The following is a 57,671-nucleotide window of genomic DNA, read 5'->3' as shown; positions in this document are numbered from 1 at the left end:
AACTCCCCGTTCTCATACATCTGCGACACGATGTCACTGCCACCGATCAACTCGCCATCAATGTACAACTGCGGAATTGTTGGCCAATCGCCATAGCGTTTGATCCCCTCTCGTATCTCTTGGTCGTCCAATACATTGACATGCGCGTACTCAACACCAAGTGCCTGGAGAATGCCTGCCGCCTTAGCAGAAAAACCGCACTGCGGCATCCCCGGACGCCCCTTCATAAACAAAACAACACGGTTGGAATGCAACAACGTTTCGATGCGCGAACGCAATGCAGAATCAAGAGACATTTGGGAAACCGATCATGGGACGTGGAATAGCTGCCCATTTTACGCCTGCATGCGATGATGCGGACATGACAACAAAAGAAATACCACATTACACCGTGATGCCTGCCCGTCCCTGGATAAGCTGGCTTATCTTGCTACACCTCACCGCCGCGGTACTGTGGTGGTACCTGGGTTGGAACTGGGGACTGCCAATGATTTTCATCGCCCATATCAGCTTCTTATTGGCAATATTTTTACCTCAATCGCGGCTCTATGCGCCCGTCGTTGTACAGTTGGACAGCACTGCCCACCTCGTCTGGCTGACCATCGACGATGGCCCCTCCGATGACACCGCAGCAATGCTAGATCTGCTCGACCGCCACGATGCGCGCGCCACGTTCTTCCTGGTTGGCGAACGCGCGGCACGTCAACCTGCATTGGTACAAGATATACTGCACCGTGGTCATGCCATCGGTAACCACAGCCAGACCCACCCACATCAATGGTTCTGGGCACTTGGCCCACGCCAAATGGCGACCGAAATTGCAATGGCACAACGCACCTTAACCGAGATCACTGGGACCCCGCCACGCTGGTACCGCTCAGTGGTTGGGATGACCAACCCATGGGTGGCCGCGCCATTACGTCAATACGGTCTGGACCGTATCGCATGGAGCGCGCGCGGCTTTGATGGAAGGCACTGTGAACCAGATAAAGCCGTAAAACGGATCGTGCGAAATCTGCGCCCTGGTGCCATTGTGCTGCTACACGAAGGAATTACACATGGACACAACCTCATGATCCTAAGCCAAGTGTTGCAAGCCCTGGATGCACGCGGCTTAAAAGCGCGTAATCCCCATTGACGGATCACGCCGCCAACACGACTAATGCACCCACTGCTGCCTGCATCACCTCAACGGCACCGATGACACATCAACACGGCCAGCTTGAAATCACCCTGCGTGACACATCCGCTAACAACCCACTCACCCTGTCTCCCGACAATACAATAACTGCAACACCATCCAGGAAGGCCGTAATTCCACAGCCTTTCCTGATTGACATTGAGTACGTCAACCGCTCCTACTTCGCAAACCACATAGACCCCACCCAGAGGGAGCCGCGTGCACTCATATCAAGCGGCGGCGCTACGCGACTTGAGCGGCACCACCTTCTCAGCCACCTCAGCACGGCGCGACAATGCCCGGTCAATACGAGAAAACACTTCACGTATCAACCCAGCATCAGGAAGCAACGTCACGCGGAAGTGATCCCGATATGGCACATTAAAACTTGATCCAGGCACCACCAGCACTCCCTCCTCATTCATCAACTCCAGCGCAAAAGCATAATCATCAAAGTGCCGCGCCGCTGGTCCCACGACCGATGGGAACGCGTATAATGCCCCAGCAGGCACCACCAACGACAAATGCTCACTCGCCGCGCATGCATCAATCACCGCACGGCGCGTCTCGTACAAAGGACCACCAGGCGAACATAACGGAGTGATCGTATCTGGCCCATTGACCGCCGCATCAATCGCATATTGCCCTGGGACATTCGCACACAAACGCAACGCACCCAGCAAATCCATCGCATTGCGCAGATTATCAACTTGAATGCTACTCCCGGACAGCAACGCCCAACCCACACGCCAACCGCACGCACGATGCACCTTACTCAGCCCACTGAAAGTGATACATGGATGCGTCCCCGCCAAAGGAGCCACTGGAACAAACACCGCACCGTCATACAAAATCTGATCGTAAATCTCATCAACCAACAACAGCAGATGATGTTTCACTGAGATTGCCACAATCCGCTCCAATAACTCCTGCGAATAATTGGCACCACTGGGATTATTCGGATTAATCAACACAATCGCACGTGTCCGTGAAGACACCAGCGTTTCGATCTCAACTGCATCTGGCTGGAAACCGTTCTCCGGCGCACAACGGTAATACACCGGCCGACCATCGTTGAGAATCGTCGCCGCCGACCACAGCGGATAATCCGGTGAAGGAACCAACACCTCATCGCCTGGATTAAGCAACGCCCGCAACGACAAATCGATTAACTCAGAAACCCCATTCCCCACAAAGACCCGATCTGCATCAACATCTGGATAGTGACGTCGCGCATAAGCAGCAGCAATCGCCTCACGTGCGATTGGCAAACCCTGCTGATGCGTATAAGGATCGGTACGTCCCATATCATCGGCAATAGCACGTTGCAGATGCTCTGGCGCCCGAAAACCGAACGCACCTGGATTACCGATGTTGAGCTTGATAAGCTTGCGTCCCTCCGCCTCAAGCTCACGCGCACGGCGCGCCAACTCCCCTCGGATCTCATAGCGGACTTCGGACAGGCGCTGGCGCGTAACAAGCGGCGTTTGCGGGCTATTAGACATCACGTATGTAAATCAATTTACTGGAAGTCGACATGTTAGTTCAAAATACAACTCCACGTCAGACCTTATATCCCTTTATCATTTACTCAGCAGCGCCTGACGTTTTACTAGATGAACATTAACTAGATGAGCAGTTTCCATCAACACCACTGCCTCCCAACAGCGCGGAAACTCAACACTCACCGCAGTGCACTTACTGTTACTCAACAGATGCAACACCAACAACGCTGACTGGATTGCTGCACTTTAATAACGCACCGCGTGACAACAGCATAACTTTAAAAAAATCTACTTATTAATAAGTGATTACTGAAAATTTAAACTGCGATGTAGTAATTCATTAAACATCGAACATCGGTGTTTTAAATATTTTAAATAGCAATAAAGGAAAAGGATTGCACATTAAGGATGGCAACATGACATACAAAAATCCCCTTGCAACGCAACAGAATCAACGCGCTTCCAATCCACAGCCTGACAGCGCACTCCACGGCTTAGTGCTCCTTGCCCAATTCCATGGCATTGCGGCTGACCCCGTACAGATAGCGCATGACTTCGGGCGCAGTGGCGAACCATTCGATGAAACAACCTTGCTACTGGCCGCCAAAAAACTTGGACTAAAAGCCAAAGTCGTCACCCAACCGGTCACCCGTATCGCAATGGCCGCATTACCTGCACTCGCACTGATCCCTGGAGGAACAGCATTTATCGTCGCCAAAGTGACAGGCAACCAGATACTGATCCACGACCTGGCAGATCAACGGCCACGCACAATCTCACACGATGAATTTACCGCACGCTACGCCGGCCGCTTACTCCAAGTCGCCTCCCGCGCATCGGTCCTAGGAAATCTGGCTAAATTCGACTTTAGCTGGTTCATCCCCGCAGTGGTCAAATATCGCAAACTGCTGGCTGAAGTCTTTGCAGTGTCCTTATTTATCCAGATATTCGCACTGGTGACACCCCTGTTCTACCAAGTCGTGATGGACAAAGTGCTCGTACACCAAGCACTCAGCACCCTTGAAGTCATTGTCGTTGGCCTCATCTCCCTGGCCTTATTCGAAGTAGTACTCACCGCACTACGCACCCATGTCTTCGCACATACCACCAGCAAAATTGATGTTGAACTCGGCGCACGCTTATTCCGCCATCTATTAGCATTACCGTTAGCGTATTTTGAATCGCGCCGGGTTGGCGACACCATCGCCCGCGTACGCGAACTAGAAAACATCCGCCACTTCCTCACCGGCCAAGCACTGACCTCCGTCTTAGACCTCCTATTCACCGTCGTCTTTTTGTCCGTCATGTTTTGGTACAGCGGCTGGCTCACCCTGATTGTGGTGATCTCATTACCCCTGTACGCACTGATCTCCGCATTCATCACCCCAGTACTCCGCAAACGTCTGGATGAAAAATTTGCACGCGGCGCAGACAACCAAGCATTTTTAGTGGAAACCGTCAGCGGCATTGGCACCGTTAAAGCAATGGCCGTAGACCCACGTGTCACCCGCACCTGGGACAACCAACTGGCAGGCTACGTTGGTGCCAGCTTTAGCGTTACCAAAATTGCCACCCTCGGCCAACAGAGCGTTCAATTAGTACAGAAACTGACCAACGTCGCCGTATTATTTTGGGGCGCCAAACTGGTAATTGACGGACAACTGTCCCTCGGACAACTAATTGCCTTCAACATGTTGTCCGGCCAAGTCACTGCCCCCATCATCCGACTCGCCCAGCTATGGCAGGATTTTCAACAAGTCGGACTCTCTGTCGAACGACTCGGCGAAATTCTGAACACCCGTACCGAACTCCCCGGCAGCCGCATGACATTGCCGCCCATCCAAGGGCGCATCACCTTCGAGCGCCTCATCTTCCGTTACCGTCCAGATACCCCCGACGTACTCTCCGGAATCGACCTAGACATCCAACCTGGCGAAGTCATCGGCATCGTAGGACGCTCCGGTTCAGGGAAAAGCACCCTGACAAAACTCGTACAGCGCATGTACGTCCCAGAACGCGGCCGCGTCTTGGTCGACAGCCACGACCTCTCATTGGCCGATCCCGCCTGGCTGCGTCGCCAAATTGGCGTCGTACTGCAAGAAAATTTCCTGTTCAACCGCAGCGTCCGTGAAAACATCGCCATGGCCGACCCGGGAATCCCCCTGGAACGCGTCATCCACGCAGCGACATTAGCCGGTGCCCATACCTTCATTTCTGAACTACCAGAAGGCTATGACACCAAGATTGGCGAACACGGTACAGGACTCTCCGGCGGCCAACGCCAACGCATCGCAATTGCCCGCGCCCTGATTGGCGACCCACGCATCCTTATTTTCGATGAAGCCACCAGCGCACTCGACTACGAATCAGAACATGCCGTCATGCAAAACATGCGAGCCATTTGCAAAGGCCGCACCGTTCTCATCATCGCCCACCGCCTCTCCACAGTCCGTAATGCCGATCGTATCGTCGTCATTGATAAAGGGAAAATCGTAGAAAGCGGCTCCCACGAAACACTCCTCAACCGCAACAACGGTCATTACGCCCACCTCTACCGACTCCAACAAGGGACCACATGAAACACATGCTCCAAGGATGGCGCGACTTTCTTTCGCGTTACCTCCACGTCTTCCGTGCCGCCTGGTCGATTCGCGCCCAACTAGAACCACCTCACCGCACCACCGATGAGCGCACCTTCCTACCCGCCCATCTAGAACTGACCGAAACCCCGGTCTCCCCTACCGCATGCTGGAGCATGCGGATCATTATTGCCTGCTTCATCGTGACCCTACTGTGGGCCTGCTTCGGCAAAATTGAAATTGTTGCCGTCGCCCCGGGGAAAATCGTCGTCGACTCACGCACCAAAGTACTCCAACCACTAGAGACCGCCGTAGTACGCCGTATCCTGGTCCGTGATGGCGAAAAAGTGAAAGCACACCAAGCACTGATCGAACTTGATGCCACCGCCACCGGCGCCGAATACGCACAAGCTGAAGATGCCTTACTCAATGCCACATTGACCGCATTGCGCCTGCGCGCACTCTCCACCGCACTAGAACGTGGCCAAACACCGCAACTCACCCATTCAGCAACCATCCCCGCTGATCGCATCGCCGCCGAACAAGCACTGACACTGAGCCAATTCAATGCATACCAAGCCAAACGCCACAACCTACAAGCAACCATTGCCCAACGCCGCGCCGAACTACGGACAGCCCAAGACACCATCGAACCATTGACCGAATCCGCACGCATCTCCAAAATGCGCTCCGCCGATTACGCCATACTCCTCAAAGACAAATACGTCGGCCGTCACGACTACCTACTGCGTGAACAAGAACGCATCACCGCCGAACGCGACTTAGCAACCCAACGCAACCGCATCCAAGAAATCCGCTCCGCCCTGAGCGCAGCCCAAGAAGAACTCAGCGTATTACAAGCCGACTTCCGCCAACAAACCCTGGATGACCTACGGAAAGCCGACGAACAGATCGGCCAATTGACACCACAACTGGCAAAAGCCAAACAACGTAATCGACTCATGACACTACGCTCCCCCGTTGAAGGCATCGTCCAGCAACTAGCCATCCACACCGTTGGTGGCGTCGTGACCCCCGCACAACAACTCCTAGCCGTGGTCCCAGTACAAGAAACATTAGAAGTGGAAGCCACCGTCCTCAACAAAGACATCGGATTTTTACGTCCCGAACAACGCGTCACCGTCAAAATTGAAAGCTTCCCCTACACCCGCTACGGATACCTCACCGGCAAAATCATCAGCATCTCCCATGACGCCGCACAAGACGAAAAACTAGGCTTAGTCTTTCCCGTACGCATCCGTTTAGACAACACCACACTCACTATTGATGGAACACAAATCAGAATGAGCGCAGGCATGGCATTAAGCGCCGAAATCAAAACAGGCAAACGCACCGTTATTGATTACTTACTGAGCCCCCTAGAACAATATACCGACGAAGCATTGCGGGAACGATAAACCCCGCCATCAACATTGGCACTCCAATGCGCCTCCATCCCTTCCCCCAATGCCAATAACACCACCACCACATCACGCAAACACCTGCCAACGCACCTGCAATAACGCCTCAAACACAGCCAGCGCAACAACACCCACAGCCCCCTCCTACACCCCAGACACCACCCACACATTCCCCCCTTGAAGACAGCCGTGCAAGCCCCCTCCCTCGCTCACCTCACCGCTTGCCTGCACCCCACCCACAAAACAGCACATACACCCCACCCACACCTTGCCACCCTTACATAACCAAAAAATAGTGATATAAACCTCAAAAATAAGGCAAAGGAAGCCGCCCCCAATGCAACCCAAGGACACCCCAAAGCATCCGACCACAGCAGCCTTCCCTCCCTGCTCCCTGCCAGCCCCGTCACCTCCCCCCCTCCTATCACCATCAATCAATGCCCTGCCACTGTCTTTATATAAAAAGACGGAGACAGCATTTTTTTATCCAACTTAAAGACGGAGACAATAAATGACACAGCGCCCCTCTTTACTAAGGACTCCAGACCGCACCATAGACAACGACAAACATCATACGGAAAACACCACACCCCCCATAATGCTGCGGTGGTGTGACAATGAATACTGCAAACGCATTTAAAAAACTACTGAAATTATGTGGACTGATTGTAATTTCCTTACTCATGGTATTCGGCGCTTTTATCTCCTGCGGGATCATTTATATCAAAGAAAAAGCACAACGAGATGCTATTGCACAGAAAATCAAAGAATCAAATGAAATTCTGATGCTCCAATCAGATGACTCCAGCTACAAAAGATGCTTCAAGTTTGACAAAGAATTGTATGCAACAGGACTTCTGCATGGAATTATCATCTTTCATTTTAATAATTTTTTATATATTTCAGGGGTCGAGAAATCCCCATCAAAACCCCATGAGCCACGGAGCTCAACGATCACCATAGGAGTTTTTGGTAAATACCTATCAAAAGAAAATTACATCAACTCCATTACTAAAGAAGACCCAAGCAAACAGATTAAGGTTATAGGAAAATACAAAGATTTACGTTTATATACTTTCGCTAATTCTTTTTACTCAGCAACGGATAATAATGAGATTTTCTTTATTGAATAAAAAGCTGATGATGGCCAACCAAAAAATAAAGAGGAGCGAATCCATGAATTAAAATTAATTATTGATTTCCTTGAAACCCATACCATCCCCTGTCAAGGAAAATCATGATGACAAGTTTAGATTTTTATTTTGACCAAGCCACGTTGGACCGTGCCAACACCTATAGAAATGCAGGGAATGACTGGGCGATGTACCACACATTATCCGATGCCGTTAAAGCCGGTGGCGGCGATGCCAGATTGGCGAATGGGTTGAAGAATGCGGGGGACATCCATTACGCACAAGACCGCGACGCACCGTCTATACGTACAGTGATGGATCAGGTCGACCACAAAGTTAATAAAATAAAGACACAGCATCATCCTGCAGCGGTTTAATAATGAATATTCCAAGAGTATTTAAATCTCTACTGAAATTATGTGGAATTGTTGCGCTGACCTTGCTTATGGTATTCGGCGCTATTCTCTCCTGCGGGAAAAATAATATGACAAAAACAACACCGCAACAGGCCGCTGCACAGGACATTAAGGAGGTCAGTAAAATAATGATGCTTCAATCGGATGATCACAGCTACAAAAAATGTTTCAAGTTTCCCCCAGAAGTGTGGCCAAGCAAACTTCCACCAAACATGATCATATTTCGTTTTAAGACTATTGAGTATCTTTCTGGTATCGAAACATCTCCAGGTAATCTCGGTGAGGCCGGAACCTCGATAGTTTCTCTAGCCTTTTTCCCTGATAAACCATGGAAAGAACATTATATCCATACCCTTTCACAGGCTTATAGGAATGGGAAAGTTGAAATTATTGGGGAGTATAAAGAATTTAATTTTTATAATCTTAGGGATTTCCTTTATTCGGCGATTGATAAGGATGGAATTTTTAATATTGAATATGATGCTGGTGATGGTCTACCACGAAAAAAAGAGGAGCGAATCCGTGAATTAAAATTAATTGTTGATTTTATTGAATCCCATACCATCCCATGTCAAGGAGAATCATGATGACAAGTTCAGATTTTTATTTTGATCAAGCCACGTTGGACCGTGCCAACACCTATAAAAATGCCGGGAATTATCCGGCGATGTACCAGACATTGTCCGATGCCGTCAAAGCCAGTGGTGGCGATGCCAGATTGGCGAATGGGTTCAAGAATGCGGGGGACATCCATTCCGGGCAACACCGCGACGCACCGTCTATACGTGCAGTGATGGATCAGGCCGACCACAAAGTTAATAAAATAAAGACACAGCATCATCTTGCGGCGGTTTAATCATGAATATTCCAAGACTATTGAAACGCTTACTGAAATTATGTGGACTGCTTGCACTTGCCTTGCTGATGGTATTCGGCGCTATTCTCTCCTGCGGGAAAAATAATATGACAAAAACAACACCGCAACAGGCCGCTGCACAGGACATTAAGGAGGTCAGTAAAATAATGATGCTTCAATCGGATGATCACAGCTACAAAAAATGTTTCAAGTTTCCTCAGGAAGTAATGCCGATCCAATTTGATCCTAGCAAGGCTATATTTTATTTTAAAAATATTGGATATCTTTCTGGCATTGAGACATCTCCGGGTAATCTCGGTGAGGCCGGAACCTCGATAGTCGCTCTCATCTTTTTCCCTGATCAACCATGGAAAGAATATTATATCCATGCCCATTTACCTACTGGTAGCAATAAGCAAGTAGAAATCATGGGAGAATACAAAGAATTCTACTTTTATCATCGTAGGGATTCCCTTTATTCTGCGATTGATAAGACTGGATTGTTCAATATTGAATATCAGCCCGGCCAACGGAGAAATAAAGAGGAGTTAATCAGTGACTTAAAGTTAATTATTGATTTTGTTAATACCCATACCATCCCCTGTCAAGGAAAATCATGATGACGAGTTTAGATTTTTATTTTGATCAAACAACGCTAAATCTTGCCAACACCTACAGCAATGCCGGGAATGACTGGGCGATGTACCACACATTATCCGATACCGTCAAAGCCAGTGGCGGCGATGCCAGATCGGCGAATGGGTTCAAGAATGCGGGGGACATCCATTCCGCACAACGCCGCGACGCACCGTCTATACGTGCAGTGATGGATCAGGCCGACCACAAAGTTAATAAAATAAAGACACAGCATCATCCTACGGCGGTTTAATAATGAATATTCCAAGAGTATTTAAATTTCTACTGAAATTATGTGGAATTGTTGCGCTGACCTTACTCATGATATTCGGCGCCATTCTCTCCTGCGGGAAAAATAATATGACAGAAACAACACCGCAACAGGCCGCTGCACAGGACATCAAAGAGGTTAGTAAAATGATGATACTTAAATCACGCAATTCCAATGATAAAAGATGTTTCAAGTTACCCCCAAAAGTGGGGCCGATCCAATTTTCACCTAGCACGGCCATATTTTATTTTAAAAATATTGGGTATCTTTCTGGGCTTGAGACATCTCCAGGTAATCTCGGTGAGGCCGGAACATCTATAGCCACCCTATCCTTTTTTCCTGATCAACCATGGAAAGAACATTATATCCGCTCTGTTGCACGTACTCTCAGCAATGAGCACGTGGAAATCATAGGGGAATATAAAGAGTTCTATTTATATAATCTTACTAATTTCCTTTATTCGGCCATTGATAAAACGGGGTTGTTCAATATTGAATATCAGCCAGGCCGACCAAGAAATAAACAGGAGTGGACCCATGAATTACAGTTAATTATTGATTTTGTTGCAGCCCATACCATCCCCTGTCAAGGAGAATTATGATGACAAGTTCATATTTTTATTTTGATCAAACAACGCTAGATCTTGCCAACACCTACAGCAATGCCGGGAATGACTGGGCGATGTACCAGACATTATCCGATGCCGTTAAAGCCAGTGGCGGCGATGCCAGATTGGCGAATGGGTTCAAGAATGCGGGGGACATCCATTCCGCACAACGCCGCGACGCACCGTCTATACGTGCAGTGATGGATCAGGCCGACCACAAAGTTAATAAAATAAAGACACAGCATCATCCTACGGCGGTTTAATAATGAATATTCCAAGAGTATTTAAATCCCTACTGAAATTATGTGGACTGCTTGCACTTGCCTTGCTGATGGTATTCGGCGCTATTCTCTCTTGCGGGAAAAATAATATGACAGAAACAACACCGCATCAGGCCGCTGCACAGGACATCAAAGAGGTTAGTAAAATGATGATGCTTAAATCACGCAATTCCAATGATAAAAGATGTTTCAAGTTACCCCCAAAAGTGGGGCCGATCCAATTTTCACCTAGCACGGCCATATTTTATTTTAAAAATATTGGGTATCTTTCTGGGCTTGAGACATCTCCAGGTAATCTCGGTGAGGCCGGAACATCTATAGCCACCCTATCCTTTTTTCCTGATCAACCATGGAAAGAACATTATATCCGCTCTGTTGCACGTACTCTCAGCAATGAGCACGTGGAAATTATAGGGGAATATAAAGAGCTCTATTTATATAATCTTACTAATTTCCTTTATTCGGCCATTGATAAAACGGGGCTGTTCAATATTGCATATCAACCTGGCCGAAAAAGAAATAAAGAGGAGTTAATCAGTGACTTAAAGTTAATTATTGATTTTGTTAATACCCATACCATCCCCTGTCAAGGAAAATCATGATGACGAGTTTAGATTTTTATTTTGACCAAGCCACGTTGGACCGTGCCAACACCTATAAAAATGCCGGGAATTATCCGGCGATGTACCAGACATTGTCCGATGCCGTCAGCGTCGGTGGCGGCGATGCCAGATTGGCGAATGGGTTGAAGAATGCGGGGGACATCTATTCCGCACAACGCCGCGACGCACCGTCTATACGTACAGTGATGGATCAGGCCGACCACAAAGTTAATAAAATAAAGACACAGCATCATCCTGCGGCGGTTTAATAATGAATATTCAAAGAGTATTTAAATCCCTACTGAAATTATGTGGACTGCTTGCACTTGCCTTGCTAATGGTATGCGGCGCTATTCTCTCCTGCGGGAAAAATAATATGACAAAAACAACACCGCATCAGGCCGCTGCAAAGAACATCAAGGAGGTTAGTAAAATAATGATGCTTCAATCGGATGATCACAGCTACAAAAAATGTTTCAAGTTTCCCCCAGAAGTGTGGCCGAGCCAATTTGGACCTGATATGATGATATTTCATTTCAAAAATATTGGTTATCTTTCTGGTATCGAAACATCTCCAGGTAATCTCGGTGAGGCCGGAACCTCGATAGTCTCCTTAGCCTTTTTCCCTGATCAACCATGGAAAGAATATTATATCCATGCCCGTTTGCCTGCTGGAAGCAATGAGCAAGTAGAAATCATGGGAGAATACAAAACATTCTATTTTTATAATCTCAGAGATTTCCTTTATTCGGCGATTGATAAGACTGGATTATTCAATATTGAATATCAACCTGGCCTACCAAGAAATAAAGAGGAGTGGACCCATGATTTACAGTTAATTATTGATTTTGTTAATACCCATACCATCCCCTGTCAAGGAGAATCATGATGACAAGTTTAGATTTTTATTTTGACCAAGCCACGTTGGACCGTGCCAACACCTATAGAAATGCCGGGAATGACTGCGCGATGTACCGGACATTATCCGATGCCGTCAAAGCCAGTGGTGGCGATGCCAGATTGGCGAATGGGTTGAAGAATGCGGGGGACATCCATTCCGCACAACGCCGCGACGCACCGTCTATACGTGCAGTGATGGATCAGGCCGACCACAAAGTTAATAAAATAAAGACACAACATCATCTTGCGGCGGTTTAATCATGAATATTCCAAGAGTATTTAAATCTCTACTGAAATTATGCGGACTGCTTGCGCTTGCCTTGCTTATGGTATGCGGTGCTATTCTCTCCTGCGGGAGAAATAATATGACAGAAAAAACACCGCAAAAGGCCGCTGCAAAGAACATCAAGGAGGTTAGTAAAATAATGATGCTTCAATCGGATGATCACAGCTACAAAAAATGTTTCAAGTTTCCCCCAGAAGTGTGGCCCAACCAATTTGGACCTAGTATGATGCTATTTCGTTTTAAGACTATTGGGTATCTTTCTGGCATTGAGACATCTCCAGGTAATCTCGGTGAGGCCGGAACCTCGATTGTCTCCTTAGCCTTTTTCCCTGATCAACCATGGAAAAAACATTATATCAACTCCCTTTCACGGGCTTATAGGAATGGGCAAGTTGCAATTATGGGGGAATATAAAGAGTTCTATTTTTATAATCTCAGAGATTTCCTTTATTCAGCGATTGATAAGACGGGATTGCTCAATATTGAATATCAACCTGGCCAACCAAGAAATAAACAGGAGTGGACCTATGAATTACAGTTAATTATTGATTTTGTTGCAGCCCATACCATCCCATGTCAAGGAGAATCATGATGACGAATTTAGATTTTTATTTTGATCAGGCGACATTAGATCGTGCTGAGGCTTACAGAAATTCTGGGAATTATCCGGCGATGTACCAGACATTGTCCGATGCCGTCAGCGCCGGTGGCGGCGATACCAGATTGGTGAATTGGCTGACACTTGCCGGGCAGATTAATTCAGGGCGAGGGGAAAATTTCTACGCAGATTTTGTACGCGGCGCGGTGTATCACGCGGGCAGTGAGGCGGGTATACCTATTGATGCGGCGCTGTTTCAGCACGTCTCCGACTTACTTGCAAGGAATGTAATGGATGATGCGTTACAAAATAAAATGCTTTCTTTCGATAGAGTCATTTCAAGAGACGTGGCGGCAGCCTCAGAACCAGTAGGAGCAGGCGGATTGGGGCTGGCGATGGATAAATGGGGCGGGACGGTGGGCGGTGCGTTCCCAATCTCTGTGGGTGGGCTGGGGATGGACCCCAATTCCGCGTTTTATCAAAATCTTGAAAGATTCTATCGGGAGAATGGATATACCCCTGGTGATCGGGCCGCCAGACTCTTCGATTTGTTGGATGACTCTTTCTTCGGCCTGATTGAGGTGGCTAACAATCCGATCGCCATCAATGATCTTGCAAACAGAATTACGGTCAATACGCTCACTCGATTCGCCATCATCACGCAACGTCAATGGGAAGTTGCGAATATATTTTCTGGGTTGAGCGGGGATGCCACGCAGAGCGGCAGCCTGTCAGAAATTGTCTGGAACAGTTACCGCAATACAGTCGCAAACGCAGGAATCATGTTATTCCCGGTCTCGCCTTTGGCTGGGGTCGGTATGCAGATGGGCATCAATATGGGGATGGCCGTTGCTCCCTTGGTGGGTGATGTTCTCTCCGGAGCAACAGCCACCTGGAACCGTTGGATGCAACCGCTATTTGATCAACTGCGGGATATGATCCGCGACAGCATCCAACATGGCGCCGATGCGGTGCGGCAAACGCTGCATGACTGGTGGACACATATCGGCGATGCATACCACCGCCTCAGCGAGAAGTTGCACACAGACAACGCCTCCCTGCTAGATCTGCTGCATGACCTGTTTCGTCATAGCCGTGATGTACGCGACCCGCTGGTGCTGGACCTGGACGGCGACGGCATCGAAACACTGGCCGCGGGCAAAAACATCCTCTTTGACCACGACGGCGACGGCATCACCCACGCCAGCGGCTGGGTGAAGTCCGATGACGGCTTGCTGGTCCTGGACCGCAACGGCAACGGGCGTATTGATAACGGCAGCGAACTGTTCGGCGCCGATACCGTACTCAGCAACGGTCACACCGCCGCCTCTGGCTTTGACGCGCTGCGTGATTTAGATAGCAACGGTGATGGCCTCTTCAGTGCTGCCGACGCCCGCTTTACGGACGTGCGCGTCTGGCGCGATCTCAACCAAGATGGCCAGTCCCAGGCCAACGAACTGTTCACCCTCTCCACCCTGGGCATTGCCTCCATCACCCTCACGCCTACGGACACCCAACGCGTGAACCTGGGCAACGGTAACGTGATGGATGCCCGCGGCAGCTACACCCGTACCGATGGCCGCAGCGGCACCGTTGGCAATCTGCAATTAGGTGTGGACCAGTTCTACCGCGATTACCGCGGCGCCCACGACAAGGTGACCATCAATGACGCGGCCCGCGCCTTGCCAGCCATCAGCGGCAGCGGCGCGGTACGCGATTTGCAAGAGGCCGCCAGCCTCTCACCTGCCTTATTGGCGGCGGTGCAGGCGCTGCTCTCTGGCACCACCCAGGGCACACTGCGTGCGGCGCTGGATCAGGTGATCGCCTTGTGGGCCAGCACCTCAACCATGCGCAGCAGCGAGGAATCCCTGGAAGCCTCCGGGGAGGGCAACCGCACGGTGTATTACCACGGCTGGGTCCCCGGGAGCGTAGCCTCCCAAGGCAAGGAGGCGGTGCAAGCCTGGATACAACAGCAGCACGCCCGGCTTGGACCGATCATCGGCATTCTGGAAAAGTTCAACGGCTCCCGCCTGGTCAGCGAGCAAAACGGCCAGATCACCATGAGCGGGCTGACCTTCGCCTGGCAACCTGTTGTCCGCCCTGACGGACACAGTGAAGCAGTGATGGACCTTGCACTGCCGCCGGAGGTAGTAAGCAACACCTTCGACGCCTTTACCCAGGCCTACGCCAAGCTCAAAGAATCCATCTATATCCGCCTGGTGCTGGAGCCACGGCTCACTGATTACCTGTCCGGACTCCGCCTGACCTACAACAACGGCGTGATGGGATGGGATGCCTCCGGCCTGGAGGCCAAGTTAGATCAGACCTGGCAGCACAACAAAGCTCAGGCGCTACAAGATGTGATGGACTTACAGCGCTACGGCCGTGACGCCCTGGCCCCCAGCGGTTGGAATCCCCTGGATGCCTTACGCCAGATGGTCGACCGGACTGCGGTAACGCCCGATGGAAGGCAGGCCCTAGCCGATGCGGGCATTCCCCTGATTGCCGGAAATGCCGAAGGTAGTGACGCCACAGATCTGCTGTTTGGCGATGCCGGTGCCAATCTCCTGCGGGGCGGCGGCGGTGATGATCTGCTCTCCGGCGGTGATGGAGACGACACCCTGGAAGGCGGCGCGGGCAACGATACCCTCAGCGGCGATGCAGGTAACGATGTACTGGACGGCGGCACCGGCAGCAACCGCCTAGAAGGCGGCGCCGGTAACGATGTGCTGAAAGTGTCGTATTGGTCCGCAGATAACGTGCTGAACGGTGGCAGCGGTGATGACCTGTTGTACGGCAGCGCTTACGCGGATACGTATCTATTCAACAAAGGAGACGGCCACGACACGATCATTGAGCAAAGCGGTGATGACAAACTCGTCTTTGGTGAGGGCATTGCAGCCGCTGATGTCCGGTTACTACGCCAAGGGCAAGATGTGGTGCTGGACCTGGGCAACGGCCACGACAGCATCCGTTTGAAAGACTGGTTGGATTCCAACGGTTACCGCAACGGCAACAATGACATTGAACAGATCGTCTTTGCCGATGGAACGATCTGGACTCCAGAGACCTTGAGCAGCATGGGCCTCACCACGCTGGGCACCTTGGGCAATGACACCCTCAATGGCTGGCAAGGCAAGGATATTCTGCTGGGCGGCGATGGCGATGACACCCTCTACGGCAGCGGCGGCAATGATCTGCTGCTGGGCGGTGCTGGCGATGACGTCCTAGACGGCGGCACCGGCAGCAACCGCCTAGAAGGCGGCGCCGGTAACGATGTGCTGAAAGTGTCGTATTGGTCCGCAGATAACGTGCTGAACGGTGGCAGCGGTGATGACCTGTTGTACGGCAGCGCTTACGCGGATACGTATCTATTCAACAAAGGAGACGGCCACGACACGATCATTGAGCAAAGCGGTGATGACAAACTCGTCTTTGGTGAGGGCATTGCAGCCGCTGATGTCCGGTTACTACGCCAAGGGCAAGATGTGGTGCTGGACCTGGGTAACGGCCACGACAGCATCCGTTTGAAAGACTGGTTGGATTCCAACGGTTACCGCAACGGCAACAATGACATTGAACAGATCGTCTTTGCCGATGGCACGATCTGGACTCCAGAGACCTTGAGCAGCATGGGCCTCACCACGCTGGGCACCTTGGGCAATGACACCCTCAATGGCTGGCAAGGCAAGGATATTCTGCTGGGCGGCGATGGCGATGACGTCCTAGACGGCGGGATGGGCAGCAACCGCCTAGAAGGCGGCGCTGGTAACGATGTCCTGAAAGTATCGTATTGGTCCGCAGATAACGTGCTGAACGGTGGCAGCGGTGATGACCTGTTGTACGGCAGCGCTTACGCGGACACGTATCTATTCAACAAAGGAGACGGCCACGACACGATCATTGAGCAAAGCGGTGATGACAAACTCGTCTTTGGTGAGGGCATTGCAGCCGCTGATGTCCGGTTACTACACCAAGGGCAAGATGTGGTGCTGGACCTGGGTAACGGCCACGACAGCATCCGTTTGAAAGACTGGTTGGATTCCAACGGTTACCGCAACGGCAACAATGACATTGAACAGATCGTCTTTGCCGATGGAACGATCTGGACTCCAGAGACCTTGAGCAGCATGGGCCTCACCACGCTGGGCACCTTGGGCAATGACACCCTCAATGGCTGGCAAGGCAAGGATATTCTGCTGGGCGGCGATGGCGATGACACCCTCTACGGCAGCGGCGGCAATGATCTGCTGCTGGGCGGTGCTGGCGATGACGTCCTAGACGGCGGCACCGGCAGCAACCGCCTAGAAGGCGGCGCCGGTAACGATGTGCTGAAAGTGTCGTATTGGTCCGCAGATAACGTGCTGAACGGTGGCAGCGGTGATGACCTGTTGTACGGCAGCGCTTACGCGGATACGTATCTATTCAACAAAGGAGACGGCCACGACACGATCATTGAGCAAAGCGGTGATGACAAACTCGTCTTTGGTGAGGGCATTGCAGCCGCTGATGTCCGGTTACTACGCCAAGGGCAAGATGTGGTGCTGGACCTGGGCAACGGCCACGACAGCATCCGTTTGAAAGACTGGTTGGATTCCAACGGTTACCGCAACGGCAACAATGACATTGAACAGATCGTCTTTGCCGATGGAACGATCTGGACTCCAGAGACCTTGAGCAGCATGGGCCTCACCACGCTGGGCACCTTGGGCAATGACACCCTCAATGGCTGGCAAGGCAAGGATATTCTGCTGGGCGGCGATGGCGATGACGTCCTAGACGGCGGCACCGGCAGCAACCGCCTAGAAGGCGGCGCTGGTAACGATGTCCTGAAAGTGTCGTATTGGTCCGCAGATAACGTGCTGAACGGTGGCAGCGGTGATGACCTGTTGTACGGCAGCGCTTACGCGGATACGTATCTATTCAACAAAGGAGACGGCCACGACACGATCATTGAGCAAAGCGGTGATGACAAACTCGTCTTTGGTGAGGGCATTGCAGCCGCTGATGTCCGGTTACTACGCCAAGGGCAAGATGTGGTGCTGGACCTGGGTAACGGCCACGACAGCATCCGTTTGAAAGACTGGTTGGATTCCAACGGTTACCGCAACGGCAACAATGACATTGAACAGATCGTCTTTGCCGATGGAACGATCTGGACTCCAGAGACCTTGAGCAGCATGGGCCTCACCACGCTGGGCACCTTGGGCAATGACACCCTCAATGGCTGGCAAGGCAAGGATATTCTGCTGGGCGGCGATGGCGATGACACCCTCTACGGCAGCGGCGGCAATGATCTGCTGCTGGGCGGTGCTGGCGATGACGTCCTAGACGGCGGCACCGGCAGCAACCGCCTAGAAGGCGGCGCCGGTAACGATGTGCTGAAAGTGTCGTATTGGTCCGCAGATAACGTGCTGAACGGTGGCAGCGGTGATGACCTGTTGTACGGCAGCGCTTACGCGGATACGTATCTATTCAACAAAGGAGACGGCCACGACACGATCATTGAGCAAAGCGGTGATGACAAACTCGTCTTTGGTGAGGGCATTGCAGCCGCTGATGTCCGGTTACTACGCCAAGGGCAAGATGTGGTGCTGGACCTGGGTAACGGCCACGACAGCATCCGTTTGAAAGACTGGTTGGATTCCAACGGTTACCGCAACGGCAACAATGACATTGAACAGATCGTCTTTGCCGATGGCACGATCTGGACTCCAGAGACCTTGAGCAGCATGGGCCTCACCACGCTGGGCACCTTGGGCAATGACACCCTCAATGGCTGGCAAGGCAAGGATATTCTGCTGGGCGGCGATGGCGATGACGTCCTAGACGGCGGCACCGGCAGCAACCGCCTAGAAGGCGGCGCTGGTAACGATGTACTGAAAGTGTCGTATTGGTCCGCAGATAACGTGCTGAACGGTGGCAGCGGTGATGACACGTTGTACGGCAGCGCTTACGCGGACACGTATCTATTCAACAAAGGAGACGGCCACGACACGATCATTGAGCAAAGCGGTGATGACAAACTCGTCTTTGGTGAGGGGCTGCATCGGGAAGAGGCGTGTTTTACGCGCTCAGGTGATGATCTGTCTATCCTGTTCAATGGCAGTGAGGATCAGGTGACTGTGGCGGGTTGGTTCAGTGAGGCAGCGCATCAGGTGGAATCGTTGGTGTTCCAGGATGGGACGGTGCTGTCCGGTGAGGTGGAGCGTTTGATTGCGGCGATGGCGCTGTCCCCTGCGGTGACGATGATGCAAGCCAGTGTGCGTGATATCAAGGAGTCGCCCAGGTTGGTCGCCAGTTCGATTGTGTGAGTATGTGATCTGTTGTTGTGTTGCCAGGCCCCGCAGTTGCGGGGCCTGTTGTATGGCGCGATGGCGATGCCAGGAGATCAATGTGACTGATGAGGTTGGCTACGGGATGAGGTTGCCATGCACGCCGCACGATGTGCGGGGATGCAGTAGCGGCATTATTTTTGATGTAAATCACATTTTTTATCGGGCCGCTATCATGTACAGGCAGCGGTGGGCTGTGGTGTTGCAGGTGTTTGAAGAGGCTGGCACCGCGCTGTGCTGCCATGCCAAGGTGCTGCTTGCAACAGGCAGCGCGATCCCTCCATATCTAGTAAAGGATTGATGAGACGATGCAAGCACGCTCTTCTGCTTACGCGCGCTATTGGCGCCATTCACTGGCTGACAGTGGAACAGACCGTGGTGTACTTCGTGATGCTGCTGACAGTTCATTCTTGGAGGTGTCCAAGCAGCAATTAGAAAGCGGCTGTGTGGACCGCGACATTGTCGCGGCCTGTTTCAATAAAGAAGCTGAACAGGTCCAAACGGTCGAAGTGGTGATCCGCCTCAAGGTCTATGTGCTGCTGCTGCAACACGGCACGCCGCAGCGCGCGGGACACCCCAAGATCGTCACGCCGCTGGTGACACAGGCGTTATTGGCGCGGGATGGCAGGATCTATCCGTTGGCGCGGACGATGATCCCTCGTGACATTCTGAAGCCTTTGGTAGGGGGACATTTCGCCATTGGCACGGTGTCGGATCAGGATGCGTTTCTGACAAGGCAGCCGGTGCCTGGCATTGCTTTTACGGGGACGGAAAATAATGCGGACTCATTGGGGGATTCCAACAATGCCGACTTTGATCGGCAATGGAAGCAATTTTTAGCGGGCTGTGATCGGCTATTAGCGGAGGTCGGTGGTGGCTGGCCTGGCGCTCAGGGGGATTATCTGGAGGCCGACTATGGGTATCTCACCAAGAAAGCAGCGTTCTCCAGCCGACATATCCTGGCTTTATACGACCATCTTTTGCTCGAAACAACGCCACAGGTGCCGTTGTTTGAGCGCTATGCCAGCGGTGAGATGGCGCCGCCTGAACTATGTTTGCCGCCGCATGCCGGGTTCTCACAACGGCTGGCGCATGGCAGCGATAAGCGTGCTTTGAGCCGGACGCAACGCGATGCGCTAACGCATCTGCTGGTGGCTCGACAAGGGGAAATTCTTGCGGTGAATGGCCCGCCGGGCACTGGAAAAACCACGCTGGTGTTATCGGTGGTGGCGTCGTTATGGGCGCATGCGGCGCTGGCAGGGGGGGAGCCGCCGGTCATTGTCGCTGCGTCGACCACGAATCAGGCGGTGACCAATATCATTGATGCGTTTGAGAAGAATTTTGCAAAGGGAGAGGGTCCTTTTGCGGGGCGTTGGCTGCCCAAGATCAAGAGTTTTGGTGCTTTATTAGGCTCAGCCGACAAAGAGAGCAAAACAGCAGACAAGTATCACACCGAAGATTTTTTTAATGCGGTGGAATCAGTCGGCTACATCGCTGAGGCAGAGCAGCATTATTTGCGTGCGGCGGCGGCGGCATTTCCAGAGATCCCGCAGGCGTCGTTCAATGTCAAGGGTGTCACCGCGGCATTGCAGGAGGCGATTCGGAAGGAGGCGGCAACACTGGCCGCCATTGAGCAGGCGTGGTCAGGCTTGAATGATGCGCGTGATGCGCTGCGGGCCGAGTTGGGGGAGACGCCCGCGACGACGATGACGCAACGCCGCACCCAACGGGACGCAGCGCAGGCGGAGAAGCAGGTCATTGAAACGCTCATCACGCAGTGGGAGCGCTATGGTGCGGACGAGTCGCTGGTGTATGGGTTGTTTTCTTGGCTGCCTGCGGTGGCCAAAAAGCGGATGCGGTTGGTCCGGGTGTTTTTGAACTCCATCTGGCCAGTGCATTACCCAACACAGACGTGGGAGAGCATTGAGCAGGTTGATGGGTGGCTCAGTGGGATGCAGCGCCAATGTGATGACAGGCTTCAGGAGCACTCCTGGGCTGTGACACGCGGTGAAAAGGTGCTGCATGAGGAGCAGTGCCACATCACCACATGGCAGGCCGCGTTAGCAAAGGAGTCAGCACTTACAGGGCTGATGGAGGCGGCAGGCCAGGTCTCTCTTGCGGACTGTGATGCACTCGCCGATACATCCATCCGCTTTCGGATCTTTCTGCTAACCACGCACTATTGGGAGGGGCGTTGGTTGTCGGAGATGCAGGCCCAGTTGCCAGCGGATCTGGATGGGGAGAAGAAAAAGACGGGGGGTACCGCCGTGGAACCGCGCTGGCGGCGACGGATGAAATTAACGCCGTGTATTGTGTCGACGCTCTTCATGCTGCCCAAAAAGATGCAGGTTGCCAGGCGTGATGAGAAAAACTTCAGCCGTAACTACCTGTATGACTTTGCGGATTTGCTGATTGTTGACGAGGCGGGCCAGGTGCTTCCTGAAGTAGCTGGTGCATCATTTGCACTGGGCAAGCAAGCTTTGGTGATTGGGGACCAGCTGCAGATTGAACCGATTTGGTCGATTCCGGAAAGCATTGATATTGGTAACCTGCATGCTGCTGAGCTGCTGGGGAAGGAGGAGGATGCCTACGAGCGGCTTTGTCAGTCTGGAAGATCCGCAGCATCAGGCAGCGTGATGCAGATCGCACAACGACTGAGCCGGTATCACTATGACCCTGAGATGGCACGCGGCATGTTTCTGTACGAGCACCATCGCTGCTTTGATGAGATTGTCAGTTACTGCAATGCGCTGTGCTATCAAGGCAAACTCATCCCCAAGCGCGGACCCAAGGTGGCAGCGCTGAAGAATGCAGCAGGAAAGGAAACAGGAGATGGTTTGCCGGCGCTGGGGTATCTGCACGTCGATGGTCTCTGCCAGAAAAGTAGCGGCGGCAGCCGCCATAACCTCTATGAGGCACAGACCATTGCGGCGTGGCTTGCCGAGCACCGCGAGTCGTTGCAAGCACAGTATGGGAAGCCGCTGCATTGCATTGTGGGCATCGTGACGCCGTTTGGGGCGCAGGTACGTGCCATTTCACAAGCCTGCCGTGACGTGGGAATTGAGGTGGGCCACGAAAAGGATGGGATCACGGTTGGGACGGTGCATGCGCTGCAAGGGGCGGAACGGCCTGTGGTGATCTTTTCTGCGGTGTATAGCAAGCATGCCGATGGCGGTTTTATCGACCAGCGTACAAGCATGTTGAATGTGGCGGTGTCGCGTGCCAAAAACACTTTTTTAGTGTTTGGGGATATGGATGTCTTCACGGCGGCACCAAAGAGCAGGCCGCGTGGCCTGTTGGCGCATTATCTTTTTAAAGATGCAAGCAACGCGCTGTGTTTTCAACCGTTAGTCCGCAAAGATCTGCAACAGGTCAGTACAGCGGTGGAGGTACTGCAGGACGCCGCCGAACATGACGCTTTTTTATTGAAGGCGCTCAACAAGGTGCAGCGTGAAATTCATATTGTGAGTCCCTGGATCAACAAAGATCGCATTCAAGACATCGGTGCCTTCAAGGCAATGCAGGAGGCGGTGAAGCGTCAGGTGCAGGTCACGGTCTACACGGATCAGGATTTGAACACCGACGACAAGAAAGACATAAAGAAGATCACTAAAGTGCTGCAAGCCGCCAGGGCGTTGCGCGGTGTGGGGATTGAGGTGAATTTTGTCGACAGAGTCCACAGCAAAATGGTGATTGGGGACGATGAGGTGTTTTGTGTTGGGTCGTTCAATTGGTTCAGTGCCAACAGAAGCGCAATGTACGCCAAGCATGAAACGTCATTGGTTTATCGTGGTCGCGGGCTTGCAGATGAGAGGCAAACCAGGCTGAACAGTTTACGGCAGCGAATCACGGATGATCCTCAGCAAATCGGCCAGGCATGATGAGGTGTTGCAGCGGCGGGATGTAGATACGGTCGCGGCAGACGATGCACGCAGCTGCAGAGGTGCGCGATATGGTCGGCCCTGCCCTGCCCTGCCCTGCCCTGCCGTAGCATTGCTTAAGCTGTGTTGTTGTTTGCCGCTTGGGTAGTTGGGTAGTTGGGTAGTTGGGTAGTTGGGTAGTTGGGTAGTTGGGTAGTTGGGTAGTTGGGTAGTTGGGTAGTTGGGTAGTTGGGTAGTTGGGTAGTTGGGTAATTGGGTAATTGGGTAATTGGGTAATTGGGTAATTGGGTAATTGGGTAATTGGGTAATTGGGTAATTGGGTAATTGGGTAATTGGGTAATTGGGTGGTTGGGTGTCTTGGAATGATCTGGGAAGCGCTGCCCTGCCCCATGTGCATCACGATTGCGCTCGGGAAATGGGCGTTGCACCGGCGGGGGAAACGGTGCGACGCGGCTTGAGGGGGGTTCCTACAGATTATGGTTTGCGTGAGATTGCAACAGGCCTTTTATGAGGTTTGCGGATGTTTGCACCATTGCACCATTGCACCATTGCACCATTGCACCAAGGTATTTTGGGGTGATCCAGCGGCGCTATCGCGCTGCTGGGGTGTAAACCAGAAGACATCGCTCACACTGTTTTGTTCTGGTGGGGCACCATCGCCAAGGTGGCACTGCAATAGGATCGCTGTAGAGGATGCTGACTGCGTTTGGTACTTGAGAAACCAAATCAACCAAGGTTTGTGTGAACAAGCCTGTCTGTCATGGTCACGCAAGGCTTGGTGTTGCTTAAAGAGTGCGCAGCGGTTGTCCGTCAGTCAGTGAGGAAGAGAACCCCCGTAGATGAGTTCTAATGCCATCCGGGCATAACGACTGAGCTCCCCATCATTCATTGGGGAAAGGGATGATAGGTCATCGTGATGCGGTTGCACTGCGAAGGCGTTGAATTCTTCAAGCGTGTCAACATAAGGCTTGGCCAGCACCAACGGGGAATCATCGGTCGCCTCGCGGATGGCGCTAATCATTTGACCAAGTGACAGATTTTGCCGCAGCAACGGTGGCGCAAAGCGATGCTTGAGAAAGCCTTCGACAAGTGGTCTGAGCGCAGATGCGACCTCCTCCAATGTCCCCTCATAGGTACCAGACACAAAAGCGACCACCCGAGCATATCTGCGCATGTAGTCGGACTGACAGATGGAGTCCAAATCCGCGTCAGACACAATCTGGGAGTCGTTATTTTTGGTGTGCTTGATATGGTGAACGTTCACAGAAACCTTGTTGTAACGCGGACCAGTAAGCAAGTTGCGTAGGTCACGCAAGAAGTAGGCATCGTGTGAAAGCACCACGACTTGAACGCCTTGTTTTACAAGATCTGCGATGGACTCCATCGTCTTTTTGCGCCTTGTCATATCGAAACTACACATAGGATCATCCAGCACGACGCTCTTGCCGACGAGTGCATCCGGGGTGACATACAAACGCGCCAGGAAAAATGCAAGCGCCAGGGTGCGCTTGTCGCCTTCACTCAACACGCTGTGGAAGCCTGGGTCTGAGTCGGTTCGCCTGCCCAGGGCAACCTTTTTCCCACGCAACTGCAGAACATAGCTGGCCCGCATCGTGCCACCTTGCATACTCTGCTGTAATTCTTTGATGGAGAAAGCTGCGCCAAAATCGCGGAGAAATTGATTAATTTTGGATGCGTACACACTCAAAAGTTCCGGCAATCGCGCATCAAGTGCGGCACGCACGTTCTTCTTTTCACGCTCAAGCTGCTCTTTCTTGGCCTTGGCCGCTTGATACGCAGTGATTGCTTGGACAACCTCCGTAGATTGACGGACGATGCCAATCTCAAGCGTGGCAATAGAGGCTTCAAGCGCTGCGGGGGTGCTTTCTGCCAATGTCTGTTTGAAATCAGTGATGCGCCTGTTGATCTGTGCCACAGCAGCGTTATAGGCATCAATCTGTGCTCTCAACTCGTCTAGAAGCCGAACCATGTCGGCCTTGTCCTGGGTGGTTCCGACACAATCTAACGGCCTGTGCTGTTTGCTCTGGGCAAGCGCAAGGCCCACTGTCCGCAGACGCGTGAATGTCGCTGTGGCACGCGGGTTGTCGAAGAAGGGACTCGATAGGTCCAGTTGATCTTTCCATGCTGCGACGCAGGCGTCATTGCCTTGTATGCGGTCAGCTATCTTTTCCAACCAGGCTTCTGGAAAACGCGTTTCCACCCCGGGACCGAGCGTGGCAACGTTCTTCATGAACGCCTTGAAGGCGGTGTTGAAGTAGGTCTCATAAGCCTTGATGAGGGCTGTGGCTGTCACTTCTTGACCGCAGAACGGGCACCCCTGTTCCGGGTTGAATTCCCGCCCCTGCATCACCCACGCTTCAATCCCTGGTGGCTGCTGGTGCCGCTGGAAATGTGCTTGGACAATTTCCTCCGCATCAGCACGGATGTCATCAAACGTGGACTGGATGATGCTGAAAAAGGCGTCTATGTTGCATTCAATGTTGCGGTAATGGCTGCGGTGCATGGCGTTGCAATAAGGCGGGCACATTGCGCACCGCCTCTCTCTGGGTACGGAGTGCGGCAATCTTTGCCTCAGCATCGGTCACAGGTATCAATCTGGTGAAATCCGCAATAGGCATGTTTTTACTATAGGCCCGAATCCGCTGCTCTATCTCTTTGATATTGCGGTGTTCGTCAGCAATCTCCTTTGCCAGCCTGACGATCTCCCGCTCTAACTTGACAGACTCCTCACCGAGGACAAATTGGAGACATTTCTGGCGATGCTCGGGACGCACTTCCTGGCCGGAGTAGACGTTGTCGTCAACAAAGGTGGCATCAAAAATGAGAATGTCCGGCGGTGTACCGGTCCAATGGCCGTGATGCAGAGTGAGGTTTTTATCCGTCTTGCCATCGTTCCATAGCAGTTCAATACACGGCGACTCGTCAGCGTCGATCGTGCGTGCCTTCTGAAGCACCTCGTCTTTGCCTTCGCCATGGGTCACGGCGCGAAGAATATTCGCAACGGTCGTCTTGCCGCGCCCGTTCTCGGCATAGAACAACGTCACAGGGCCAAAGGGCGTGGGGGTAGTAGGCGGCACTCCGTTACGAAGCAAGCCAACATGATTGACCTTGATCAGTTTCTTCAGCATGACCGCTCCTGTTGCGCTTCCATAAAAATAGATGTGACTGCCACGAAACGCAGCTCAGGCTTGACAGCAAGAAGGCGGCGGCTTCAAGGGCACTTTTTTGCTACAGCATGGTGCCGGTGATAGGAATTGAACTTACAACCTTCACATGAGGCTTCGGCAGGTGCGCATTGTGCCGTACCTGGGGATCAGGAGGTAGCCGAGATCTTGCCCATCCTTTACACGCCGCTTGCCTGGTACCGCTGTCACGGCGACGGTCCGCATTGGTTTGCGTGGCTCCAAAGATGATTTGCTATCGCCTAGGCGAGCTAGGTGCCAAGGTGAGGACAGGGAGATGATGATGAGTGCGCAGACGCACAAGAAAGCGCCTCCAGGGGAGGCAGGCGTGGGCATTCAAGTCAAACAAGCAGAGGAGGCGAGCAGGCAACTGTTCAGGGGATCACATGATGCCAACGTCTGCCGCACTCTCGAAGCATCGTGCGGGGAAAATGGTCCGCTACAGCAACGCGGAGCGGGAATTGATCCCGCTCTACACCGGACGCGCAGAGCCGGGAGAGAGGCTTGGGTGATGCTTGGTAGGTGGGGATGTGCCTATACGGATACACGGGCTGCCGCAGGTGGACGTGTGAGCCATCCATCAAAAACATTGCATTGTTACGGGGTGTGCACGTGTTGTTGTGTGCGGGGATGCGTCTGTGGCCAGGTCAGTGTTGCTTGGGCCAGAACGGGCCTATGAAGGGATCGGTGGTGAAGTCATCGGTTGTTCTTGGTGTCGTTACTGCGGTGTGGCAGTCAGTGCCAGCAGGTTGAGGTAGCAGCGAGAGGCATTTCTTCTGGGACGTTCGGGAAGTGCTGCATGTCAGCCCTCTGGTTGTACAGACGGCGGTGCAGTGAACGGCAGTGCCTTAGCTGTAGGAGGATGGAGGGGATGGGAGTGACTTCGGGCGATGCTGGACCCAGACGTGGTAGGGGCTGGCTGGGTAAGGTCGGGGCTAGGCGTTGGGCACGGCGGAAGCAGCGACTGGTTCCGGGGGTGGGGGTGCGGGATTGAGGGCGAGGTAGCTCACGTTGCCTATCGACCCCTTGGCAGGATGGGTGTAGGCCAAGCGTAGGTGCTCTGCGTCGTAGGTGATGTGGTTTCCCAAGCAGCTCTCAGCAAGGCGTGGGTGGTGGCTATGTAGCCAGACGAAGTGCTTTTTCGTCCAGGCCAACACAGCTCTGTGAAGTACTCGGTAATGAAATCTTCGGTCGCTCTTGTAGTCGTTCCCCCGTATAACAGCAAGCGCCAGCACGTTCAGGCAGAAGCGGAGAATCTTTGCTCCTCGGAAGTTCCGTAAGCACCCCATCTCATCAATCCGAATGCCAGCAATCTGGTTGTATAGACGGCGGCGCAGCTTAAACGCCACCACCTGACCTGCGGGACCATTAAAAGTAGAATGGTAGAACAGCTTAGTCCACACTGATTTGTACTGAATGTCCCGGACGAGCTTTGGCGAGCTGACTTTCAAAGTATAGGAGATCACCGTGTCAATCATGGTGACGATGTAACCGTACAAGACTGGCAGAGAGTCGTCGCCCACTCTCACACGAATGTGGACGTGGTCAGGAACTCCCTCCTGGTCGAGAATCCTGACCGCGTCTTTGATGAACTGGATCACAAGAGCAAGACGGCGTAACACATCGCTATCACCGGCACTGCTGCGTTCGTTCAACGTGCAGAGATCAGAGGCAGCAATTGTAATTTCACCCATGGCCCAAGACAGCTCGGAGGAATCGCCTCGATACGCTTGACTGATGTAGTTGCGAAAGCTTATCAACACCACCCTGCAGTAGATCTCACACTGCGCGGCGTCCCATTTCCGCATGGCGTCTTCGTCAGGGAGAAGGAAAGTTTTGATGTTCACGACCATCTCATAGTTGGCGAACATCGCCTGAGTGAAGGGCTTGTGATCACCGATCAGGCCCGATGCGTGGCCATCAGCCTCCTGATAGAGAAAGGAGTCCTTGTTATCCAGCGCCTCATGGAAGATATTCCGGGCGAAGCTCTCTATCTCAATGCCATATTTCCTGGTGTTGGCGATTGCTTGGAACAGGGCCAGTGCCGTGCGTGGTGACTCCGCGACAATGGCACGGCACAGCCTTTTGTCAGCGATGAGCTGCAATAGGCCGTTGGCGTCTCTGTTCAACTGCGGGAGGTCCTACTGATCCTCTTCTTCACACTCAATACGCTCACCGTTGTGCAGGCTGTACCTGTTGGTGGCATGTTGGACCAGTGCCTGGGCTGAGCGGGCGAGTTCGTCGGCGATCACTGCGAGTTCTGTCGGGGAGCCATTGAGGATGATGCGATACAGGGTCTGCCCAAAGCGCTTGGCGTTGTACTGACCGTAGGTCGGTGGTCGGATGAAGCCTAACCAGGCCCAGGTCAGGATGGTCAGCAGGAATGCGCCGCCAAGAAGGGCTTGCCACACTGCCGGGGTGAGCAGGATGCCGCGCGGCACCAGCCACTGTTCGGCACGCCATAGATCAGTCAGCAGGGTGAGTAGGCCAATGGCAGCGACGACGTAAAAGCTCATGCGCAGCAGTGGGAGGGGAGCCACTTGGATGCGGAAGCGGTAGCGAACATCGGCAATCGTCCAGGCCAAGACCATGAGTGCCAGGCCGGTGAGGAATTGGGAGAAGCCAAAGAATGTCTGGCCGCTGCCATCAAGGGGGATGAAGCAGACACCGATGAAGCAGTGTTCGGTTGTCACGGTGAGGTTCTCTTTGTCGGTGTCGGCGGCGTCATGCAGCTGATGCCACTTCGGGGGCCAGCCGCAAGGCCATGAGGGCAGCCGCTGGGGCTGCCTTGGTCATTTTTAGGTGGTGCCGGAGATAGGAGTCGAACCTACGACCTTCGCATTACGAATGCGCTGCTCTACCAACTGAGCTACACCGGCAAATACAGGAGTGTCTCTACATCATGGCTGTACTGTGGGCGCGCCTTGACAGGGCGCTGCTCTGTTTGGTGTGGGCCTCAGGGGCGAGGCGCGGCACATCAGGATCAGGGCTGGGCGATGGACTGTAGCAAGTGTGCGACAGTGGCGCAAAGGTGGGATTTTAGGGTGGGTGGTTGTGGCGGGTCAACGGCGCGGGGCACGGGCAATATCTATGTAGCCGTTGCAGGCTCCGTGCTTTTGGAAGGTCTAAAGACTATCAATGCTGGGTTGGCGCATCTGGGTTGCGCGGGGGGTTCGGAAACAACAGAAACCCCTAAAAAGATTTCCGCAATAGGTTTTTACAGTCTAATAAATTCAGTGACTTACGTTGACAGTTGTAACGCCTATTGCGGAATGGAATCAATATAAATGATTGATTATAAAGGATTAAATCAATGATTGTTGATCACTCAGGCGGGGTCATTGGCAGGGGCGCTGTGGATGAGGAGGGGGCGGTCTATGCTGCCGTGCTCTATCGGCAAGTGTTCAATTCAGTGTGTTTAATCCACGAGTTGTAGGCGCAGTGCTTTGGGGAGGGCAAAGACCATAGATTCTGGTTTGCCGCTGTGTTCGGAGACGCTGGTTGCGCCGAGTTCGTAGAGGCGTGCTAGGACGCCGTCAACCAAGACTTGAGGGGCGGAGGCGCCGGCGGTCACACCAATGTGGTGTTTGTCGATGACCCAGGCGGGGTCAATTTCGGCGGCGCTGTCGATGAGATAGGAGGCAACGCCTTCGCGTTGTGCGAGTTCGCTGAGTCGGTTGGAGTTGGAGCTGTTTGGGGAGCCGACGACGAGGACTAGGTCGCATTCGCGCGCGAGTTCGCGAACTGCATCTTGGCGGTTCTGGGTGGCGTAGCAGATGTCATTGTTTTTGGGTCCTTGGATGGTTGGGAAACGTTGGCGTAAGGCGTCAATGATGTTGCGGGTGTCGTCAACGGAGAGGGTGGTTTGGGTGGTGTAGGCCAGATGGTGGGGTTGGGCAACATGGAGGGTGGCGACATCGTCGATATTTTCCACTAGGTAGATACGACCGGTACCGCGCTCTTGGTCCCATTGACCCATGGTGCCCTCCACTTCTGGGTGTCCGGCATGGCCGATGAGGATCATGTCGCGTCCAGTACGGCAGTGGCGGGCGACGTCTAGGTGGACTTTGGTGACGAGGGGACAGGTGGCGTCAAAGACTTTTAGGCCGCGTTGTGCGGCTTGGCGGCGTACGGCCTGGGAGACGCCATGGGCGCTGAAAATGACGGTGGCGCCATCGGGGACTTGGTGGAGTTCTTCAACGAAGATGGCGCCGCGCTGTTTTAGGTCATCAACGACAAAGCGGTTATGGACGACTTCATGACGGACGTAGATGGGGGTTCCCAGCATGTCGATGGTGCGTTTAACGATTTCGATGGCGCGATCAACGCCTGCACAGAAGCCGCGCGGATTAGCGAGCAGAACTTTCATTGCGTGGTTTCCATGGGATGGTGGGGCGCGATGTCAGGAAGGGGGTAGGAACGGAAATTATGGGGTTTTGGGGGAGTGTTTGCTGTCAAATAGGCTCAGTAGGCCGATACCGATGGCTCCGGCGACGATGGCTGAGTCTGCAAGGTTAAAGGAGGGCCAGTAGTAGGAGCCGACGTACCATTGGATAAAGTCGACGACGTGGCCATGGAGGAAGCGGTCAATGACGTTACCGATGCCTCCGCCAATAATCAGTGCATAGGGCAATGCGCTGCGCCATTCGCGGCGTGGGGTACGGGAGAGCCAGAAGGTAAGTAGGCCGCTGATGCCAAGGGCTAATGCAATGAAGAGCCACATTTGCCAGCCGCCGGCGTCGCTGAGGAAGCTAAAGGCGGCGCCGGTGTTGTAGCTGCGGTACCAGTTCCAGAATCCATGAATGACGGGGACGGGGATGTATTCGGGGAGGCTGGTGAGTACCCAGGCTTTGGTGGCTTGGTCCAGTGCAATGATGGCAATGGAAAGCAGTAACCAGATCAGGGCGTTGGGGTGGGTGGGTCTGGTCATGGTGGTCAGTCGTTGTGGGGCTGGGGTGTGGTGGTGTGTTGCGAAGGTGTGGGGAGGGGCACCCGGGTGGGTGGTGATGCGGTCTGAGGGGCCTGTTGCTGTGGGTAGGGATGTTGTTGAGTGCAAAGGTGTCTTCAGAACCAATGGCGCTGTTCTCCTGGTCCGTCAACGTTGGTGATGCAGCGTCCGCAGAGTTCGGGATGGGTTGGGTGAGCGCCTATGTCGGCACGGTAATGCCAGCAGCGGGCACATTTGGCTTTGGTGGTTGCTTGGGCGCTGACAAAGAAGCCATCGGTGTTGGCCGGGGTGACGGTGACATCTCCAGTGATAAAGAGGAAGCGGAGTTCTTCGGTGAGTGGTTGCCAGCGGGCGGCAGTGTCGGCAGCGGCAGCGACGGTGATTTCTGCTTCTAATGCGGCGCCAATAACGCCGTTGGCGCGCATGGGTTCCAGTACTTTGGTGACGTGGTCACGCAAGGTGAGGAGTTTGTCGAAGTCGGCAGCGGTCAGGGGGGCGTTGGGTGGTAAGGGGGCGAGGCCGTCGTACCAGGTGGTAAAGAGGACGTTGTCGGCGTGGTCACCGGGTAAGTAGGACCATAGTTCGTCAGCGGTGAAGCTGAGTATGGGGGCGATCCATCGGACAAAGGCGGCGGTGAGATGGTACATGGCGGTCTGTGCGGAGCGGCGACCGGGGGCGTCTTCGCGCATTGTGTAGAGACGATCTTTGGTGACGTCGAGGTAGAGTGAGCCGAGGTCGACGCTGCAGAAGTTCAATATTGTTTGGACGATTTCGGCAAAGTCGTAACGGGTGTAGGCGGCTTTGATGGTCTGTTGGAGTTCAAAGGCGCGGTGAACGATCCAGCGATCCAGGGCGATCATGTCGCTCAGGGGCACGAGGTGTAGGGTGGGGTCAAAGCCATGCAGGTTGCCGAGGAGGAAGCGGGCGGTGTTGCGGATGCGGCGGTAGGCATCTGTGGTGCGCTTGAGGATCTCTTGGGAGAGGGACATTTCGTTGCTGTAGTCGGTGGAGGCAATCCACAAACGCAGGATGTCGGCGCCCAATGTCTTGATGATGTCCTGGGGTTCGATTCCATTGCCCAGTGATTTGGACATTTTGCGGCCGTGTTGGTCGACGGTGAAACCGTGGGTCAGGCATTGTTTGTAGGGTGCGGCGTTGTCCATGGCGACGCCGGTGAGGAGGGAGGATTGGAACCAGCCGCGGTGTTGGTCGGCACCTTCGAGGTAGAGGTCAGCGGGTTTAGGGAGGCCGCGCTCAAGGAGCACTGCTTCATGGGTGATGCCGGAATCAAACCAGACGTCAAGGATATCGGTGATTTTTTCGTATTGATCGGCTTCAGTGCCGAGTAATTCGGTTTGGTCCAGGGAGTACCAGATGTCAACGCCCTGTTGTTGGACGCGGTCGGCAATTTGGCGCATCAATGCGGCGCTGTGTGGATGGGGTGCTCCGCTGTGACGGTGTACAAACAGGGGAATCGGGACGCCCCAGGTGCGTTGTCTGGAGATGGTCCAGTCGGGGCGGTTTTCTATCATGCTGAGGATGCGGGCTTGGCCCCACTGGGGATACCAGGTGACGTGTGTGATGGCCTTGAGGGCGGCTGAGCGCAGGGCCGCTTGTTCCATAGAGATGAACCACTGGGGGGTGGCGCGAAAGACTATGGGGGTTTTGTGGCGCCAGCAATGGGGGTAGCTATGATGCATTTCAGCGGCGGCAAGGAGGACGCCACGGAGGCGTAAGGCGTCGACAATCAGTGGGTTGGCTTTCCAGATATGCAGGCCGGCCAGTGTTAGTTCACCTAATGGTGGGGTTGTCGACAGGTAGACGCCGCGGGCGTCGACGGGGTTGAGTTCGGCAGCGCTGTAGCGATTGAGTAATCCGTATTGTTGAAAGACTTGGTGGTCTTCTTGGCCGTGGCCAGGGGCGGTGTGGACGGCACCGGTGCCGTCTTCGGCGGAAACGTGGTTGCCAAGCAGTAGGGGGATGGTGCGATCGGGATAAAACGGGTGGGCAAAGATGTGCTGCTCCATGGCGGCTCCTTTGGCGCTGCCATGGATGAGCAGTTCGGCGATGCCGTAGCGTGCCAGTGCTTTGGCGGCGAGTGCTTCGGCCAGGATGAGCCAGCGGCGCTGGCCGGAGTGGGTCGGTCCTTCAACCAGGACGTAGTCCAGGGTTGGTCCAACACAGATGGCCAGGGAGGCGGGGAGTGTCCACGGGGTGGTGGTCCAAATGGGGACGGCAAGTTGTACATCAGGGGGGAGTGTGGCGTTGAATACGGCTGCCAGGGCGCTGGGGTCCAGGGCAGGATAGGCAACGTCCACCATTGGGGAGATTTTGTCGGTGTATTCGATCTCTGCTTCAGCCAGTGCTGAGCCACAATCAAAGCACCAATGCACTGGTTTGGTACCACGGATTAAGTGGCCTTTGTCAACGATTTTGGCAAGGGCGCGGATTTCATCGGCTTCAAAGCGGAAATCAAGGGTTTTGTAGGGGGCGTCCCAGTCACCGATGATGCCGAGGCGTTTGAAGTCGCGACGCTGCAATTGGATCTGTTCGGCAGCGTATTCACGGCATTTTTGGCGGAATTGGACGGCATCCAAGGTCACGCCGACTTTGCCGTATTTTTTTTCAATGGCAATTTCAATCGGCAAGCCGTGGCAATCCCAGCCTGGGATGTAGGGTGCGTCAAAGCCGTCTAGGTGTTTGGATTTGATGATGATGTCTTTGAGGATTTTGTTGACGGCATGGCCAAGGTGGATCTGGCCATTGGCGTAGGGTGGGCCGTCGTGGAGGAGGAACAGGGGGCGGCCTTTGGCATGGGCGCGCAGTTGTGCGTAGAAGTCGTCACGTTCCCAACGCTCGAGGATGGCCGGTTCACGTTTGGGGAGGTCGCCACGCATGGGGAAGTCGGTCGCGGGCAGATGCAGGGTGGTTTTGTAGTCTTGGCTCACGCGGTGGCTCGCAATCGATGTTCGGAAAGGATGTGGCGCGCCTGTTGGGCGTCACGATGTATTTGTGTGGTCATTGTGTGGAGGTCGGGGAATGTTTCTTCGTCACGTAGTTTGGCGATGAATTCGACGTCGATACGACGTCCATAGAGGTCACTGTGGAAGTCGAATAGATGCACTTCTAGGAGTGGTTCCACGCCGGCGACGGTGGGCCGGGTGCCGAAGCTGGAGACGGAAGGCCAGGGTTGTTCGAAGATGCCATGCACCCAGGTGGCATAAATGCCGGACAGTGCGATGGGATGGGGGAAACGCAGATTCGCGGTCGGGTAGCCTAGGGTGCTGCCAAGCTGCTGGCCGCGCACGACGCGGCCACCGATCATGTAAGGTCGGCCTAGTAGTTCGGCCGCATGAGCAAAGTCGCCCGCTGCCAGCAAGGCGCGGATTTTTGTTGCGGAGATGCGTTCATTATTCAGGTGTAAGGGTGGGATCTCGGTGGCTGTAAAACCGTGCTCCAGGCCCAGTCGCTGCAATAAGGCGATATCACCGCTGCGCTGATGTCCAAAGCGGAACTGTGGCCCGATCAGCACTTCACGCACTCCCAAGCGTCCGAGCAAAACACGCTCGACAAAGGTTTGAGGGCTCATGGATGCCAAGCGGCTGTCAAAACGTAGTAAGCCGACGCTATCAGCACCGAAGCGGTGCAGGCCCTGAATTTTGGCGCGTGTCAGGGTCAAACGCGGGGGCGGGGTGGTGGAGGCGAAGTATTCACGTGGAAGCGGTTCAAAGCTCAGGGCAACGGTGGGCAGGTGCAATGCAGTTGCACGTTGTAAGGCATGACGTACAAGGGCACGATGCCCCAGGTGCAGGCCATCAAAAGCACCAATGCAGGTTACACTTCCTTGCGGGAACAGCATCCCGCCTTCGATATGTCTAAACACGCTGCCCATTAATCAATCCCAAAAGCCCGGATGTGGCGATCGCCGGGCGTGGTGATGCGTCGCTTTTAGGAAGTATAACTGGGCTTCTGCACCAGGGCCGAGGAGCATCGCGCATTTCGTTTGGGCACGCTGAAGGATGAGGTTGCCAAAGTGGTGCGCGTTGCAATGGCTCAGGCACTGGGGCGCAGGTGATGCAGGCGCCAGCCTAGGAGGACTTGAGTCACCAGGTAGGTCCCTCCCCCTGCACTCACCAGAATCGCCAACCAACCCATCTTTTGCCAACGGTCCATAGTGAGGAAATCGGTTCGCCAGTGCATCAGTGCCAGTAGGACTGCAGCCATTGCGGCACATGCCAGTGTCAGACGTAGCATGTATGGCCTCCACCCTGGGGAGTGAGTGTAGATGTTGCTGCGGCTGAGCCAATACCAGAGCAATCCAAGATTGAGGTAGCTGGATAAGGCGCTGGCGATGCCTAGGGCCAGATGCAATCCCGGCTGTTGGCCCAGGGCGGCCAGGATGCCTTGGGCTTTCAGGGCGTCGGGAACCATCAGCTGGTACAGCAATGCTAGGAATGCAAAATTCAACAGCATATTGGTAAGCAAGGCAGCAATGCCGGCACGCACTGGCGTCTTGGTGTCTTGGCGTGCGTAAAACGCGGGAAGAACCACTTTGAGTAGTGCGAAGGCAGGTAGGCCCAAACTCAATCCATAGACTGAAAGGGCCGTCATGCGGACATCAAAGGCGGTGAAGTGATGGTATTGGAATAGTGTGGACACCAATGGCTCAGCCAGCAGCAGTAAGGCCAGCATCGCCGGGACTGCAATGAGTAAGGTGGTGCGGAGTCCCCAGTCCAAGGCATTGGAGAAACTGGCGGTGTCGGTCTTGACGTGGTGGCGTGCCAGGGTCGGTAAGATAACGGTGCCTAAGGCGACACCGAAGACACCCAGTGGCAGTTCCAGAAAGCGGTCAGCCAGTGACAACCAGGTCTGGGAGCCGTCGCTCAGTCGGGCAGCAATGAAGGTATCCATTAACAAGTTGATTTGAGCAATGGAAGAACCAAACAGGGTGGGCACCATCAGTGTGAGGATTTTGCGCACATCAGGATGATTCCAGCCCCAGCGTGGCAGGGTGAGCAGATCGATACGACGCAATCCCGGAAGTTGAAACAGTAATTGCAGGATGCCGGCAGCCAATACGGCCCACCCCAGGGCCAGGATGGGCACTTGCAGTCGTGGCGCCAGCCACAAGGCACTGCTAATCATGCACAAATTCAGGATGACGGGGGTCAGCGCCGGCATTGCAAAGCGCTGGAAGCTGTTCAGTGCACCGCTTGCCAGCGCAGTCAGGGAAACGAAAAACAGAAATGGGAAGGTCAGCCGAAATAATTCCGTCAACAATCCCTGTTTTGCCGGGTCAGTATTGGCGCCAGTGCCGAATAGCCAAGCCAACTGGGGTGCCAATAACAGTCCCAATGCAGTCACGACCAATAGGACGCCGCCCAGGGTGCCAGAAACCCGTGCCATCAGTGCGCGTAGATCAGTGTGTGAGCGGGTTTCTTTGACTTCGGTAAATACCGGGACAAAGGCCGTCGCGAATGAGCCTTCGGCAAACAGGCGACGCAGGAAATTGGGGACACGAAATGCCACCATGAAGGCGTCTGTGATGGCATTGGCACCAAACTGGGCGGAAATCACTTGGTCCCGCACCAAGCCCAGCACACGCGAAATGGTGGTCATGGTACTGAAGGAGAGCAATCCTCGAAGCAGATGGGGCTTGCTCATCGTTGACTCCTGTGTACGTGGAGCTTGACGTAGATATTCATGAAAATCATAATCGTCGGTCTAATTTTTCATCAATGGATTTCTGAGGAAAGCATTTCTGTGGCCAATATCAAGTCCGCCAAAAAGCGCGTTAAGCAGACCGTTGTGCGTAATGAACGGAACACGGCGCAGCGTTCGATGTTGCGCACTGCCGTCAAAAAAGTAATTAAGGCTCTCAGCATCAAAGATATCGCTGGTGCCGAGACCGCTTTCGCTGTTGCCCAACCAATCCTTGACCGTTTCAGCTCCCGTGGGTTGATTCATAAGAATAAGGCGGCCCGCCATAAGAGTCGGTTGACGGCCCGTATCAAAGCGCTGAAAACCGCCTGATGGGGTGACGCAGCAGGGAGCGATGCATCGCACTGGCCGTAGCTCCCTATAGAACAGGGTACGGCCAGTTTGATTGATGAAAAGGCAAATCCCTCTAGGGCACCTTCCCTGCGTCATCTGCTGCTTACTCTTTGCTCAGCGGCCACCTCGCGCTGATGCTCAAAAAGTGTCATTGCACTCTTCATAATTGGCCAAGTCCCTTCACGGCTCACAGCAGACACAAGGTACCAGGGCGCAGTCCAACGAAGCTCGGCAATCAGTGCCTCTGCTAGGGCCTGGGCCTCTTCCTGGGGCATCAAGTCAGCCTTGTTCAACACTAGCCAGCGCGGTTTATCTAGCAATGCTGGGTCGTGGCGTTCGAGTTCGATTTCGAGTTTACGAACCTGCTCAATGGGTAACAGACCTACCCCCACTTTTTCGTTACCGTAAGCATCAGCAGTTGCGGAAATATCCACCATATGCAGCAGCAACTTAGTACGCTGCAAGTGACGCAGGAACTGCATGCCAAGCCCTACACCATCAGCGGCTCCTTCGATCAAGCCAGGAACATCAGCGATCACGAAGCTGCTGTAGGCTTCAATTTTGACCACGCCCAGGTTGGGATAGAGCGTGGTAAATGGGTAGTCAGCCACTTTCGGGGTGGCAGCAGAGACTGCACGAATGAAGGTGCTTTTGCCAACGTTTGGGAAACCAAGCATCCCAATATCAGCAAGCAACTTGAGTTCCAGTTTCAAGGTACGCTCTTCGCCCTGCTCTCCAGGCCTTGCTTGGCGTGGAGCACGGTTGATCGAGCTTTTGAAATGCATATTACCTAAGCCGCCTGTGCCTCCCTTGGCCACCAGTAAGCGATCACCATGACGGACCATATCGCCGATGACCTCATCCGTCTGGACATTGATCACCACGGTCCCAATCGGCACGCTGATAATTTTGTCCTGGCCAGCCTTACCGTACATCTGCTGGCCCATTCCATTCACACCGCGTTGCGCTTTAAAAATACGTTCGTGACGAAAATCCACCAGGGTATTGAGGTTTTCATCGGCAACTAGCCAGACGCTGCCACCATCACCTCCGTCGCCACCATCAGGACCACCAAGAGGGATAAATTTCTCGCGGCGGAAGCTAACGCAACCATCTCCACCGTTTCCGGCGATCACTTGAATTTCTGCTTCGTCGACAAACTTCATGGAATACGGATTCGGAATTGGAAAGCGAAAGACGATGGAACCAAGCAGTTTATACGTACAGAACCGCACGCAAACACGTAACAGGTTTACAAAGAAGACAAAGCCCCGCTATAGCGGGGCCTCTTTAGCCATGACCTATTCTACAGTCGAATACTACTGATTTGAGATTTACGCCGGAATGACGTTGACAGTACGACGCTTTTTCGGGCCTTTGATCGAAAACTCAACCGTACCATTCACCAATGCGAATAACGTATGGTCGCGCCCCAAACCAACACCGTCACCCGCATGAAACTGCGTACCACGCTGGCGAATAATAATGTTCCCGGCTTCAATGGCTTGTCCACCGAAGAGTTTGACTCCAAGGTATTTCGGGTTAGAGTCGCGGCCGTTACGCGAGGAACCTACGCCTTTTTTGTGTGCCATGAAAAATTCGCTCCTTTTATCGATTACTGCTTAGCGGGGCCGGAGATACCAGTGATTTGGATTTCCGTGTAATACTGACGGTGCCCTTGATGCTTCATGTGATGCTTACGACGGCGGAATTTGATGATTCTCACTTTACGGGCGCGGCCATGGGCCACAACCTTTGCAGTGACAGAGGCATCTTTCAAGGCTTCGCCCACGTGGATGCCATCGCTACCACCCATCAACAGGACGCTGTTAAAAGTCACATCGCCCCCAGTTTCGACATCAAGCTTTTCAACCCGAAGCGTCTCCCCCTGAACAACGCGATATTGCTTACCACCGGTGACCAGTACTGCGTACATGACCATTCCTTCCTTTTTAATGTCGTTATTGTGGCCGCTGTCTCCAGAATCTGGACAGACAGAAGGGCACAGATCCTAGCGTTTTTCCGAAAAAAAGGAAAGAAGTCGCTGCGTTTCAGTCAAGCTCAGACATGGGACTAAAGTAGAGTTGAGGGTTTCCAATGGCATTTGGCATCCTCAACGTTCGATTTGGATTCAACTCATTCCTCTAGGCGGTTGATGATGGAGGGCATAAAACACGTGGAGAATTTCTGCAACTCATCATTCATTATGCTTTCCAATCTAAACTATCATCCATCAGTGCCCCGCCACTGACCTGCATTCCGGATACCCCATCGTGACGGCCCTCATCCGTATCCGCGGCGCGCGGACACACAATCTTAAGAATCTGGATCTCGATCTACCGCGTAACACACTGATCGTCATCACCGGCCTCTCAGGCTCTGGCAAATCATCGTTGGCATTTGACACGATCTACGCTGAAGGTCAGCGGCGCTATGTCGAATCACTGTCGGCCTACGCGCGGCAGTTTTTGAGCGTGATGGAAAAGCCGGATGTGGATCATATTGAAGGGCTGTCTCCGGCTATTTCAATTGAACAAAAGTCGACCTCGCATAACCCCCGCTCCACCGTCGGTACGATCACTGAAATCTACGATTATTTGCGTCTGCTGTATGCACGTGTCGGACAGCCGCGCTGCCCGGAGCACCATTACCCGCTGGAAGCACAAACAGTGAGCCAGATGGTGGATCACGTATTGACCTTGGATCCAGAGCAGCGCTACATGCTGTTGGCGCCTGTGGTACGTGAGCGCAAGGGTGAACATACCCAAGTGTTCGAACAACTGCGTGCACAAGGCTTTGTGCGCGTGCGCGTGGATGGCGAACTGTATGAGATCGACGCGGTGCCAACGCTGACACTGCGTCAAAAGCATACGATTGAAGCAGTCATTGACCGTTTTCGCCCACGTGAAGACATCAAGCAACGTTTGGCGGAAAGCTTTGAAACGGCATTGAAGTTGGGCAACGGGATGGCTTCGGTCCAAACGCTGGACACAACAACAGCCACACCACACCTGTTTTCCTCTAAGTACTCCTGTCCAGTATGCGATTATTCGCTACCGGAATTAGAGCCACGGTTGTTCTCCTTCAACGCCCCGATGGGGGCGTGCCCCGCGTGCAACGGTCTGGGAGTCACCGAGTTCTTCGACCCGGCCAAGGTCGTCATACATCCAGATCTTTCACTGTCAGCTGGTGCTGTGCGTGGTTGGGACCGCCGCAACGCTTACTATTTTCAATTGATCGCTTCGCTCGCCAAGCACTATACGTTCGACATTGACGCATCATGGGAATCGCTCCCTGAAGAGATCCGTCATACCATCCTGTTCGGCAGTGGCGATGAGCAGATCAACTTCACCTATTTGACGGAGGCTGGAGGGCGTACCAAGCGCAAACATCGCTTTGAAGGCATTGTGCCGAACCTAGAGCGCCGCTACCGTGAGACAGAATCCGCTGCCGTACGTGAGGAACTGGCCAAGTACGTCAGTACGCGGACCTGCCCGGAGTGCGGCGGCACACGTCTGAACCGCGCCGCACGCAATGTATTTGTTGCCGATCGGACGCTCCCTGAGCTGACAGTGCTGCCCATTAATGACGCATTGGAATTCTTCAAAACGCTACGCCTGTCAGGCTGGCGTGGTGAGATAGCAATTAAAATTGTCAAAGAAATCGGGGAGCGTCTCGGCTTCCTGGTCGATGTTGGTCTGGACTACCTAACATTGGAGCGTAAGGCCGATACCCTCTCTGGTGGTGAAGCACAACGTATCCGCCTAGCGAGTCAGATCGGTGCTGGTCTAGTGGGAGTGATGTATGTGCTGGACGAACCCTCCATCGGATTGCACCAGCGTGATAACGAACGCCTGCTCGGTACACTAACTCGGTTGCGCGACCTTGGTAATACGGTGATTGTCGTTGAACACGACGAGGACGCCATCCGCCAAGCCGACCATATTCTCGACATTGGTCCCGGTGCCGGTGTGCATGGTGGTGAGATCTGTGCTCAGGGGTCGTTGGAACAGATTATGGCCGCGCCGCGCTCCTTGACTGGCCAATACTTATCCGGTCGACGCCGGATTGAAATCCCCAAACAGCGCCACCCCCCCAATGCCACGAAGATGTTGCACCTGCGCGGCGCCTGCGGTAATAACCTTAAAGGCGTTAATCTTGACATCCCTGAGGGTCTGTTTACTTGCATTACTGGGGTGTCCGGCTCCGGTAAATCGACGCTCATCAACGACACGTTGTTTACGTTAGCCGCAAACGAGATCAATGGTGCTTCTCATCCCATTGCGCCGTATGCATCAGTCGATGGTCTAGAGCTGTTCGACAAAGTGGTAGACATTGATCAATCACCGATCGGACGCACGCCACGCTCCAACCCAGCAACCTACACTGGCATGTTCACCCCGTTACGCGAGCTTTTTGCGCAGGTTCCGGAGGCGCGCGCGCGCGGTTATTCTCCAGGACGTTTCAGCTTCAACGTGCGCGGCGGGCGCTGTGAAGCGTGTGAGGGCGACGGGCTGATTAAGGTTGAAATGCACTTTTTACCCGACGTCTACGTGCCATGCGATATATGTCATGGCAAACGTTACAACCGTGAGACGCTGGAAATACGATACAAGGGATATAACATCAACGACGTGCTGGAGATGACCGTTGAAGATGCCTTAAAACTGTTTGAAGCAGTACCAGCAATTGCACGTAAGCTGGAAACTTTGGTAGATGTAGGCTTGAGCTACCTCAAACTCGGCCAGAGTGCGACGACGCTATCAGGCGGTGAGGCGCAGCGCGTCAAATTGTCCAAAGAACTGTCACGACGCGACACCGGACACACGCTGTATATCCTTGACGAACCAACCACTGGGCTGCATTTTTACGACATTGAAGCGCTGCTGGCAGTAATGCACAAACTGCGCGATGCAGGGAATACGGTCATCGTGATTGAGCATAATTTAGATGTGATCAAAACGGCGGATTGGGTCATTGATCTCGGCCCAGAAGGAGGCGGACGCGGTGGTGAAATCCTGGTGGCCGGCACTCCTGAAACGGTGGCTGCGCATCCTCACTCGCATACTGGCCACTTCTTAGCCAAGCTGTTACCTCCTAAGGATGTATCCAACTGCGGTCATCGGAACCCTAAAGAAGAGGTTGACATTGCAAAAACGGTACACCGTTAGAGAACATCCACGATGAACGTTGCCTGCCTCCAAACGTGATTTACTTGGTTAGCGCTGCCAGACAATCCGAGACTTGGCAGCACAACGAGGGAATGACGATAGAGAAGCCAAGCGCCATTGGCATCACCGAATGGCTCTCAGATGGGAGAGTACTTCTGTCGCAGCCACATCTGAGTTATCTAACATGGCCTTGATCCTATGCAGGAGCATTTTTATGGCGGGCCATTCCGGTTTTGATGAAATGGCCTGCGCTTGCAAAGTCATTAGATTAGCTTGCAACGTGTGGTGAATATCTTGTAAGAGAGTCCCTTCGTCGATAGCTTTACGCAGACATCCGATCAACGGCAACAACGCGTCGATGTCTTCCACCGTGTGAGTATGAGTATGGGCGTCATGAGAACCCATCGCCCTGATTTGGTCAGTGGAATTTTTAACGCCTCCGACGTTAACAGTATCGTTTTTCACAATCTGCTTTTCCTGCGGCGAGAAGAGCCTTCCCTGGCCAAGCACCCCCTTAGCCTCCAGATTGAGTGCCCATTGCAGCACCTTGTCACGCACCTTTTCGAGGATTCCATGCGCCTGTAGGTTCGATAACACGCGCACCAGACGCACATCCTCTCCGAAGGAACCTCGCATCACCTCTGGCAACCGGCACTCTAACTCAGGGTGGAAATAACTGAAGCTCGTCCCCGGGGGTTCCTGAGTCATCTGGATCAGCACATGAACCGACTGCTTTATAGGGTCTTGAGAGCCCTGTTTAGCAATCTTAGGAGGAGGAAAGAAAGGAACCCGGCCATTGTCTGGATCCTCGACCATCCACTGCAACGATACCCGCCGATAGTCAGGAACGTCATCGGACGAGTAGCCGTTCAGTTCTCTGTTGATCCATGCCACCAGCTCGGGAAGTTCCAAGCGCGAGGCAACCACCAACGCCAAACGCAACAAATGAGCCAATGACACAGTCCGATCAATAGCCGCATCCACTAATTCATTCACCAACACTTTGCTTTCGTCCATGATCATGGCAACCGTCAGGGAACTAGATGCTCATTGTGCCATCGTTACTTCTCCCAAACACGGCCATCATCTGCAACAACGCAATGGCAAGCTCACTCTGGTTAACCTTATAGTGAATTTCTGTGAGCAACCCCGCAGTACAGGTGAGCTATCTGTACAGTAACGAGTCAGCCATCACCTAGTGATGCAATCTGTCTTTTTATTGCTCTCTTCCCCCTACATACTTAGGTGCATAGGGTATAGGAGCTGCAGCAATCGCTGTCAGCGATCACATGGGATAGCAAACATCCTCGTATCTCACCCATCCTGAGCGATAACGCAGCAAGCGAATCAACGCAGCCGGTGAATGATGACGCACTGCGGACCTGTGCCATGTCCAGCCGTCCCACATTGGCCACGACCCAGCACTCGGTAAACCCGCAGTACCCCAGCTTTTGCTTTTCTCGACCGCTGCGACGCAGTTATAGATGTGAGAGACCTGTGCCCCACGCTTCCCTTCTCACGCCGTAGGGTAATGGCGAAGGTCACACTCAGCCTCTGATGAGCAGGCTCAAGAGAAATTGATCTGTTTGTCGAAACCCGGACGCCACCACTGTGAAAACATCTCATCCAGTGCATCCCGCTCACGCTCATCTGCACAGCACGCCTTCGCCAGGTCGAAGAGAGTTGACATGCGTGCCAAATGCTCCTTGTGCGTCGGCTCGCCACGGACCTGAACGGAGCCACTGATGGCTCTGACTCTTTCCCATAAACACCTCGGCAGCCCCTCTTCTAAAAGTCCGAAAGCCATGATTGGTTTCTTGTGCCCAAAAGGCGGAATGACCCGAAGAATCAAGCGATGCAATACGCGATCCCCAGTCACAATCGCCGGTACCCCCTCAAAGCGATAGCCGTGTTGGCGCAATACGGGTAGGGTGAGCCATAAATTGAGATCGAACGCGCGGTTTCGTAAATAGGGGACATTCATATGATCAGTCTCGTCCTTCCGCCCTGGCTGGAAAGCGAGAAACGACTCTAGGTAAGAGAAAGCAGGCTTGGGATCATCAGTGAACTTGAGCGACTGGTGGCCCTTCAACAACGTCCCCAACGCTGTCAACGTGATGAGCGCTGGGGATCTTGGGATGTCCTGCTGCACGATGTGCTCAAGATGCTGCAACAGCTGCTCCGCAGGGAGCTGTTGCGTCAGCAGCGACTTCATTATCACGACGTAGCAAACAACGATGCTGCAATGGCGGCGTAGTACTGCATCGTTGTTACGCAGCAAGCGCACCTGCTGCTGTGCATACTGCTCGCGGAATCTCATCCCTAACTTTGCCAACTTTTGAATCATCGCCTCAATGCGATTCGTAGGCGATGCTCTAAATTCCGGGTTAGAGAGCCACTGTTCCTGCAATGCAAACCAAGGATTGATGACACTGCGCGTTCGAATGTATTCGGGCAACTGCGCGAACCACTGCACATTGGTCAGCGCGTTCGTATCCAGGAAGAGTTCGTAGCAAGAAGTGTTTTTGTCAGTGCCTTTGGCGACATTGAGAAACGGCAATATGACAGCAGTACCACCCTCAATGAAAATGCACCGCTCAGCGTAAGGCACCTGTGCGTTAACGATGTGCATGTGCTGTCTTGATTCTTTTTTAAGCAAGAAGGGACTTTAAGCAAGAAGGGACACGATTTCACTCCCACTCAATCGTGGCTGGCGGTTTTCCGGAAATATCGTAGACAACGCGGGACACGCCGCGTAGTTCATTGATGATGCGGTTGGAGACGGTACTCAGGAAGTCATACGGCAGTGGTGCCCAGTGTGCCGTCATAAAATCAACGGTCTCAACCGCGCGCAGTGCAATCACCCATTCGTACGCACGGGCATCACCAACAACGCCAACTGATTTCACCGGAAGAAAGACTGCAAAGGCTTGGCTGACCTTGTCGTACAGGTCGGCTTGATGAAGTTCATCAATAAAAATCGAGTCAGCCTTGGCCAGTAACTCGGCATACTCCGGCTTGACTTCACCAAGGATACGCACGCCCAAGCCAGGTCCTGGGAATGGATGGCGATATACCATGGCATGGGGCAGGCCCAGTGCAACGCCAAGGCGGCGCACTTCATCTTTGAACAATTCACGTAATGGTTCGACCATACCCAGGGTCATCTGCTCCGGCAAGCCGCCGACGTTGTGATGGCTTTTGATTACGTGGGCTTTGCCGGTTTTGCTGCCGGCCGATTCGATCACATCAGGATAAATCGTGCCTTGGGCCAACCATTTGGCCTGCTTTCGTTTGCTGGCCTCTTCCTCGAATATCTGGATGAACAGGTTGCCGATGATTTTGCGTTTGGCTTCTGGGTCGTAGACACCTTGCAGTGCGTCGAAGTAACGCGATGCCGCATTGATACGTACCACGTTGACGCCCATATGTTCCGCAAACATGGCCATCACTTGGTCGCCTTCTCCCCAGCGAAGCATGCCAGTATCAACAAATACACACGTCAGTTGGCTGCCAATGGCTTTGTGTAAAAGTGCGGCGACGACGGAAGAATCAACGCCACCAGACAGGCCGAGAATGACTTCATCGCAACCGACACGTTCACGCACACGAGCGATTTGGTCTTCAATAATGTTAGCGGAGGTCCATAACGTCTGACAGCCACATATATCAACCACAAAACGGCGCAATAAAGCCTGTCCCTGTAAGGTATGGGTCACTTCCGGATGGAATTGCACGCCATACCAGCGCTTATCCTCGCGACTCATCGCCGCAATGGGGATGCGGTCAGTGGCGGCTGTAATGGTGAAGCAGGGCGGGACGCGTGAAACATGGTCACCATGACTCATCCACACATCCAGACGGAACTCAGAGGGATGATCGGACAAGCCGGAAAACAAGGTATCCGGGTAAATCACCTGGACCGAGGCATGACCAAACTCGCGTTTGTCGGCTGCCTCGGTCGCACCCCCAAGATGTACGGCCATGGTTTGCATGCCATAGCAAATACCGAAGATTGGTAAGTCACTATCAAAGACGTGCTGCGGTGCTGCAGGCGCACCCGGGGATGTGGTCGATTCAGGGCCACCGGAGAGGATGATACCTTTGGCCCCGAAGCTCAGAATCTCTTCAGGGGAGTGATCCCAGGGCCACACTTCGCAGTAGACACCAATTTCACGGATACGACGGGCAATCAACTGGGTGTACTGTGCGCCGAAATCGAGGATAAGAATTTTGTCGTGATGAATATTCGGTGTCATAGCAGGTGGTCCAGTGACAGGAACGCAGTGGGCGCTGGCTCAATAAAAAAAACTCAGTAACGCGACACATAAGAGATCAGGCAAGTCGCACATCAGGTAAGCAATGACTCGAGAAAGATAGCCATGACAGCGATCCCCCACAAAACACAACAATACAAAATGCCACAACGATTGATACGGATGACGACCAACAAGGTCGCGAAAGACAGGCAGAGGCTCTGTGGGGCATCACTGAGACTCAGCGCATCCGATAATTCGGCGGCTCTTTGGTGATTTGCACGTCATGAACGTGACTCTCAACCTGACCGGCCCCAGTGATTTTCACAAACTGGGGTTTGGTACGCATCTCTTCGATTGTTGCGCAGCCAACATACCCCATGGTGGCACGCAAGCCGCCCATCAGCTGATGCACGATGCCACTGACTGAACCACGGTAAGGCACACGTCCTTCAATGCCTTCCGGGACCAGTTTGTCAACGTCGCTCGCTTCCTGGAAATAGCGATCTTTGGAGCCCTTTTCCATCGCCGCCAAAGAACCCATGCCGCGATAGCTTTTGTAAGTGCGCCCCTGGAACAACTCAACATCACCGGGAGCTTCCTCAGTCCCTGCAAACAAACCACCGATCATGACGGTTGATGCGCCTGCAGCTAATGCCTTGCCAATATCACCGGAATAGCGGATACCGCCGTCAGCAATCAGCGGAATGCGATCTTGCAGCGCGTCGGAAACCATCTGCACAGCGGTGATCTGCGGCACACCAACACCTGCCACCATTCGCGTTGTACAAATGGAGCCGGGACCGACACCCACCTTCACTGCATCGGCACCGACATCCATCAGTGCCAAGGCAGCATCACCAGTCACAATATTGCCGCCAATCACTTGTAGTTGCGGGAAGTAACGCTTGATCCAAGCCACACGATCAAGCACACCCTGAGAATAACCATGCGCAGTATCGACAATGATCACATCCACTCCAGCAGTAGCCAATGTCTCAACGCGCTTTTCAGTCTCTCCCCCTACACCCACAGCAGCGCCAACCAGCAAGCGGGTCACTGCATCTTTGGCTGCGTTGGGATAGTCGGATTTTTTTTGAATATCTTTAACAGTGATGAGGCCGCGCAGTTCAAAAGCATCGTTCACAACCAATATCTTTTCGATGCGATGTTTATGCAGCAGTTGGAGTACCTCTTGGGAGTCGGCCCCTTCTTTGACTGTCACCAGGGCTTCTTTTTTAGTCATGATATGGCGCACGGGGTCATCAAGCTCCCTTTCAAAGCGCATATCGCGGTGAGTCACGAGGCCAATTAATTGACCTTTATCAACAACAGGGACACCAGAAATGTTCTTGGCACGGGTCAGTGCTAACACATCGCGAATTGATGTCTCTGGATCAACTGTAATCGGATCACGAATGACGCCAGATTCGTATTTCTTGACTTTAGTGACCTCAGCGACTTGCTGTTCGATGGTAAGGTTTTTGTGGATGATGCCAATCCCGCCAAGCTGCGCCATGACGATCGCCAAACGAGCTTCTGTGACGGTGTCCATCGCCGCTGAAAGGATCGGCAATTTGAGCCTGATATTGCGTGTCAACCGGGTTTCGAGCTTGACATCCTTGGGCAGGACGGTCGAATGGGAAGGGACGAGTGAAACATCGTCGTAAGTCAAAGCTTCAGCCAAGATGCGCAGCATCGGCAGATCCGAGAAAGTTTTAGGTAATGCTTAATTTTACGCCGAAATCTCTCGGATCGACACTAAGGGCCTATGTTAATGACACCTTGCAACGTGCGCATGCCAGAACTAGGGGATCAACAATCCGTCGCTTCGGCGGCTTCCAGGGTGTTTTGCATCAACGTCGCTACGGTCATCGGTCCTACTCCGCCAGGTACCGGGGTAATCCAGCTAGCACGCTTAACTGCACTCTCAAAACCAACATCACCCACCAACTGACCATCATCAAGTCGATTAATGCCAACATCAATCACGACTGCACCTGGCTTCACCCACTCTCCAGGAATCACTCCCGGACGGCCCACTGCAACGATCAGAATATCGGCTTGACGCACTGCTGCTTCCAACATCTGTGGTGGGGTGAATTTATGGCAACTGGTGACAGTACAACCAGCCATCAACAACTCCAGTCCCATCGGTCGGCCAACATGGTTGCTCACTCCAACAATGGTGGCATTACGCCCTCGGACCGGTCGGTCGGTATGGCCGAGCAAGGTGACAATACCCCGTGGCGTGCATGGTCTGAGACCAAACTCACGCAATGCTAAGTGCCCAACATTTTGAGGGTGGAAACCATCCACATCTTTGCGCGGGTCAATACGTTGAATCAATCGATGCGCATCAGGGATGCCCGGCAATGGTAATTGGATCAGGACACCGTGGATCTTTGGATCGGCATTAAGCCGGTCAATCAACGCGGCCAACTCAGCCTCAGTCGTCGCTTCTGGAAGATCGAAGTCATAAGCTTTAATCCCCACCTTCTCTGCAGCACGCCGCTTGTTGCGGACATACACCACTGATGCCGGATCGGAACCGACGAGCACTACGGCCAACGTTGGAGGCAGTTTGCCTGCCGCCACACGTGCATCCACGCGTGTTTTCAAAGCATCAAGCAGGTCATCAGCAATACGACGCCCGTCGAGAATACGAGCCAAATCGGTGGCTGCCAGCATAGATACGATCACACCAAAGGTAAAATATTTTGTCGCCCATTGTGGCCCAATTCCTTCATGACTGACATCCCTGCAAGCGATATCACCACCTAAGGTCAGAACGCAGCAAAATGAAGAACAACGGGATTCTGAAGGAACTTCTTAGGTCTCCCAAGCAGCCTGGAGGTACGTCGTCCAAAAAAGGACGACGTACGATAAGCATCTTTACGCAAACCGAAGCAAATACTGATAATTATCTCTTGTCGACCGTAAGTAATGTGTCACGCAGGATCTCACGCACCGCCTGACCATGTTTCTTGTGTTCAAGGGCTAAATGCAGGGTAGCCTCAATCAGACCAATGTGTGCACCACAATCAAATCGGCGACCTTGGAAGCGGTATGCATCCACTCTCTCGTATTTCAGTAATTCAGCGATCGCATCAGTCAATTGAATCTCGCCGCCAGTACCGATAGAGGTGTTTTCAAGCATCTCGAATATCTTGCCACTCAGGACATAGCGCCCCACCACAGCAAGATTGCTCGGTGCATCGTCGGGCTTAGGCTTTTCGACGATTTGAGTAATGCGGCCCTTGCATCCATCAAACACATCCGTTCCGACGATGCCATAGTTAACGGTTTTATCGACGGGGACATCCTCTACTGCAATGACACTGCTACCGGAGACTTCAGCAACATCAGCCATTTGTTTCAGTGCACCTCCATTACGACTCCACATGAGATCGTCTGGCAGCAACACCGCAAATGGTTCATCACCCACCACAGGCTTGGCGCACAACACTGCATGGCCTAGACCCAGCGCTTCAGTTTGAGTCACGAAAACCGTACGCACTCCATCAGGCAACACATGACGCACTAATTCCAGCTGCTCATATTTACCGGCACGCTCAAGCTTCTGCTCCAATTCATACGCTTTGTCGAAGTAATCGGCCACCGCATGCTTGTAACGGTTGGTCACAAACACAAGGGTATCGCATCCAGCCTGGATCGCTTCGTCAACCGCGTACTGGATGAGGGGTTTATCAATAATTGGCAGCATTTCCTTGGGGATGGTTTTGGTCGCTGGCAAAAAACGTGTACCAAGACCGGCCACAGGGAAAACAGCCTTGCGAATACGCTTAATCATTACAGTCTTCTGACCTCACGTGCTGGGAATGGGACAACTGTTTCGAATCTTGTTTCTTTTTTATGACGTGCAGCATGGAAATCTGGCATCAACATACTAATCACCGACTCAATCTCGACAGTATCGTAATGTTGCACCGCCTCACGTAGACGCATCACCGATTGCAACACTTGCTCTTGGGGAAACGTGCGTACATCCGCCTCAAGGATATTAGGATGTGCCGTCGGTCGATAGTTTTCATCAGCATAAAAAAGCGTTTCATGCATTTTCTCACCGGGACGCAATCCGGTGTAAACAATGACGATATCGCGACCCGGCTGCTTACCAGCCAAACGGATCATCTGTTCGGCCAACAAATTGATCCGTACAGGCTCCCCCATGTCGAGTGTGTAAATCGCGCCATGCGATGCCAACGCCGCAGCTTGCAAGATCAGCTGGCAAGCCTCGGAGATGGTCATGAAATAACGAGTCACGTCTGGATGAGTCACCGTCACTGGCCCCCCCTGACGAATCTGCTCACGGAACAGTGGCACCACACTGCCTGCCGAATCGAGCACGTTGCCGAAACGCACGGTAACGAAACGCGTCCCAGTGCTCTTAGCATCAAAACTCTGACAAACCATCTCCGCATAACGCTTTGTTGCACCAAGCACATTCACCGGCTCTACCGCCTTATCGGTAGAGATAAACACGAAAGTTTGAATTTTGGCTGCAACACAATGGCGCGCCACGTTCTCGGTCGCCAAAACATTGTTACGTACTGCTTCGCGCAATTGCTCTTCGAGCAGCGGCACTTGTTTATAGGCTGCTGCATGAAACACCGCATCCGGACGCACGCAACGCAATGCATGAGCGATCACAGCAGCATCACCGCAATCACCAAGAATAGGAAGTACCTCAATATCTGGAAACAGTCTGCGTAGGTCAGAATGAATCGTCAGCAACGCCAGCTCATCAATCTCAACGATCACTACCCGGCTCGCACCGTGACGCGCACATTGACGACACACCTCCGAGCCAATAGAACCGCCGCCGCCCGTCACCATCACAGTCTTTCCAGATAACCAACTACGGATCAGACGCCAGTCCGGAATCACCGGTTTGCGATTGAGAAGGTCCTCAATTGAAACTTCCTTCAGTTGACACGGCAGGGTGCGGCCTTCGAGCACATCAATCAGCTTAGGTACCATCCGGAACGGCAAGCCAGTACTTTCACACATCGCCACCACACGCTGCATGCCGGCAGCGTCAAGCGAAGGGATCGCGATCACCAGTAATTTAGCTGCAGTCTCACGGGCAATCGTGCTGACTTCTTCCAAACGACCAAGAACGTTCAAACCCTGAATTTTGGCGCCACGCAGGTACACCGCATCGTCAATGAAACCAACAGGAACAAACGCACCAGTACGGCGCATATCGCGTACTAGCGCCTCAGCGGTACGCCCAGCACCCAGGATCAGTACACGCTCAGAGGAATCGACCGGGTGAATCAATTGGTAGTCTTTCCAAGCCCGATACAGCAACCGAGGCATCCCAAGCAACACTGACAACGCAAAGGGATAAACAACCAACACAGATAGCGGTACCCCCTCAAACCGAGTGACCGACAACACCAACACAATCACGATCAGACCAGAGAAAGCAGATTTGAAGATATTCCAAAGATCAGGGACGCTTGCAAAACGCCATAAACCGCGATATAGACCGACTCGCCAGAAAACAACCGCTTGCGCAATGAGAACAACCAGGGTGCGCCAGTCGACATACGGCAAACCCGGGGGGTGCACTAACATTGAGTAACGCGCTGCATGTAGAGCAACCCAGCATACCCAAACCTGGATCAAGTCATGAGCAATGACAGCCAACTTAGGCACAGCGCTGGCCAAGCAGTTACGCCAATGAATCATGTATTCATTCCTTCAGTCGTCACGCAATTCATAGCGCAGAAATAACCAAATCAAGCAGGAAAAAATACAAAAAATCATTGATTGCATCGCTTCCCACTTCAGTAAAGACAAATGTGTAACGGCAAAAAACAAGACAAGGGTAGACACACTGAAAACGAAATAAGTAAGTGTGACAGGGGTATGCGAGCCACAGCGTCTGGCAGCACGCTGATAGACATGTTGAACATGAGGCTGCCACCAACACTGCCCAGAAAATACGCGAGATAACAAGGTCAAGCCTGCATCGACAAGAAAAGCGGTCAAAGGAATCCAAACTATCCAGACACTGACCTGCACCTTGATCAGAACCAACACCATCAATCCGGCTAATGCATAGCCTAACGCGCCGCTGCCGCCGTCACCCAAGAAGATCCTTGCACGTGGAAAATTGAACGGCAGAAAACCTAGGCAAGCAGCTGCAAGCGCCCAACCCGCCCACGCTAACAGCCCCGGCAAGACGAGAGCATAAGCAATGGCTGCAACCGCAGCCTGGGTGGTCGCCAGACCATTAATGCCATCCATGAAGTTCCATATATTCACCAATACAAGTGCAAACGCAGCAGCAAGAAATGCTTGCCACAAAGTTCCAGATGCAGTAAAGGTCAACACACCAAGGAGGGTAGCAGCTAAACAATGCACCACAAAGCGAATAACAGCCGGTATTGGACGATGATCGTCCCACCAACCGATTGAAGCAATCAGCGTAAAACCACACGCATACAGAACCAGATGGAATCGCCACTGCGGCAATCCAAACCAGGCTAAAACACAGCCAAACAGCAAAGTAAACACAATCGCCATACCACCACCACGCGGGGTCGCCACTTGGTGACTACGACGTTCGCAAGGCAGATCTAACAATCGGCGCCAAAGCGCGTAGCGACGCAACAACCACGTACCAACCGCTGCCACCATCAAGTGCAGTACAACCCACTGCCATAGGATCAGCATTAGACCACCGCATAGTTCAGCAATGGTTTGACTGTTCCCCACTCTTTACAACTTGGACATTGCCAATGATGCGTCTTAGCGCCAAAACCACAACGCGTACAACGGTAACTCGGATTGCGTACCAACAGTTGATCGGTAATATGCTTTAGATCATACAAAGATGCGACCGGATCACTTCCGTCAGCCAGAGTCAGATCAATCAACGCCGATTGACCACGCACCGAGGGCTTCGCTTTGAGCTGGCTACCAAGATAAACACGCGCTTGTGCTGGTCCTTCCTGCGATTCAATCAGTTGGGTCATTGCCAAAACGGGTGCAATACCACGATAGTGCTCTGTCATCTCGGAAAGGAAATTACGGGCCCCAGCAATATCACCCACTTGACGATAGGCAATCAGCAACGACGGAATGATCTCCGGAAGATATTCGGGATCATGGCGCGCAGCACGCTCCCAAGCGCGGACCGCAGCCTCATGATGACCCAAATCAGCCTCAATGCGACCTTCAATGATACCGGAACGTACCGAAGTCGCATCGGCTTGGTAAGCACGGCTGACCGCTTCCAGCGCCCTATCATGCTGGTTGGAAGCACGGTAACGATCTGCCAACTCGCATTCAAATTGAGCAATAAGCTTGCCCATCGGCTCTCCAGTCACCACTTCATAGCGAATCGCATTATCGATCGCTTTCTCCCAATCACGCTCCGCTTGGTAGATGCTGATTAAGTGGCGTAGCGCTTGCGGTGCACGTTGATCAATCTGCGCAAGTTCTGTGAAGACTGTCTCTGCACGATCCAGTAATCCAGACTTCATGTAATCCTCGCCCAACGCAAGTAAGGCAAACACCTTTTGATGGTCGGTCAAATCAGGCCGCTTAAACAATCCTTGATGCAATCGGATCGCACGATCAATCTCGCCGCGACGGCGGAACAAATGACCAAGTGCAACTTGTGTCTCAAACGTTTCCTTATCCAGCTCCGCAATATGCTGAAACAACTCGATTGCTTTATCGGGTTGTTCACTGAGTAAGTAATTCAGTCCGCGAAAATAAGTACTGGACAATCGGCTAACCTGGGCATGCCCATGTCGTTGCCCTCCCCGTCGGCCAATGACCCAGCCGCTCAAAGCAGCCAGAGGCAGAAATAAGAAAAACCAGAACCATTCATCCAGGAATTCCATAGAATCAATGCAACCCATCGGTAGGATGCATATCCGCAGGCAGTGAAGATGCACTACGCATCTGAGCCAGCACTTTATTTGCTCTGCGAAGCTTGGAATAAGTAGGAATCAAGGCAACCACAAGAACCAAACTGCTACCAATAATCAGCCCTGCCAGCAAGGTAAAAACGATAACCATACCCAAAGTGGTACGTACACTCGAGAACATAAAGTCTAGAGTCACTTCGGCAGAATTCAAAACGCCAATGACCAAGCCCACCAGTAGAAAGAGCAACATTATCAGAAGGCGGAAGATTTTCATGAGTAACATCCAAAACTATTAAACAATAGCTTAACCGATCACAACTCGTTACTCAGTGATATCTCCACATTCACCTAGAGGTACAACACTTGCCACACGTTCACGCAATTCTTTGCCAGGCTTAAAGTGAGGCACATATTTTCCAGGTAGGGCGACTGATTCACCGGTCTTTGGATTACGCCCACAGCGCGGTGGACGGTAGTGCAGAGAGAAACTACCGAAACCACGGATTTCAATGCGATCTCCCCCAGAGAGGGCTCCACCCATCATTTCTAATAATGACTTGACCGCCAGATCGACGTCATCTGACTTCAAATGCGCTTGGCGCTTGGTCAGGATCTCGATTAATTCGGACTTGGTCATTGGTAAAAGGCAAAAAATCACTTGACAACGAAAACGGTCCAGGTAGAACCACCTAGACCGATCCAATCCCTAAAATCTTACAAAGGAGAAATCAGGAACACCCATTCAATTACTCGGGCTTATTACCGAGTTGCTCTCTCAGCAGCGTACCCAATTTTGTAGTACCGCCGGAAGAAGATTGATATTCCTCAAGAACTTCGCGCATCTCAGCATCATCTTTGGCTTTAATCGACAGCTGTAAAGTACGGCCCTTACGATCCATACCAATAAACTTAGCTTCCACACTATCGCCCACCTTCAGATACTGAGTCGCGTCATCCACACGCTCATTAGCGATGTCACGTGCCGAAACGTAACCTTCGATTCCCTCATCCAACTCAATCAAGGCCCCCTTGGCATCAACTTCCTTAACGGTTCCAATCACCTTAGAGCCTTTCGGATGAGTAGCCATATACTGGCCAAAAGGATCTTGTTCCAACTGCTTCACACCCAAGGAAATACGCTCACGCTCTGGATCGACAGCCAAGACAACTGTTTCTAAGGTATCACCCTTCTTGAAATTACGGACTATATCTTCGCCGGTCGTGTTCCAGCTAATGTCAGACAAGTGCAACAAACCATCAATACCACCGTCTAAACCGATGAAAATGCCAAAGTCTGTGATCGACTTAACTTGGCCACTCACCTTATCTCCCTTCTTATGGGTAAGAGCAAACGTTTCCCACGGATTGGCAGCAACCTGCTTCATGCCCAAGGAGATACGGCGACGCTCCTCATCGACATCCAGGATCATAACCTCAACCTCATCACCCACCTGAACAACCTTGGAAGGGTTGACATTCTTGTTAGTCCAATCCATTTCCGAGACGTGCACCAAGCCCTCTACACCTGCCTCAATCTCAACAAATGCACCATAGTCAGTCACGTTGGAAACCTTACCAAACACTCGACAGTTAGCTGGATAACGCCGCGAAATGTTATCCCAGGGATCCTCACCAAGCTGCTTCAAACCAAGGCTGACACGATTGCGCTCACGGTCAAACTTCAGTACGCGAACCTCAACCTCATCACCAATATTCACCACCTCGCAGGGATGGCGCACACGCTTCCATGCCATATCGGTAATGTGGAGCAAGCCATCAACTCCCCCCAAATCCACGAACGCGCCGTAATCGGTCATATTTTTAACCGTACCGGTCAACACTGCGCCTTCCTGCAACTTATCCAACAACTGTTCGCGCTCCTCAGAATGCTCGCTTTCGACCACTGCACGACGAGAAACAACGACATTATTACGCTTACGATCTAACTTAATAAGCTTAAATTCCAGCTCCTTACCTTCCAAGTAAGCGGGATCACGAACCGGGCGAACATCGACCAAAGAAGCAGGAAGAAACGCACGTACATCCTTAATGTCAACGGTAAATCCTCCCTTGACCTTACCGTTAATACGGCCACTGATGGTCTCATTCTTCTCCAAGGCCTCTTCCAGCTCATCCCACACCATTGAGCGTTTTGCTTTTTCGCGAGACAGAATGGTTTCGCCAAAGCCATTCTCAATGGCATCAAGGGCAACTTTGACCTGATCACCTACCCCAACATCAATCTCACCAGCGTCATTACGGAACTGCTCAATCGGCACGATGCCTTCAGACTTCAAACCGGCGTTAATAACCACTACATCACCACGGACATCCACAACGGTTCCAGTAACGATGGCACCCGGTTTTAGCTTCGCCAAATTCGCTTGGCTGGCTTCGAACAATTCAGCAAAAGATTCAGTCATTTGATTTACTCGGTTAAACACAAGGACGGCTACTCAAGGAATTATCACCAGAGACGCCGCCCCCCCTCTAAGTTAAAGTGGATAAACCGCCACGTATCAGGCGACGGAACCTATTCGTTCTACAACACATCCTTACCTAAAAATCATGTGATTACCGGAATGCCGTTGTTGGACACAATGAAATGAGCATTTACAGATCCAGTCCTAAGAAC

General features: G+C 52.9%; 50 protein-coding genes and 1 tRNA gene (1 of these 51 running past the window's edge). 22 read left to right on the top strand and 29 right to left on the bottom strand.

Annotation, left to right across the window (positions count from 1 at the left end):
- Positions 1-296, bottom strand: partial view of a Grx4 family monothiol glutaredoxin gene (grxD, locus tag F7G16_RS05030; RefSeq protein WP_004090967.1) — the 5' portion only. 631 nt of this gene lie to the left of the window's left edge; the window shows 296 of its 927 coding nt (coding positions 1-296); its start codon is at positions 294-296; its stop codon lies off the left edge, out of view.
- Positions 297-361: 65 nt separating this feature from the next.
- Here grxD and F7G16_RS05025 point away from each other — a divergent pair, with 65 nt between their 5' ends.
- Complete coding sequence (locus tag F7G16_RS05025; RefSeq protein ID WP_011098095.1) at positions 362-1,138, top strand: polysaccharide deacetylase family protein; 777 nt, start codon at positions 362-364, stop codon at positions 1,136-1,138.
- Positions 1,139-1,410: 272 nt separating this feature from the next.
- Here the strand turns inward: F7G16_RS05025 and F7G16_RS05020 are convergent, their stop codons facing one another.
- On the bottom strand, positions 1,411-2,685 hold the full coding sequence (locus F7G16_RS05020) for a pyridoxal phosphate-dependent aminotransferase (protein ID WP_004090963.1): 1,275 nt from the start codon (positions 2,683-2,685) through the stop codon (positions 1,411-1,413).
- A 416-nt stretch (positions 2,686-3,101) separates the two neighbouring features.
- On the opposite strand from F7G16_RS05020, the gene F7G16_RS05015 reads away from it, so the two are divergent.
- The 18 genes from F7G16_RS05015 (at position 3,102) to F7G16_RS04930 (ending at position 23,488) form a co-directional block, all read left to right on the top strand.
- Positions 3,102-5,264: a type I secretion system permease/ATPase gene (locus F7G16_RS05015; protein WP_004090961.1), complete on the top strand. Its 2,163-nt coding sequence runs from the start codon at positions 3,102-3,104 to the stop codon at positions 5,262-5,264.
- Positions 5,261-6,682 carry an HlyD family type I secretion periplasmic adaptor subunit gene (locus tag F7G16_RS05010; protein ID WP_011098096.1) on the top strand — a complete coding sequence of 474 codons (1,422 nt, stop codon included), beginning with the start codon at positions 5,261-5,263 and terminating at the stop codon, positions 6,680-6,682. The genes F7G16_RS05015 and F7G16_RS05010 overlap by 4 nt, the downstream gene beginning before the upstream one ends.
- Before the next feature lie 620 nt (positions 6,683-7,302).
- Complete coding sequence (locus F7G16_RS05005; RefSeq protein ID WP_012382676.1) at positions 7,303-7,818, top strand: hypothetical protein; 516 nt, start codon at positions 7,303-7,305, stop codon at positions 7,816-7,818.
- 104 nt (positions 7,819-7,922) lie between these two features.
- The gene (locus tag F7G16_RS05000) at positions 7,923-8,195 is read left to right on the top strand and encodes a hypothetical protein (RefSeq protein ID WP_011098098.1); all 273 of its coding nucleotides are present in this window, start codon (positions 7,923-7,925) and stop codon (positions 8,193-8,195) included.
- Positions 8,196-8,197: 2 nt separating this feature from the next.
- Entirely contained in the window at positions 8,198-8,821 is a 624-nt protein-coding gene (locus F7G16_RS04995) for a hypothetical protein (protein ID WP_011098099.1), read from the top strand.
- The gene (locus F7G16_RS04990; RefSeq protein ID WP_011098100.1) at positions 8,818-9,090 is read left to right on the top strand and encodes a hypothetical protein; all 273 of its coding nucleotides are present in this window, start codon (positions 8,818-8,820) and stop codon (positions 9,088-9,090) included. Before F7G16_RS04995 ends, F7G16_RS04990 begins: the two co-directional genes overlap by 4 nt.
- Positions 9,091-9,092: 2 nt before the next feature.
- On the top strand, positions 9,093-9,710 hold the full coding sequence (locus F7G16_RS04985) for a hypothetical protein (RefSeq protein ID WP_011098101.1): 618 nt from the start codon (positions 9,093-9,095) through the stop codon (positions 9,708-9,710).
- Positions 9,707-9,979 (top strand): hypothetical protein, encoded by a 273-nt coding sequence (locus F7G16_RS04980; protein ID WP_011098102.1) that lies wholly within the window; start codon positions 9,707-9,709, stop codon positions 9,977-9,979. Before F7G16_RS04985 ends, F7G16_RS04980 begins: the two co-directional genes overlap by 4 nt.
- A 2-nt stretch (positions 9,980-9,981) precedes the next feature.
- Positions 9,982-10,599 carry a hypothetical protein gene (locus F7G16_RS04975; RefSeq protein WP_038232303.1) on the top strand — a complete coding sequence of 206 codons (618 nt, stop codon included), beginning with the start codon at positions 9,982-9,984 and terminating at the stop codon, positions 10,597-10,599.
- On the top strand, positions 10,596-10,868 hold the full coding sequence (locus tag F7G16_RS04970; protein WP_011098104.1) for a hypothetical protein: 273 nt from the start codon (positions 10,596-10,598) through the stop codon (positions 10,866-10,868). The genes F7G16_RS04975 and F7G16_RS04970 overlap by 4 nt, the downstream gene beginning before the upstream one ends.
- Positions 10,869-10,870: 2 nt before the next feature.
- Complete coding sequence (locus F7G16_RS04965; protein WP_011098105.1) at positions 10,871-11,488, top strand: hypothetical protein; 618 nt, start codon at positions 10,871-10,873, stop codon at positions 11,486-11,488.
- The gene (locus F7G16_RS04960) at positions 11,485-11,757 is read left to right on the top strand and encodes a hypothetical protein (protein WP_011098106.1); all 273 of its coding nucleotides are present in this window, start codon (positions 11,485-11,487) and stop codon (positions 11,755-11,757) included. Before F7G16_RS04965 ends, F7G16_RS04960 begins: the two co-directional genes overlap by 4 nt.
- Positions 11,758-11,759: 2 nt before the next feature.
- Positions 11,760-12,377: a hypothetical protein gene (locus F7G16_RS04955; protein ID WP_011098107.1), complete on the top strand. Its 618-nt coding sequence runs from the start codon at positions 11,760-11,762 to the stop codon at positions 12,375-12,377.
- The gene (locus F7G16_RS04950) at positions 12,374-12,646 is read left to right on the top strand and encodes a hypothetical protein (RefSeq protein ID WP_011098108.1); all 273 of its coding nucleotides are present in this window, start codon (positions 12,374-12,376) and stop codon (positions 12,644-12,646) included. Before F7G16_RS04955 ends, F7G16_RS04950 begins: the two co-directional genes overlap by 4 nt.
- Positions 12,647-12,648: 2 nt before the next feature.
- On the top strand, positions 12,649-13,266 hold the full coding sequence (locus F7G16_RS04945; RefSeq protein ID WP_011098109.1) for a hypothetical protein: 618 nt from the start codon (positions 12,649-12,651) through the stop codon (positions 13,264-13,266).
- Positions 13,266-19,586 carry a calcium-binding protein gene (locus tag F7G16_RS04940; protein WP_038233135.1) on the top strand — a complete coding sequence of 2,107 codons (6,321 nt, stop codon included), beginning with the start codon at positions 13,266-13,268 and terminating at the stop codon, positions 19,584-19,586. Before F7G16_RS04945 ends, F7G16_RS04940 begins: the two co-directional genes overlap by 1 nt.
- An 82-nt stretch (positions 19,587-19,668) precedes the next feature.
- On the top strand, positions 19,669-19,908 hold the full coding sequence (locus tag F7G16_RS04935; protein ID WP_012382678.1) for a hypothetical protein: 240 nt from the start codon (positions 19,669-19,671) through the stop codon (positions 19,906-19,908).
- A 7-nt stretch (positions 19,909-19,915) separates the two neighbouring features.
- Positions 19,916-23,488 carry an AAA domain-containing protein gene (locus F7G16_RS04930; protein ID WP_004088084.1) on the top strand — a complete coding sequence of 1,191 codons (3,573 nt, stop codon included), beginning with the start codon at positions 19,916-19,918 and terminating at the stop codon, positions 23,486-23,488.
- Here F7G16_RS04930 and F7G16_RS04925 read toward each other — a convergent pair.
- The 4 genes from F7G16_RS04925 to F7G16_RS04910 form a co-directional block, all read right to left on the bottom strand.
- Positions 23,454-23,885: a hypothetical protein gene (locus tag F7G16_RS04925; RefSeq protein ID WP_208430668.1), complete on the bottom strand. Its 432-nt coding sequence runs from the start codon at positions 23,883-23,885 to the stop codon at positions 23,454-23,456. The genes F7G16_RS04930 and F7G16_RS04925 overlap by 35 nt on opposite strands.
- A gap of 417 nt (positions 23,886-24,302) precedes the next feature.
- Positions 24,303-26,012 carry an AAA family ATPase gene (locus tag F7G16_RS04920; RefSeq protein ID WP_160176399.1) on the bottom strand — a complete coding sequence of 570 codons (1,710 nt, stop codon included), beginning with the start codon at positions 26,010-26,012 and terminating at the stop codon, positions 24,303-24,305.
- Positions 25,984-26,637 carry an AAA family ATPase gene (locus F7G16_RS04915; protein WP_004088385.1) on the bottom strand — a complete coding sequence of 218 codons (654 nt, stop codon included), beginning with the start codon at positions 26,635-26,637 and terminating at the stop codon, positions 25,984-25,986. The genes F7G16_RS04920 and F7G16_RS04915 overlap by 29 nt, the downstream gene beginning before the upstream one ends.
- A gap of 141 nt (positions 26,638-26,778) precedes the next feature.
- Entirely contained in the window at positions 26,779-27,027 is a 249-nt protein-coding gene (locus F7G16_RS04910) for a hypothetical protein (protein WP_155115075.1), read from the bottom strand.
- A 53-nt stretch (positions 27,028-27,080) separates the two neighbouring features.
- Between F7G16_RS04910 and F7G16_RS12530 the strand changes: the two genes are divergently transcribed.
- Positions 27,081-27,203, top strand: a complete 123-nt coding sequence (locus tag F7G16_RS12530) for a hypothetical protein (protein WP_256626253.1) — start codon at positions 27,081-27,083, stop codon at positions 27,201-27,203.
- Between the two features lie 423 nt (positions 27,204-27,626).
- On the opposite strand, the gene F7G16_RS04905 is transcribed toward F7G16_RS12530, so the two are convergent.
- The 8 genes from F7G16_RS04905 to murJ all read right to left on the bottom strand — a co-directional run bounded on the left by F7G16_RS04905 (position 27,627) and on the right by murJ (position 37,303).
- Positions 27,627-28,820, bottom strand: a complete 1,194-nt coding sequence (locus F7G16_RS04905; RefSeq protein ID WP_012382679.1) for a hypothetical protein — start codon at positions 28,818-28,820, stop codon at positions 27,627-27,629.
- Between the two features lie 12 nt (positions 28,821-28,832).
- Positions 28,833-29,384, bottom strand: a complete 552-nt coding sequence (locus F7G16_RS12105; protein ID WP_012382680.1) for a hypothetical protein — start codon at positions 29,382-29,384, stop codon at positions 28,833-28,835.
- Between the two features lie 110 nt (positions 29,385-29,494).
- Positions 29,495-29,570, bottom strand: a tRNA-Thr gene (locus F7G16_RS04900).
- A 539-nt stretch (positions 29,571-30,109) separates the two neighbouring features.
- On the bottom strand, positions 30,110-31,060 hold the full coding sequence (ispH, locus tag F7G16_RS04895; RefSeq protein ID WP_004088396.1) for a 4-hydroxy-3-methylbut-2-enyl diphosphate reductase: 951 nt from the start codon (positions 31,058-31,060) through the stop codon (positions 30,110-30,112).
- A 57-nt stretch (positions 31,061-31,117) separates the two neighbouring features.
- The gene (gene lspA / locus F7G16_RS04890; protein WP_004085935.1) at positions 31,118-31,621 is read right to left on the bottom strand and encodes a signal peptidase II; all 504 of its coding nucleotides are present in this window, start codon (positions 31,619-31,621) and stop codon (positions 31,118-31,120) included.
- A gap of 134 nt (positions 31,622-31,755) precedes the next feature.
- Positions 31,756-34,587, bottom strand: coding sequence for an isoleucine--tRNA ligase (gene ileS, locus F7G16_RS04885; protein ID WP_011098114.1), 2,832 nt, complete (start codon positions 34,585-34,587; stop codon positions 31,756-31,758).
- Positions 34,584-35,531: a bifunctional riboflavin kinase/FAD synthetase gene (locus F7G16_RS04880; RefSeq protein WP_011098115.1), complete on the bottom strand. Its 948-nt coding sequence runs from the start codon at positions 35,529-35,531 to the stop codon at positions 34,584-34,586. The genes ileS and F7G16_RS04880 overlap by 4 nt, the downstream gene beginning before the upstream one ends.
- Before the next feature lie 161 nt (positions 35,532-35,692).
- Positions 35,693-37,303, bottom strand: a complete 1,611-nt coding sequence (gene murJ / locus F7G16_RS04875; RefSeq protein WP_004088402.1) for a murein biosynthesis integral membrane protein MurJ — start codon at positions 37,301-37,303, stop codon at positions 35,693-35,695.
- 99 nt (positions 37,304-37,402) lie between these two features.
- Between murJ and rpsT the strand changes: the two genes are divergently transcribed.
- Positions 37,403-37,672 (top strand): 30S ribosomal protein S20, encoded by a 270-nt coding sequence (rpsT, locus tag F7G16_RS04870; protein WP_010894866.1) that lies wholly within the window; start codon positions 37,403-37,405, stop codon positions 37,670-37,672.
- Positions 37,673-37,785: 113 nt separating this feature from the next.
- Here the strand turns inward: rpsT and obgE are convergent, their stop codons facing one another.
- The 3 genes from obgE to rplU all read right to left on the bottom strand — a co-directional run bounded on the left by obgE (position 37,786) and on the right by rplU (position 39,629).
- Entirely contained in the window at positions 37,786-38,859 is a 1,074-nt protein-coding gene (gene obgE, locus F7G16_RS04865; protein ID WP_004088406.1) for a GTPase ObgE, read from the bottom strand.
- A gap of 168 nt (positions 38,860-39,027) precedes the next feature.
- On the bottom strand, positions 39,028-39,285 hold the full coding sequence (rpmA, locus tag F7G16_RS04860) for a 50S ribosomal protein L27 (RefSeq protein WP_004085949.1): 258 nt from the start codon (positions 39,283-39,285) through the stop codon (positions 39,028-39,030).
- 23 nt (positions 39,286-39,308) lie between these two features.
- A complete protein-coding gene (gene rplU, locus F7G16_RS04855) occupies positions 39,309-39,629 on the bottom strand; it encodes a 50S ribosomal protein L21 (protein WP_004088409.1) in 321 nt (106 codons plus the stop codon).
- 337 nt (positions 39,630-39,966) lie between these two features.
- Here rplU and uvrA point away from each other — a divergent pair, with 337 nt between their 5' ends.
- On the top strand, positions 39,967-42,864 hold the full coding sequence (uvrA, locus tag F7G16_RS04850) for an excinuclease ABC subunit UvrA (protein WP_004088411.1): 2,898 nt from the start codon (positions 39,967-39,969) through the stop codon (positions 42,862-42,864).
- 123 nt (positions 42,865-42,987) lie between these two features.
- Here uvrA and F7G16_RS04845 read toward each other — a convergent pair whose 3' ends face one another.
- From F7G16_RS04845 to rpsA, 12 genes are all read right to left on the bottom strand, one after another.
- Positions 42,988-43,887, bottom strand: a complete 900-nt coding sequence (locus F7G16_RS04845; protein WP_012382682.1) for an AbiTii domain-containing protein — start codon at positions 43,885-43,887, stop codon at positions 42,988-42,990.
- Positions 43,888-44,431: 544 nt separating this feature from the next.
- Positions 44,432-45,496 carry a hypothetical protein gene (locus F7G16_RS04840; protein WP_004088418.1) on the bottom strand — a complete coding sequence of 355 codons (1,065 nt, stop codon included), beginning with the start codon at positions 45,494-45,496 and terminating at the stop codon, positions 44,432-44,434.
- A gap of 58 nt (positions 45,497-45,554) precedes the next feature.
- On the bottom strand, positions 45,555-47,123 hold the full coding sequence (guaA, locus tag F7G16_RS04835) for a glutamine-hydrolyzing GMP synthase (protein ID WP_004088421.1): 1,569 nt from the start codon (positions 47,121-47,123) through the stop codon (positions 45,555-45,557).
- Between the two features lie 238 nt (positions 47,124-47,361).
- Positions 47,362-48,819, bottom strand: coding sequence for an IMP dehydrogenase (gene guaB / locus F7G16_RS04830; RefSeq protein WP_004088422.1), 1,458 nt, complete (start codon positions 48,817-48,819; stop codon positions 47,362-47,364).
- Between the two features lie 116 nt (positions 48,820-48,935).
- Positions 48,936-49,811: a bifunctional methylenetetrahydrofolate dehydrogenase/methenyltetrahydrofolate cyclohydrolase FolD gene (gene folD / locus F7G16_RS04825; protein WP_004088423.1), complete on the bottom strand. Its 876-nt coding sequence runs from the start codon at positions 49,809-49,811 to the stop codon at positions 48,936-48,938.
- Positions 49,812-50,043: 232 nt separating this feature from the next.
- On the bottom strand, positions 50,044-50,934 hold the full coding sequence (gene galU / locus F7G16_RS04820) for a UTP--glucose-1-phosphate uridylyltransferase GalU (protein WP_004088424.1): 891 nt from the start codon (positions 50,932-50,934) through the stop codon (positions 50,044-50,046).
- On the bottom strand, positions 50,934-52,841 hold the full coding sequence (locus F7G16_RS04815) for a polysaccharide biosynthesis protein (protein WP_004088425.1): 1,908 nt from the start codon (positions 52,839-52,841) through the stop codon (positions 50,934-50,936). The genes galU and F7G16_RS04815 overlap by 1 nt, the downstream gene beginning before the upstream one ends.
- Positions 52,842-52,853: 12 nt before the next feature.
- On the bottom strand, positions 52,854-53,831 hold the full coding sequence (locus F7G16_RS04810) for an MraY family glycosyltransferase (RefSeq protein WP_011098117.1): 978 nt from the start codon (positions 53,829-53,831) through the stop codon (positions 52,854-52,856).
- Complete coding sequence (lapB, locus tag F7G16_RS04805) at positions 53,831-55,009, bottom strand: lipopolysaccharide assembly protein LapB (RefSeq protein ID WP_011098118.1); 1,179 nt, start codon at positions 55,007-55,009, stop codon at positions 53,831-53,833. Before lapB ends, F7G16_RS04810 begins: the two co-directional genes overlap by 1 nt.
- 4 nt (positions 55,010-55,013) lie before the next feature.
- Positions 55,014-55,310 (bottom strand): LapA family protein, encoded by a 297-nt coding sequence (locus F7G16_RS04800; protein ID WP_004088430.1) that lies wholly within the window; start codon positions 55,308-55,310, stop codon positions 55,014-55,016.
- Between the two features lie 48 nt (positions 55,311-55,358).
- Positions 55,359-55,673 carry an integration host factor subunit beta gene (locus F7G16_RS04795; protein WP_004088432.1) on the bottom strand — a complete coding sequence of 105 codons (315 nt, stop codon included), beginning with the start codon at positions 55,671-55,673 and terminating at the stop codon, positions 55,359-55,361.
- Between the two features lie 109 nt (positions 55,674-55,782).
- Positions 55,783-57,459 (bottom strand): 30S ribosomal protein S1, encoded by a 1,677-nt coding sequence (gene rpsA / locus F7G16_RS04790; protein ID WP_004085975.1) that lies wholly within the window; start codon positions 57,457-57,459, stop codon positions 55,783-55,785.
- Positions 57,460-57,671 lie beyond the last annotated feature (212 nt).

The organism is Xylella fastidiosa (assembly GCF_011801475.1).
GTDB lineage: Bacteria > Pseudomonadota > Gammaproteobacteria > Xanthomonadales > Xanthomonadaceae > Xylella > Xylella fastidiosa.
The sequence above is the reverse complement of the archived record's forward strand: the minus strand, read 5'-3'. Positions and strand labels throughout refer to the sequence as shown.

What these genes read in the sequence shown, in the direction of transcription:
- F7G16_RS12530 (WP_256626253.1), top strand. Translation starts at nt 27,081, where the DNA reads ATGCCAACGTCTGCCGCACTCTCGAAGCATCGTGCGGGGAAAATGGTC.
- F7G16_RS05000 (WP_011098098.1), top strand. Translation starts at nt 7,923, where the DNA reads ATGATGACAAGTTTAGATTTTTATTTTGACCAAGCCACGTTGGACCGT.
- F7G16_RS04810 (WP_011098117.1), bottom strand. Translation starts at nt 53,831, where the DNA reads ATGCTGATCCTATGGCAGTGGGTTGTACTGCACTTGATGGTGGCAGCG.
- F7G16_RS04980 (WP_011098102.1), top strand. Translation starts at nt 9,707, where the DNA reads ATGATGACGAGTTTAGATTTTTATTTTGATCAAACAACGCTAAATCTT.
- F7G16_RS04795 (WP_004088432.1), bottom strand. Translation starts at nt 55,673, where the DNA reads ATGACCAAGTCCGAATTAATCGAGATCCTGACCAAGCGCCAAGCGCAT.
- F7G16_RS05010 (WP_011098096.1), top strand. Translation starts at nt 5,261, where the DNA reads ATGAAACACATGCTCCAAGGATGGCGCGACTTTCTTTCGCGTTACCTC.
- F7G16_RS04955 (WP_011098107.1), top strand. Translation starts at nt 11,760, where the DNA reads ATGAATATTCAAAGAGTATTTAAATCCCTACTGAAATTATGTGGACTG.
- rpsA (WP_004085975.1), bottom strand. Translation starts at nt 57,459, where the DNA reads ATGACTGAATCTTTTGCTGAATTGTTCGAAGCCAGCCAAGCGAATTTG.
- F7G16_RS04940 (WP_038233135.1), top strand. Translation starts at nt 13,266, where the DNA reads ATGACGAATTTAGATTTTTATTTTGATCAGGCGACATTAGATCGTGCT.
- F7G16_RS04950 (WP_011098108.1), top strand. Translation starts at nt 12,374, where the DNA reads ATGATGACAAGTTTAGATTTTTATTTTGACCAAGCCACGTTGGACCGT.
- F7G16_RS04915 (WP_004088385.1), bottom strand. Translation starts at nt 26,637, where the DNA reads ATGCTGAAGAAACTGATCAAGGTCAATCATGTTGGCTTGCTTCGTAAC.
- lapB (WP_011098118.1), bottom strand. Translation starts at nt 55,009, where the DNA reads ATGGAATTCCTGGATGAATGGTTCTGGTTTTTCTTATTTCTGCCTCTG.
- ispH (WP_004088396.1), bottom strand. Translation starts at nt 31,060, where the DNA reads ATGAAAGTTCTGCTCGCTAATCCGCGCGGCTTCTGTGCAGGCGTTGAT.
- guaA (WP_004088421.1), bottom strand. Translation starts at nt 47,123, where the DNA reads ATGACACCGAATATTCATCACGACAAAATTCTTATCCTCGATTTCGGC.
- F7G16_RS04800 (WP_004088430.1), bottom strand. Translation starts at nt 55,310, where the DNA reads ATGAAAATCTTCCGCCTTCTGATAATGTTGCTCTTTCTACTGGTGGGC.
- obgE (WP_004088406.1), bottom strand. Translation starts at nt 38,859, where the DNA reads ATGAAGTTTGTCGACGAAGCAGAAATTCAAGTGATCGCCGGAAACGGT.
- F7G16_RS04985 (WP_011098101.1), top strand. Translation starts at nt 9,093, where the DNA reads ATGAATATTCCAAGACTATTGAAACGCTTACTGAAATTATGTGGACTG.
- rplU (WP_004088409.1), bottom strand. Translation starts at nt 39,629, where the DNA reads ATGTACGCAGTACTGGTCACCGGTGGTAAGCAATATCGCGTTGTTCAG.
- F7G16_RS04925 (WP_208430668.1), bottom strand. Translation starts at nt 23,885, where the DNA reads ATGCACATGGGGCAGGGCAGCGCTTCCCAGATCATTCCAAGACACCCA.
- F7G16_RS04970 (WP_011098104.1), top strand. Translation starts at nt 10,596, where the DNA reads ATGATGACAAGTTCATATTTTTATTTTGATCAAACAACGCTAGATCTT.
- F7G16_RS04995 (WP_011098099.1), top strand. Translation starts at nt 8,198, where the DNA reads ATGAATATTCCAAGAGTATTTAAATCTCTACTGAAATTATGTGGAATT.
- F7G16_RS04930 (WP_004088084.1), top strand. Translation starts at nt 19,916, where the DNA reads ATGCAAGCACGCTCTTCTGCTTACGCGCGCTATTGGCGCCATTCACTG.
- F7G16_RS04920 (WP_160176399.1), bottom strand. Translation starts at nt 26,012, where the DNA reads ATGCACCGCAGCCATTACCGCAACATTGAATGCAACATAGACGCCTTT.
- F7G16_RS04880 (WP_011098115.1), bottom strand. Translation starts at nt 35,531, where the DNA reads ATGGGCAGCGTGTTTAGACATATCGAAGGCGGGATGCTGTTCCCGCAA.
- lspA (WP_004085935.1), bottom strand. Translation starts at nt 31,621, where the DNA reads ATGACCAGACCCACCCACCCCAACGCCCTGATCTGGTTACTGCTTTCC.
- F7G16_RS05020 (WP_004090963.1), bottom strand. Translation starts at nt 2,685, where the DNA reads ATGTCTAATAGCCCGCAAACGCCGCTTGTTACGCGCCAGCGCCTGTCC.
- folD (WP_004088423.1), bottom strand. Translation starts at nt 49,811, where the DNA reads ATGCTGGCAGCCACCGATTTGGCTCGTATTCTCGACGGGCGTCGTATT.
- F7G16_RS04960 (WP_011098106.1), top strand. Translation starts at nt 11,485, where the DNA reads ATGATGACGAGTTTAGATTTTTATTTTGACCAAGCCACGTTGGACCGT.
- F7G16_RS04975 (WP_038232303.1), top strand. Translation starts at nt 9,982, where the DNA reads ATGAATATTCCAAGAGTATTTAAATTTCTACTGAAATTATGTGGAATT.
- F7G16_RS04840 (WP_004088418.1), bottom strand. Translation starts at nt 45,496, where the DNA reads ATGCACATCGTTAACGCACAGGTGCCTTACGCTGAGCGGTGCATTTTC.
- F7G16_RS05005 (WP_012382676.1), top strand. Translation starts at nt 7,303, where the DNA reads ATGAATACTGCAAACGCATTTAAAAAACTACTGAAATTATGTGGACTG.
- F7G16_RS04990 (WP_011098100.1), top strand. Translation starts at nt 8,818, where the DNA reads ATGATGACAAGTTCAGATTTTTATTTTGATCAAGCCACGTTGGACCGT.
- F7G16_RS05015 (WP_004090961.1), top strand. Translation starts at nt 3,102, where the DNA reads ATGACATACAAAAATCCCCTTGCAACGCAACAGAATCAACGCGCTTCC.
- F7G16_RS04945 (WP_011098109.1), top strand. Translation starts at nt 12,649, where the DNA reads ATGAATATTCCAAGAGTATTTAAATCTCTACTGAAATTATGCGGACTG.
- F7G16_RS04815 (WP_004088425.1), bottom strand. Translation starts at nt 52,841, where the DNA reads ATGATTCATTGGCGTAACTGCTTGGCCAGCGCTGTGCCTAAGTTGGCT.
- F7G16_RS05025 (WP_011098095.1), top strand. Translation starts at nt 362, where the DNA reads ATGACAACAAAAGAAATACCACATTACACCGTGATGCCTGCCCGTCCC.
- F7G16_RS04965 (WP_011098105.1), top strand. Translation starts at nt 10,871, where the DNA reads ATGAATATTCCAAGAGTATTTAAATCCCTACTGAAATTATGTGGACTG.
- guaB (WP_004088422.1), bottom strand. Translation starts at nt 48,819, where the DNA reads ATGCTGCGCATCTTGGCTGAAGCTTTGACTTACGACGATGTTTCACTC.
- F7G16_RS04845 (WP_012382682.1), bottom strand. Translation starts at nt 43,887, where the DNA reads ATGATCATGGACGAAAGCAAAGTGTTGGTGAATGAATTAGTGGATGCG.
- F7G16_RS04910 (WP_155115075.1), bottom strand. Translation starts at nt 27,027, where the DNA reads ATGCCCACGCCTGCCTCCCCTGGAGGCGCTTTCTTGTGCGTCTGCGCA.
- murJ (WP_004088402.1), bottom strand. Translation starts at nt 37,303, where the DNA reads ATGAGCAAGCCCCATCTGCTTCGAGGATTGCTCTCCTTCAGTACCATG.
- galU (WP_004088424.1), bottom strand. Translation starts at nt 50,934, where the DNA reads ATGATTAAGCGTATTCGCAAGGCTGTTTTCCCTGTGGCCGGTCTTGGT.
- rpmA (WP_004085949.1), bottom strand. Translation starts at nt 39,285, where the DNA reads ATGGCACACAAAAAAGGCGTAGGTTCCTCGCGTAACGGCCGCGACTCT.